Origin of the sequence: Phaeodactylibacter xiamenensis, from assembly GCF_965229835.1 — a bacterium.
Taxonomy (GTDB): domain Bacteria; phylum Bacteroidota; class Bacteroidia; order Chitinophagales; family Saprospiraceae; genus Phaeodactylibacter; species Phaeodactylibacter xiamenensis.
This window is the reverse complement of sequence record NZ_OZ245931.1, coordinates 5,969,505-6,027,175: the sequence shown is the minus strand read 5'-3', so window position 1 is coordinate 6,027,175 and position 57,671 is coordinate 5,969,505. Positions and strand designations below refer to the sequence as shown.

The 57,671-nt window shown below is 50.7% G+C and carries 39 protein-coding genes and 1 tRNA gene (2 of these 40 cut by a window edge); 23 read left to right on the top strand and 17 right to left on the bottom strand.

Annotated elements, in window-relative coordinates; all coding sequences use genetic code 11:
• A protein-coding gene (locus ACO08I_RS22905) for a family 78 glycoside hydrolase catalytic domain (protein ID WP_421947215.1) crosses the window boundary here: on the bottom strand, positions 1-1,761 show its 5' portion. It extends 957 nt beyond the left edge of the window; 1,761 of the gene's 2,718 nt are visible here — the first part of the coding sequence; the start codon lies at positions 1,759-1,761; the stop codon falls past the left edge of the window.
• A gap of 59 nt (positions 1,762-1,820) precedes the next feature.
• The gene (locus tag ACO08I_RS22900; RefSeq protein ID WP_421947214.1) at positions 1,821-2,954 is read right to left on the bottom strand and encodes an ATP-binding protein; all 1,134 of its coding nucleotides are present in this window, start codon (positions 2,952-2,954) and stop codon (positions 1,821-1,823) included.
• 228 nt (positions 2,955-3,182) lie between these two features.
• Between ACO08I_RS22900 and ACO08I_RS22895 the strand changes: the two genes are divergently transcribed.
• Positions 3,183-3,479, top strand: coding sequence for a HigA family addiction module antitoxin (locus ACO08I_RS22895; protein WP_421947213.1), 297 nt, complete (start codon positions 3,183-3,185; stop codon positions 3,477-3,479).
• Between the two features lie 313 nt (positions 3,480-3,792).
• On the top strand, positions 3,793-6,231 hold the full coding sequence (locus ACO08I_RS22890) for a TonB-dependent receptor (protein WP_421947212.1): 2,439 nt from the start codon (positions 3,793-3,795) through the stop codon (positions 6,229-6,231).
• A 60-nt stretch (positions 6,232-6,291) separates the two neighbouring features.
• Here the strand turns inward: ACO08I_RS22890 and ACO08I_RS22885 are convergent, their stop codons facing one another.
• Together ACO08I_RS22885 and ACO08I_RS22880 are read right to left on the bottom strand one after the other, a co-directional pair.
• The gene (locus ACO08I_RS22885; protein ID WP_421947211.1) at positions 6,292-8,052 is read right to left on the bottom strand and encodes a PKD domain-containing protein; all 1,761 of its coding nucleotides are present in this window, start codon (positions 8,050-8,052) and stop codon (positions 6,292-6,294) included.
• Positions 8,053-8,120: 68 nt separating this feature from the next.
• Positions 8,121-8,327, bottom strand: coding sequence for a hypothetical protein (locus ACO08I_RS22880; RefSeq protein WP_282780000.1), 207 nt, complete (start codon positions 8,325-8,327; stop codon positions 8,121-8,123).
• 312 nt (positions 8,328-8,639) lie between these two features.
• Between ACO08I_RS22880 and ACO08I_RS22875 the strand changes: the two genes are divergently transcribed.
• The 4 genes from ACO08I_RS22875 to ACO08I_RS22860 all read left to right on the top strand — a co-directional run bounded on the left by ACO08I_RS22875 (position 8,640) and on the right by ACO08I_RS22860 (position 12,911).
• A complete protein-coding gene (locus tag ACO08I_RS22875; RefSeq protein WP_282780002.1) occupies positions 8,640-10,190 on the top strand; it encodes a hypothetical protein in 1,551 nt (516 codons plus the stop codon).
• Positions 10,191-10,369: 179 nt separating this feature from the next.
• Positions 10,370-10,924, top strand: coding sequence for an RNA polymerase sigma factor (locus ACO08I_RS22870; RefSeq protein WP_282780004.1), 555 nt, complete (start codon positions 10,370-10,372; stop codon positions 10,922-10,924).
• Entirely contained in the window at positions 10,914-12,332 is a 1,419-nt protein-coding gene (locus tag ACO08I_RS22865; RefSeq protein WP_282780006.1) for a hypothetical protein, read from the top strand. Before ACO08I_RS22870 ends, ACO08I_RS22865 begins: the two co-directional genes overlap by 11 nt.
• Positions 12,333-12,587: 255 nt before the next feature.
• A complete protein-coding gene (locus ACO08I_RS22860) occupies positions 12,588-12,911 on the top strand; it encodes a hypothetical protein (protein ID WP_421947210.1) in 324 nt (107 codons plus the stop codon).
• 89 nt (positions 12,912-13,000) lie between these two features.
• On the opposite strand, the gene ACO08I_RS22855 is transcribed toward ACO08I_RS22860, so the two are convergent.
• Both ACO08I_RS22855 and ACO08I_RS22850 read right to left on the bottom strand, forming a co-directional pair.
• A complete protein-coding gene (locus tag ACO08I_RS22855) occupies positions 13,001-13,414 on the bottom strand; it encodes a HEPN domain-containing protein (RefSeq protein WP_421947209.1) in 414 nt (137 codons plus the stop codon).
• Complete coding sequence (locus ACO08I_RS22850; protein ID WP_421947208.1) at positions 13,414-13,749, bottom strand: nucleotidyltransferase domain-containing protein; 336 nt, start codon at positions 13,747-13,749, stop codon at positions 13,414-13,416. Before ACO08I_RS22850 ends, ACO08I_RS22855 begins: the two co-directional genes overlap by 1 nt.
• 280 nt (positions 13,750-14,029) lie before the next feature.
• Here ACO08I_RS22850 and ACO08I_RS22845 point away from each other — a divergent pair, with 280 nt between their 5' ends.
• The 14 genes from ACO08I_RS22845 to ACO08I_RS22780 all read left to right on the top strand — a co-directional run bounded on the left by ACO08I_RS22845 (position 14,030) and on the right by ACO08I_RS22780 (position 27,147).
• Complete coding sequence (locus ACO08I_RS22845) at positions 14,030-14,527, top strand: hypothetical protein (RefSeq protein WP_421947207.1); 498 nt, start codon at positions 14,030-14,032, stop codon at positions 14,525-14,527.
• 225 nt (positions 14,528-14,752) lie between these two features.
• Complete coding sequence (gene rfbD, locus ACO08I_RS22840; RefSeq protein ID WP_421947206.1) at positions 14,753-15,625, top strand: dTDP-4-dehydrorhamnose reductase; 873 nt, start codon at positions 14,753-14,755, stop codon at positions 15,623-15,625.
• Between the two features lie 133 nt (positions 15,626-15,758).
• A complete protein-coding gene (locus ACO08I_RS22835; protein WP_421947205.1) occupies positions 15,759-16,820 on the top strand; it encodes a VOC family protein in 1,062 nt (353 codons plus the stop codon).
• A gap of 8 nt (positions 16,821-16,828) precedes the next feature.
• Positions 16,829-18,001: a hypothetical protein gene (locus ACO08I_RS22830; protein WP_421947204.1), complete on the top strand. Its 1,173-nt coding sequence runs from the start codon at positions 16,829-16,831 to the stop codon at positions 17,999-18,001.
• A 5-nt stretch (positions 18,002-18,006) separates the two neighbouring features.
• Positions 18,007-18,405 carry an SET domain-containing protein gene (locus tag ACO08I_RS22825; RefSeq protein ID WP_421947203.1) on the top strand — a complete coding sequence of 133 codons (399 nt, stop codon included), beginning with the start codon at positions 18,007-18,009 and terminating at the stop codon, positions 18,403-18,405.
• Between the two features lie 64 nt (positions 18,406-18,469).
• A complete protein-coding gene (locus ACO08I_RS22820) occupies positions 18,470-19,144 on the top strand; it encodes a hypothetical protein (protein WP_421947202.1) in 675 nt (224 codons plus the stop codon).
• A complete protein-coding gene (locus ACO08I_RS22815) occupies positions 19,141-19,626 on the top strand; it encodes a hypothetical protein (RefSeq protein ID WP_421947201.1) in 486 nt (161 codons plus the stop codon). The genes ACO08I_RS22820 and ACO08I_RS22815 overlap by 4 nt, the downstream gene beginning before the upstream one ends.
• A complete protein-coding gene (locus ACO08I_RS22810) occupies positions 19,623-22,805 on the top strand; it encodes a hypothetical protein (protein ID WP_421947200.1) in 3,183 nt (1,060 codons plus the stop codon). The genes ACO08I_RS22815 and ACO08I_RS22810 overlap by 4 nt, the downstream gene beginning before the upstream one ends.
• A 110-nt stretch (positions 22,806-22,915) precedes the next feature.
• Positions 22,916-22,990, top strand: a tRNA-Pro gene (locus tag ACO08I_RS22805).
• Between the two features lie 104 nt (positions 22,991-23,094).
• Positions 23,095-23,991, top strand: coding sequence for a hypothetical protein (locus ACO08I_RS22800; protein WP_421947199.1), 897 nt, complete (start codon positions 23,095-23,097; stop codon positions 23,989-23,991).
• 118 nt (positions 23,992-24,109) lie between these two features.
• The gene (scpB, locus tag ACO08I_RS22795; RefSeq protein WP_282783796.1) at positions 24,110-24,715 is read left to right on the top strand and encodes an SMC-Scp complex subunit ScpB; all 606 of its coding nucleotides are present in this window, start codon (positions 24,110-24,112) and stop codon (positions 24,713-24,715) included.
• 2 nt (positions 24,716-24,717) lie between these two features.
• Positions 24,718-25,245, top strand: a complete 528-nt coding sequence (locus tag ACO08I_RS22790) for a DUF2480 family protein (protein ID WP_282783797.1) — start codon at positions 24,718-24,720, stop codon at positions 25,243-25,245.
• Between the two features lie 84 nt (positions 25,246-25,329).
• Positions 25,330-26,241 (top strand): transglycosylase SLT domain-containing protein, encoded by a 912-nt coding sequence (locus ACO08I_RS22785; protein ID WP_421947198.1) that lies wholly within the window; start codon positions 25,330-25,332, stop codon positions 26,239-26,241.
• An 81-nt stretch (positions 26,242-26,322) separates the two neighbouring features.
• Positions 26,323-27,147: a hypothetical protein gene (locus tag ACO08I_RS22780; RefSeq protein ID WP_421947197.1), complete on the top strand. Its 825-nt coding sequence runs from the start codon at positions 26,323-26,325 to the stop codon at positions 27,145-27,147.
• Here the strand turns inward: ACO08I_RS22780 and ACO08I_RS22775 are convergent.
• The 5 genes from ACO08I_RS22775 to ACO08I_RS22755 all read right to left on the bottom strand — a co-directional run bounded on the left by ACO08I_RS22775 (position 27,144) and on the right by ACO08I_RS22755 (position 40,342).
• Complete coding sequence (locus ACO08I_RS22775; RefSeq protein WP_282783803.1) at positions 27,144-28,061, bottom strand: DUF4249 domain-containing protein; 918 nt, start codon at positions 28,059-28,061, stop codon at positions 27,144-27,146. The two genes, ACO08I_RS22780 and ACO08I_RS22775, sit on opposite strands and share 4 nt — an antisense overlap.
• Positions 28,062-28,065: 4 nt before the next feature.
• Positions 28,066-30,426 (bottom strand): TonB-dependent receptor, encoded by a 2,361-nt coding sequence (locus ACO08I_RS22770; protein WP_421947196.1) that lies wholly within the window; start codon positions 30,424-30,426, stop codon positions 28,066-28,068.
• 389 nt (positions 30,427-30,815) lie between these two features.
• On the bottom strand, positions 30,816-31,454 hold the full coding sequence (locus tag ACO08I_RS22765; protein WP_421947195.1) for a T9SS type A sorting domain-containing protein: 639 nt from the start codon (positions 31,452-31,454) through the stop codon (positions 30,816-30,818).
• A gap of 372 nt (positions 31,455-31,826) precedes the next feature.
• On the bottom strand, positions 31,827-32,573 hold the full coding sequence (locus tag ACO08I_RS22760) for a hypothetical protein (RefSeq protein ID WP_421947194.1): 747 nt from the start codon (positions 32,571-32,573) through the stop codon (positions 31,827-31,829).
• Between the two features lie 695 nt (positions 32,574-33,268).
• The gene (locus tag ACO08I_RS22755) at positions 33,269-40,342 is read right to left on the bottom strand and encodes a PKD domain-containing protein (RefSeq protein ID WP_421947193.1); all 7,074 of its coding nucleotides are present in this window, start codon (positions 40,340-40,342) and stop codon (positions 33,269-33,271) included.
• A gap of 379 nt (positions 40,343-40,721) precedes the next feature.
• Between ACO08I_RS22755 and ACO08I_RS22750 the strand changes: the two genes are divergently transcribed.
• Entirely contained in the window at positions 40,722-41,324 is a 603-nt protein-coding gene (locus ACO08I_RS22750; RefSeq protein ID WP_282776184.1) for a hypothetical protein, read from the top strand.
• Positions 41,325-41,610: 286 nt separating this feature from the next.
• Here the strand turns inward: ACO08I_RS22750 and ACO08I_RS22745 are convergent, their stop codons facing one another.
• The 4 genes from ACO08I_RS22745 to ACO08I_RS22730 all read right to left on the bottom strand — a co-directional run bounded on the left by ACO08I_RS22745 (position 41,611) and on the right by ACO08I_RS22730 (position 53,681).
• Positions 41,611-48,003 (bottom strand): T9SS type A sorting domain-containing protein, encoded by a 6,393-nt coding sequence (locus tag ACO08I_RS22745; RefSeq protein WP_421947192.1) that lies wholly within the window; start codon positions 48,001-48,003, stop codon positions 41,611-41,613.
• A gap of 369 nt (positions 48,004-48,372) precedes the next feature.
• Complete coding sequence (locus ACO08I_RS22740; RefSeq protein ID WP_421947191.1) at positions 48,373-51,087, bottom strand: PD-(D/E)XK nuclease family protein; 2,715 nt, start codon at positions 51,085-51,087, stop codon at positions 48,373-48,375.
• 147 nt (positions 51,088-51,234) lie between these two features.
• Entirely contained in the window at positions 51,235-51,828 is a 594-nt protein-coding gene (locus tag ACO08I_RS22735; RefSeq protein ID WP_421947190.1) for a hypothetical protein, read from the bottom strand.
• A complete protein-coding gene (locus ACO08I_RS22730) occupies positions 51,825-53,681 on the bottom strand; it encodes a zinc-dependent metalloprotease family protein (RefSeq protein ID WP_421947189.1) in 1,857 nt (618 codons plus the stop codon). Before ACO08I_RS22730 ends, ACO08I_RS22735 begins: the two co-directional genes overlap by 4 nt.
• Before the next feature lie 279 nt (positions 53,682-53,960).
• Between ACO08I_RS22730 and ACO08I_RS22725 the strand changes: the two genes are divergently transcribed.
• Complete coding sequence (locus ACO08I_RS22725; RefSeq protein ID WP_282776194.1) at positions 53,961-54,359, top strand: hypothetical protein; 399 nt, start codon at positions 53,961-53,963, stop codon at positions 54,357-54,359.
• A gap of 12 nt (positions 54,360-54,371) precedes the next feature.
• Here ACO08I_RS22725 and ACO08I_RS22720 read toward each other — a convergent pair whose 3' ends face one another.
• Positions 54,372-54,749, bottom strand: a complete 378-nt coding sequence (locus ACO08I_RS22720) for an START-like domain-containing protein (RefSeq protein ID WP_044216004.1) — start codon at positions 54,747-54,749, stop codon at positions 54,372-54,374.
• Positions 54,750-55,315: 566 nt separating this feature from the next.
• Between ACO08I_RS22720 and ACO08I_RS22715 the strand changes: the two genes are divergently transcribed.
• Positions 55,316-56,185, top strand: coding sequence for a sigma-70 family RNA polymerase sigma factor (locus ACO08I_RS22715; protein WP_044149981.1), 870 nt, complete (start codon positions 55,316-55,318; stop codon positions 56,183-56,185).
• An 82-nt stretch (positions 56,186-56,267) separates the two neighbouring features.
• Here ACO08I_RS22715 and gpmI read toward each other — a convergent pair whose 3' ends face one another.
• Positions 56,268-57,671, bottom strand: partial view of a 2,3-bisphosphoglycerate-independent phosphoglycerate mutase gene (gpmI, locus tag ACO08I_RS22710; protein ID WP_282776200.1) — the 3' portion only. It continues 126 nt past the right edge of the window; the window shows 1,404 of its 1,530 coding nt (coding positions 127-1,530); its start codon lies off the right edge, out of view; it ends in the stop codon at positions 56,268-56,270.

Genomic DNA, 57,671 nt, shown 5'->3' with positions numbered 1-57,671 from the left:
TGCATCACCAGCCTGCTCCCGGATGTACTCTACGTAGGCCTTCATCGAGGGATACTGCACGGATAGCAGGCTCGTATCGCCATACACCTGGTACAAATCCCAGGGGATGATCGTCGCCGCATCGCCCCAGCCGGCGGATACACCATTATTACGCAGCACGTCAGGAATCACGAATGGTACTCCTCCGTTCTCTAACTGATCCGCGTGCAGGTCTTTCAGCCATTTGGTGAAGAAGGCGGCTACGTCCATATTGAAGGCAGCCGTGCGGCAGAACGCCTGCGCATCGCCCGTCCAGCCCAGGCGCTCGTCCCGCTGCGGGCAATCGGTTGGGACATCCAGGAAATTGCCTTTTTGCCCCCAGACGATGTTGTGCTGCAGCTGATTGATCAGGGTATCTGAGCATTCAAAAGTACCAGTCGGTTCCATCGCGGAATGAATGACCACAGCGGTTACGTTTTCGGGCTTCAGCTCCCCCGGGAAGCCCTCTACGGCGATATAGCGGAAGCCCATGAAGGTAAAGCTTGGCTCGTAGACTTCCGTCGCTCCCCCTTTGAGGGTATACGTCAGTGTAGCTTTGGCGGCACGCAAATTGGCGGTGTAGAACTCTCCTTCCTTGTCGAGCACTTCGGCGTGCCGGATGGTCACGGTGGTACCTGCTTTGCCCGCGACCTTCAGTCGGACCCAGCCTACGAGGTTTTGACCGAAGTCGGCGACCAAGGTACCGGATGGAGTGCGGAAAATGGTGTCCGGAACTAGTTCCTCAATCTTCTGCACCGGCACGGAAACAGCGCCAATGAGATTGGATTTAGAATGGCCCGCCACCGTTACCGGCTGCCAGTTTTGGGCGTCGAAGCCCGGTCGGCTCCATCCGGTGGGTTCCATACGGGCGTCGTAGGTTTCGCCATTGTAAATGCTGTTCATGCGGATGGGACCTTCACTCGTAGCCTTCCAGCTACCATCTGTCAGGATCATCTCCCGCCGACCGTTTTCGTAGGTGATCTCAATTTGGGCAATCACCCCTACCCTTTTGCCATAGAGCCCCCAATTGTCCATCCAGCCCATCGCGCCCCGGAACCAGCCGTCGCCCAGGTGCAGGCCCACGGCATTGTCCCCGCGTACCAGCAGGTCGGTCACATCGTACACCTGATACTGAATGTGATCATCATAGGCGTTCCAGCCCGGCGTAAAGACCTGATCGCCCACCTGCTGCCCGTTCAGAAAAAACTCGTATAGCCCACGGGCAGAAACATAAGCCCGGGCACGGGCAATCTTGCCCTTTAGTTGGAATGCCTTCCGCAGCAGGTAAGCGGGACCATCTTTTTCCTCCACCTGCACCGGTTCTATCCATTTGGCCTGCCAGTCGTCAGCACGCAGCAGCCCCATTTCCCAAAAGGCAGGAGCGGACCAATCCGATACTTTGCCCTGATTGCTCCAGACTTTCACCCGCCAGTAATATCGTTGCCCCGAGGCCAGGGCTTTACCTTCATAAGGCAGGAGTACCGAAGTGCCTGAGGTGATTTTGCCAGTGTCCCAGACCAGGTTGCTCTTTTTAAAATCAGGATCAGTAGCCACCTGAATCGCGTAGGCTGCCTGCATCAGCCCGGGGTCATCGCCTCTGAGTTTCCAGCTCAGCCGGGGCTTTTGGGCGTCGATGCCGATGGGATTGGCTTTGTGCTCGCATTGTAAGCCGTAGATGCTTAGGGCGTGCAGCGTAGTCGTCAGTAGACTTAGCAGCAAGGTGGTGGTTAGGGTCTGTCGCATAATCTGTGGGTTGGTAAATTTGGGTAGAAGATAGGGAAAATGGAGGATTTCAGGCGAGGTCAACTGACCCACTCCAGGAAATTTTCCCGGTTGATCACCTCAAATTCGGAATTGGGATAAGTCTCCTTAAATAGGTTCGGAAGTTTAGCTTTTTTATTAGGGTTCCATTTGAACTCATAAGCATGAAGCTTCCCTTCCCTATCCTCTATCCAATCTATTTCCTGTTGATCGTACGTTCTCCAAAAGTAGTTGTACACCAGCATTTTTTCGTATTGCTGATATTTGATGCGCTCGCTTATGATGTAGTTTTCCCATAATAAGCCCACATCGTTTCTGTTTTCGATCGGCTTCATATCCCCTATCAATGCATTCCTGATCCCATTATCGAAAAAATACCACTTCTTGCCTTTGACAATTTCTTTTCTCAGATTTCTGCTCCAGGCGCCTACTGAATGGATTATATATACTTTGCTCAATAAATCCAGGTATCGCTCTACCGTGTTTTTACTGATCCCCAATTGCTTGCCCAATTCAGTGAAACTCACTTCACTTCCTATTTGATAGGCAATCAGCCGTAATAACTGAAGTATCTTTTCTGAATTCCGGATCAAATCAAATTCCAGGATATCTTTCAGCAGGTAAGACTTAATCAATTCATCCAGGTAGGCTTTTCGTTCCTGTAAGTCTTCCAAATGGATCAGTTCAGGGTAATTCCCGTATACCAATCTGTTCCTGAGATTTGCCTCCTTTTCAAAAATATTTTCCGTCTGGTTCAGTTCCTTTTCTGACAATCCAAAAAGATAAAAAGTGTGCTTTCTCCCAGTCAGTGGCTCTCCGGTAAACTTTTCTAAATCAAAGGCAGAGGAGCCCGTAGCCAGTATTTTTATACCCGCTATCGTGTCTACCATTAGTTTTAGCACATTGCCTATCTCCGGAATTTTTTGGGCTTCGTCAATAATCAGTAATGACTTTCCCCCTATGATGTTTTTATACCTTTGAGTACTCCTATACTCCAACTGCCTTCTGACATCCTGATCCTCTCCGTGCAAAAGCAGATAGGGTTCGGATATTCTATTTAGAATTTGTTGGATCAGTACCGTTTTTCCAACTCTTCGCGGCCCCAGAAGCACGACTACTTTGTTTGGGCGCAAATACTTTAGGACTTCATCCTCAATTGCTCTTTTTAGCAGCATCGTTTGTCTATTTGTACCCTAATATACACAAACTGACCATTTTTAGCTAAATTTAGTCAGTATGAATACTATTTTTAGCTAAATTTAGTCAGTACACTGCCTTTATTAGCTCAAATAATGTGACGGACAGGAAGCAATATTAAGAAAACAGGTAAAAAGCGTGAGCCTTGAAGCGATAGCGGGAACGCAAATGAAGTGGAAATAATTGATTATCATTAAAACACGGCAATGGAAAAGCTAGCCAATATCCACCCGGGAGAAATCCTGTTTTTTGAATTCATGGAGCCGCTCCAAATTACGGCTTACCGGCTTTCAAAAGACTTGCACATACCGCAAACCCGGATTTCAGCCATCATCAAGGGGAAGCGCAGGGTAACTGCCGATACTGCCCTTCGCCTCAGCAAATACTTTGGCACTTCAGCCAAATTCTGGCTTGGGCTTCAGGACGACTATGATATTGAGGAAGAACGCAACAAGAAAAGCATGGAGCTTGATGCGATAACGGAATTGGAAGTAAAATCATGACAAGGACAGTCAGATTAGCACAAAAGCCCCCTTGCCCACCCCCTGCATTTTACCTACCTTTGCCTGTCAGTTGATGGCAGCGGTGAGATTTACCGTTGCTGTTCGGGGTGTTTCCCGGTTAACGCCGGGATTCTGAGATCATACCCATAGAACCTGCCCGGGTAATGCCGGGAAGGGAGACGAGTACGAAGCGTTTTCCTGCGCGATCCGTTCTTTTCTTATGGGATGAAAGGCCGCCTAACGGTGGTCCTGAAGGCAAACACTCGCCCGGCCCCTGGGTGAAGTGATTCTTTCAATTTTCATCTGTTTTCTCATGTTTTACCAATCTGTTTTTTCTGCGTTGCTGCTGCTTGGGCTCCTGGGCTCATTGTCCGCGCAAACGACTATCCAAGGTACCGTTACCGACCCGGCAGGCCAACCGCTTACCGGGGCTAACCTTTTGCTGTTGCCAGGCGACCGGGGTGGAGCGAGTGATGCAGACGGGCAATTTTCCATTCCAAACGTAAAGGCGGGCGACTATACCCTGCGCGTGAGCTATGTGGGGTACGAAACCCTGCGCAGGTCCATCCAAATTGCAGAAGGACAAGGCGAAGTCAGCCTACAGCTCACCCTGGAGCCCCGCGCGTTCACGGCCGAAGAGCTGACCGTGCGAGCGACCCGCGCCGGAGCGACGACCCCCATGGCGTTCCTCAATGTGGACGAGGAGGACATCGAGCCAGTCAACCTGGCACAAGACCTGCCCTTTTTGCTGCGGTGGACCCCCTCGGTAGTCTCCACTTCTGATGCTGGCGCAGGTGTGGGCTATACCGGTATCCGCATCCGGGGCACCGACCCTACCCGCATTAATGTCACCGTGAATGGCATCCCCATCAACGATGCGGAATCGCAGGGCGTATTTTGGGTGAATATGCCGGACTTTGCCAGCTCTGCTTCTGACATTCAGATACAGCGGGGCGTGGGTACGTCTACCAATGGTGCCGGTGCTTTTGGCGCGACCATCAACATCAATACCACTGAGCTGAAGCCCGAGGCCTACGCCACGCTGAATGGCTCCGTGGGCTCCTTCAACACGCAGCGGGCCAATGTGGAATTCGGCTCCGGCCTGCTCAACGGCAAGTTTACCCTCGACGGGCGCCTATCCAGTATTACCTCGGATGGGTTTATCGACCGGGCCTCTTCTGACCTTTCCTCCTACTACCTATCGGCAGCCTACCTGGGGGAAAGCAGCAGCCTGCGCTTCGTGACCTTCTCCGGTAGGGAGCGGACCTATCAGGCGTGGTATGGGGTGCCTAAGGATTTTCTGGAGGTGGACAGCCTGCGCACGTTCAATCCTTCCGGTACAGAAAAGGAGGGCGAGCCTTACGAAAACGAGGTGGACAACTACGGGCAGGACCACTATCAGTTGATCTACAACAACCAAATCAGCCGCAACTGGAGCTTCAATACCGCCCTGCACTACACCCGGGGCGCAGGCTACTTCGAGCAGTACAAGGCAGGCGAATCGCTGGCAGACTACGGCCTGATGCCGGTAGACCTTGTGGATACGGTCATTACACAAACCAACCTTATCCGGCGATTGTGGTTGGACAACGACTTCTACGGGGGCGTGTACAGCCTCAACTACATCAGCGATGATAACCGGCTGGATGCCACCCTCGGCGGCGGCTACCACCACTACTCTGGCGACCACTTTGGAGAGGTCATCTGGGCAGAATATGCCTCAAATAGCGAGAAGGACTTCCAATACTACCAGAATGATGCTACCAAAACGGACTTCAACATTTACGCCAAGTTCAACTACGAGCTGCTGGACGGGCTGCACGCCTATCTCGATCTGCAATACCGGCGCGTCGGCTATGAATTCCTGGGTTTTGACCGGCAGGGCAACAACGTGGAGCGAACCGAAACCCTCGACTTTTTCAACCCCAAAGCCGGCCTGTTTTACCAGATCAATAACCGGTCGGAAGCCTTTGCCTCCTTTGCCGTGGCCAACCGCGAGCCCAACCGCAATGACTTTGTGGAATCCACCGCCAACAGCCAGCCGGACCCGGAGCGCCTGTACGACACCGAAATTGGCTACGAATACCGCTGGGACCGGGCGGCCATCCACCTGACCGGCTACTACATGCTCTACCGGGATCAACTGGTCCTGAATGGCGAGGTCAATGATGTGGGCGCCTTTACGCGTGTGAATGTAGACCGCAGCTACCGCCTGGGGCTGGAAGTGGCCGGTGGCGCTCAGCTTGCCGATGGGCTGCGTCTGGATGGCAACTTCACCCTTAGCCGCAACCGCATTGCCAGCTACACCGAGTTCGTGGATGTGTACGATGAGAACTTTGCCTATCTGGGGCAGGAGGCCTTCACCTACGAGAAGACGGACCTGTCTTTCTCGCCCGATATCATTGCGGCGGGCGGTTTGTCCTACGAAGCGCTGCGCCTAAAGGACAAGACCGACCTCATCTTCACCCTGCAGACCAAGTACGTCGGGCAGCAGTACATCGACAACACCTCCGATGAGGACAATGCCCTCGACGCCTACAGCTTCAGCGACTTCCGCATCAACTTCAACTGGCGGCCGGGCTTTCTCCGGGAGCTGTCCCTCAAGCTGCTGGTGCAGAATGTCTTTGACGCCCGGTACGAGACCAATGCCTGGTCCTACCGTTATCAGTTTGACGGGAGCCCGGCCCTGGATCAGGGCTTTTTCCCGCAGGCGGGGCGGAACTTTTTGGTGGGGCTGAGTGTGGGGCTGTAGTGGAGATCGCCGGTTTTGCTTTGGTAAGGCCGGCGATTTTGTCTCCTTTAAAACAAGCCTTCAACGATTACCAATTTTCACCACTTTCCCCACTTCCAGTACACGCCCCTGCTCCTCCAACCGCCAGGTGTAGACGCCCGCCGGGTGCCCGCTCAAATCCAGTGTGTTGAAGCCGGCAGACAGGCGCTGCGTGAGGACGGGCCTGCCCATAACATCGTATACCACGGCATTGGCTTGTACGGGCAGCCAACCTGCCCGCAGCGACAGGCTGAAGCGCTCCCGGAAAGGGTTCGGGAAAGCAGTGGCAAGTGGGGCTGTTTCCGCTTGCTCGGTGGTCGTGACGGGCTCCGTAAACTCCAGTGTTTTGCATTTCGTATCACTGCCATTGGCGTTGCTGACGGTGAGGCAGACCTCGTAGGTGCCAGGGCCGGGGAACGTATGAGCGGGCAGGGTATCCATACTGCTGCTGCCCTCGCCGAAGTCCCAGGACCAGGTGGCCGGCTCGTAGTCGCTCAGGTCGTAAAACTGCACGGTGAAGGGCGTGAGCGTATCCTGTTCATAGCGCCAGCGGGAGAGCGGGATATTGTCGATGCCGAGGGTATCACAGGGGCTGCCGTCTATGGGGCCGAGGCGGTAGTTGGGGAAGTTGGGGACGGAGCCCAGATTGAAGGTCGGCAGCTCTACCCCACGTTGTTCTATGCGACAATCCGGGCAGGGCGTATTGGGATTGTGGATGACGTGCATGAAACGGGTGCCGACTCCACCGCAAATGTATATTTTACCATCGGGGCCGCGTTGGGATTGGTAGAAAGTGGTGGGATTAAAATCAATAAAACCGTCGTACTCGGCAACCAGAGCCCGGCTCGATAAAATATCATCCGCCCATAGATCATATTGATACAAATGAATGCCAGAACCCAAATATAGGTAACGAGAACCGTGCCCTACTGTTCCGCCACCGCCAAAACCAATTTTTTCGTAAGCTTCATTTCTTGGGTTGCTCAAGAGCCCTGTGCAGCGATTGAAATCATAAATCGAAAGATGATCTCCCTCTCCACCTCCTATGCTATGATAACGGATGTGTTTCATTCCATCTGGCGTAAAGAAGGCTTGCCCAAGCCCAATACTTGCTCCCCCTCCAATTTCCTGGAGCCCTAAGTATTCAAATCCAACCGGTGATAGTAAAAAACGATGGATTTCATTAAAAGTATAACGAGGAACGAGAACCCACCAGTCCCGACCATTAGCATGCCGACACGCACTTAGCTTTCCAAAGTCGAGCGTATCCAAAAGCGCTATCTCTTTTCTAATCAATACTTTCCCATCTTCTCCATTGGCATTTTTACTGATTACAGAAAAAAATAAATTTTCACCTGCTAATGAAAACGGAGCATCCAAATCAAAGGAATTGTAATGAGTATTAATTAAAGCAATAAGACTATCTGATCCTGGTAAATCAAGAGCTAGACCTGCCTGAGGAGAAAACCAACCACTCTGCTCTCCATTAGGATTCCAATCATTGCCGCCCTCCATTTCAGCGTGCTCTTTATTATAAATACTCTTTCCATCAAAATACAAAAAAAGTTCCCCTAGGCCATCACTGTAAGAAACATTATTTTCCCAAAGATCTGCTTGCCCTTCATGCTGATGATCCAGTATTTGAAGGTTTTCATCCTCAAACCTCCACCACATCAGCCCAAACTCATTCGTGGTATCTGTCCCTTCCCCACCACTGTACCCCATCATCCAATTGTAGTCGTGTAATTGGGCATATAGAAAAGGGCTACCGAACAGAAGTAAACAAACAATAAAATACCGCATGATATGGGATGTTAGAAAAGCCATGCCACCTGAAAATCTCAAGCAACATGGCTTCTTATTTAAAGGAATTACTTAATGACCTTTACGCTTTGGGTGCTGCCGTCCATCAAATGAACCACAGCAATGTACAGCCCTTTTGGGTAAGTGCTCAAATCCACCTCCAGAAAGCGATCAGTTACTTGCAGGTTGAATTGAGATAGGCGCTGCTTGTCCGCATTGAGGGCATTAATAAGCACAATGTCAATATCACAATATTTCTCGGTATCCCGCAGCAAGGCGGATTAAGTCAATGTTAAGTTTTGCCTTAGACGCTTACAGCTTCAGCGACTTCCGCATCAACTTCAACTGGCGGCCGGGCAGGGAGACTCAGGCGGCGATTGTGGAATCGCGGTCTGAGTTGCCCCGTCCGGCCGCGACTCCGAAGTCGCCGCCGGACTATATCACTAGCATGTGGCTCCAGTGTATCTTCTCAGATTTTTTGAAAAAAAACACCACCCCGTGCAACGCCCGCTCCCCCCTTTGCATATAGTCAAATGTAAACCGTACGGTAGTTTTTTCATTTAAGAACCGACAACATTAAAATTGTTATGAAATTTTCAATCCGTTTAAATATACTGCTGGTCTTTATTGCGGTCCTTTTTGCTGCTTGTGAAAAGGATAATATGGACGAAATCGTCATTGATGAGCCCGATTACCAGCCGGAGGTCAATGAGACCAACCCCCTCTTCCTGGCTATGAGTGCCAATAACCCTGAGGGTTTAGAGCTAGGGTGTATTTCGATCCTTTATCCCTTCGATATGGCTTTGGAGTCAGGAAGCACCATCACTATTAACTCCGAGGGTGAATTTACGGCGGCCATAGACACTATCGCTATGGACCCGGCAGTGGACTTTATTTACCCCCTGGATATTCTGAATGGCGAAGGCGAAACGGCACAGGTCGCCTCCATTGAAGAGTTGGGTCTCAGCTTTGTGGCTTGTATCCCTTCCAACGGCTGGGATTACGGTAGCACAGCTGGTAATCTTATTCCTGCTTTTTCTTTTACTGACTTATGTTTCGACCTGGTCTACCCCGTTGCACTGGAAGACCTGGAAGGCAATACGTACACGGCTGATAGCGAATCAGAACTTATCGATTTGAGTGCTACGGTAGATGACTTGTACTTTACGCTTCCAATAACCGTCCTGAACGTCGACGGGAGCGAAATTGAAATCGAGAGCTACAACGGGTTCTTCAATCTCGTCGAAAGCTGCGATGGTATGGGCGTTAATCCTCCGGTTGTGGTTAACGGGCAATTTGAGGTCACCGGATTTGGGTGCTGGGAACTGCAATTCCCTTTCACGCTGGAGCTGACCGATGGCACGACTACAGAAGTCAATACAGAAAGTGAGTATGCCACCACTATTCTGAATGCAGGTGAGGAGTTCCAGTTGATCTATCCATTTACACTTCAATCCCTGTTAGACGATGAGGAGCTCACCGTTTCAAATGATGATGAATTCATTTCAGCTCTGGAGTCCTGTGGAATCATAATTGATATTGGCGACGGCGGCGACTGCGGTTCGAGTGAGGGCCATATCATTCTGTTTTTCAATGAAGGCAGCTGCTATACTGTTAACTACCCCGCTCAGGTGCAGGCGGAAGGCATAACGTATACGCTGAATAGCATCGCTGATTATTTTGATGTGTTCGGCATGTATGCTACACAGGTGGATGCCATTGAAATTATCTACCCCATTTCCGCAACCAATACGGAAACCGGTACCGAAACCATACTGAATAACAGGGATGAAATTTGCGATTACGTCAATGCCTGCTTCGATGACGATAACGATTTCCCAGGATGTGACAACCCCAGCGATGACGATCAAACCATACACGTACCCTTGTTCTTCAGTGCCTATAACTTCTTCAGTGTATTTGACTGCCCATTCGACTTTGAGTATCCGGTACAGATAGAAGTGGAAGGTACAACGTATGAAATCAACAATCGCGATGATTACCAAGCGGTGGTCAGCCCGTTCACTCCCGGTGAAGCGACACTGATTTTCCCAATCACTGTAATTGAGGAAAGTGGCGCTACCCTAACCTTGAACAGCAATGCCGACGTTTGCAGCTTTATTTCAAGCTGTGAATAGTAGCCGGTTGTAGAATATATCAGCGTGTTGGAGCTCCGGAAAGCCAACATCCGTTTTTCGGAGCCCAACATTGATTTTTGCATTAGTAACTACCGACATAATGACATTGATGAAAAGTAATGAATCGGGTCTTCAGTCCACCGTCAAGCCAGTCCACGCTTGCCAAAACGACCTGCTCCGTGGTTGAAACAAACGTCATAAATGCTGCGGTTCGGCGGGACAAAGGGGCTTTCAAAATCATCTATGAAAGCTGTGCCCCTTATGCCTTTTCTATCATCAGGCGATACATCTCAAGCACCAACGACCACAAAGACATCCTTCAGGAGGTTTTTGCGCGCCTGTTCCTAAGCCTGAACACCTTTGACACTTCTAAAGACTTCAAACCCTGGTTACGTAGAATTGTCATCAACCAATGTATGCAACACCTCAGAAAGAATAGGAAAAGTTCCGTTGTGGTCCCACTGACGCCCACTACCAGAGAACCCAATGAAAACCTGGAAGCTCAGCTAACAAAGCTATCCAAATCAGATATCGAAATGTTGCTTTCGCAAATGCCGGATGGCTACCGGCAGGTCTTTATGCTGATTGCCATTGACGATTACACCCACAAAGAAGTAGCTGAGCTGGTCGAAATCAGCCCTGAAACCTCCCGCTCTCAATACCTGAGGGCAAGGAAATGGCTTAAGAAGCACCTGATCAACAACAACTATAAAACATTAGCGAATGGACTCTGATCAAAACAAACTCAACAAGCGCTTCTCGGAGGGCGATACGGGCCTGCCGCCGGAACTGAGCTGGGAGCAGATGGAGGAAGGTATCCTGGAAAAGATGGAGGCTCTGGAAGCACCGCCTTCAAATGGGCAGTCCAATGGCGATATTATCAGGATCGTGTCCACGCTGCTGTTGTGCCTGTTGCCTGTCCTCTTCTTCAATAATGGCTTGTTGCTGGACTTCAAAGGCTTGGCCTCTTCTGAGCCCGGGCAACCGATAGCAGATGCAGCCGCACCAGCTGCTTCATCTTCTTCCCTTCCAGTTACTTCCGCAAAGGATAAAGGTGAGCGTACAGACGACACTTTGCTACAAATGAACCAGCAAACATCAGCTGCAGCCACTAATGAAAGGCCTAAAACAGCAGTAGCATTACCTCCCGTAAATGGCAGAAAAGATCAGCGTACAACAGGCTCAGAAGCACCATTCAAACCTTCCCCTTCTCTGTTGCCTGGTAATAGCCTTTCTTCTCCAAAGAAGAGTTTAGACAGCACTGAAGAATCACTGAACGATGCCGGTCATACAGCAGGCATTACAGCAGAAACACCAGCAATACAGCCCCCAATTGCTGCACTGGCGAACCTGGCTACACTGAACTTAGCGCCCCAAAGGAAAGCAGCAGAAACGCTCCTTCCGATAGCAGCGAATACTGAAGCTGAAGCCAGCCTGATACCCGCCCGTCAGCTGTCCCTGCACAGCGGTGTTTCCCAATGGAACCCGGGATATGGGCAGAACTTACCCGAAAATGCCAACTATGAACAGTCCATCCTGTCCTACTACACCCAGCTGAGCTACACCCACCGGTTCGGCAACAACTATACCCTGACTGCCGGGCTGCAATACCAGCAGCTGGAGACTCAACTGCAGTGGAGTCAGCGCATAGAAGACTACACAACGGTTACCCTTCAGGATACGATTGTCGAAATACAGGTCAGCACTTTAACAGGCAATTCCACTGCCGTACGCGGAGATGTGGAAGTCAGTGTAGACGCCACCCGAAATATCCGCCATTACAATCAATACCGCATCCTCCAGATTCCACTCGCCATCGGTAAATCCTGGACTTTTGGCAAAAGATGGCAAGCCGGCCTGTCGGTTGGCAGTGTGATCAATGTGCTCAGCCACAACAAAGGCCGCTACATCTATCAGGGGGAGCTACAGGAAATGGACGGGGCAGCCACCGGGCGCATCGACAACCGTTGGGGCATTCACGGGCTGGTGATGGGAAGGATGGGCTATCAAATCGCTCCAAGCCTGGGCGTCATGATCGAGGCGCAGTACCAAAGGAGCCTAATCAACTGGAGCACGGTTCCAGGCTTTGACATGCGGCCAGAGGTATTTAACCTTGGAGTTGGGGTCTATCATAGGTTGTAAAAGGATTGGGTGGAGGTTTTTTATGCCCGCCTGCTCTTTTGAAGAGCCTGGAGGTCTTGGGAGGAGCTTCAGTTCGGGCCTCTGTAGTAATCAAGGCAGACTTTACTTTCGGTCCTGTTGACTGGCTGTAGGAGTTTAATGCATCCTTTTGCTGTCATTCAAATATTCCTCTTTTTAAACCTTTAAAATCAACTACCTTTCAACTATATTTGAACCATTGTACGATATCGCTCTATCTCTTTAACATGGATGGATATGACAACGCGCCAGCTTAACCACCAACAAAATAGCATCTGGATTTTTATTTTCCTGGGCTACTTACTGATTTTACTCTTCTCCGCCAATGCGCACGAAAGCTTGTTCTACCGCCCGCGTAGCGTGCATCAGTGGCGGCAGGCAGACAGTGCCAGCCAATCACTGAATTTTCATCAGAATGAAGTCTCTTTTTGGACACCACAGCTGCACAATCAGGCTGGGCAAAATGACAGCAGCTATCTGGAAAAACCCATGTACCAACCTTTTTTAAAGAAACAGATCGGGGCGTATAAGGGGATTCTGATCTATGACATTCGGGAATAGCAAGAGTTAATTGAGGGGCTTTGCTAAAGGTGTTTTGCTATGTTTAATGCTTATAATTTAAAGAGCCCCAGGTATAAAAGTTCAGTATGCTAACGGTTTGAATTTCCCCTGCCGTGACCTTTTATTATAGAAACTAATTCCTCAACAATCATCTCCACTGCTTCAATCAGAGGGCTTATTTCATGCTCTGAAAAATCTCTAAAGTCTCTGTAGTCGGCATCCTGCCTAAGGTTAAATAACCTGGAATAAATTAGTCCGTATTCTTTGGGAATGATGGCAGTCTTGATCAACTCTTTGTTGAAGGCTGTCTTAACTCCATTATGAGTTCCTGCCTTGATATTATTTGTGATGAGGTAAGCTGATGCAACGTAAAAGCAGGCGTAATAAAGTCGGCTGACGGTTGTGTTCCAATGATTTTTTTCAGCAAGAATTCTAGCCTCATCAATAGATTCCATTGCCCGATCTATCCTATACTGGGCTAAAGCCTCTTTTGAATAGCTCATTATGCAGCTTTTGAAACGAATACCTCAATACCTTCCTCCTTCACATACTTGTACAGCTCTGACTCTTGGTATTTATGCCAGGTGTCTTCATTTTCAATGATGTAAGAAATGATCTGTTCTGCATCAAGCTCAATGTCGTATAAAAGCGCTCCTATCTTATTATAGATGGATGGGGAAACTTTTTGCCGGGTAATGATCAGGAAATCCCAGTCTGAGTCGGATTTATGATCCCCCCGCGCTCTTGAGCCAAAAAGGATCACCCTGGCTTCCGCATCCACCTCAGCTACTTTTGCTTTTACCTTTTCAGGTATTCCGTTAAATTCGGCCCTTTCCATAATCTCGCTCTTTTGGGAAAGTTAAGCATATAGCGGTAAAAAATCAATCCATCTGCCCTCTTTGTCCAAACTTAAAAATATATTGGGCTGCATCATATTCCTGCATAATATCTTTAGGGTAACACCCCATTGTAAAAGCACTCAACAAAACATGACATGGCCAACAACAAACTCATCGTAGACGAACGCCAGAAAGACCCTGTGAACTTTATGGTCGGCCGCACAAAGCAATATTTACAATCGCCTGCGATCAAAAACAAACCGTCGATGTTAACAACACATGGGTAATTTCTTTCTCTTTCTAATCCTCATATTGATCATCGGCGTACTTCCGTTGTCTGTTTATCTGTTGCGCAGCCTGCGCGAAAGCACCAACGGCACCGGCCCCCTCGATGAAGACCTGACCCGCACCGGCGAAGGCGCGGAAGCTATCGAATGGTGGGAAGCCCGCCGTAGCACCTTCAACCGAAGCCTGCTCGCCTCGGGCGCGGTGGTCCTGCTTGTCTATTACATTCTCTTGCGGTGGCGGGTAGCCGCCTTTACCGGAGAAGCCTTTCAGGTGCAGCCACGGCAGGTCCTCTTCCTCATCGTGATTTACCTGATCTACATGGGCATTGCCAACCTCCTGTACAACATCGGCGTATTTGTGGAGCAGGCACAACAACCCGCCTCGCCTTCTGCCTACCGGCACCGCACCTTTCAACTCATTTACTGGGTGGCCATTGCAGCGCCTTTTGTGGTGGTTTTGTGGAAGGCGCTAAGCCCGGTTGCCCGATAGGTTTTCTTCAACGGGCGCATTTTCGTACTTTGCCGGGCATACAACAAGGATTAAGCGGTCCACTTTCCTTTGCATCTCCAACCCCGTTAGGGGCTAAATATGGGTAAAACACTCCTTACAAGCGGCTTTCCCGTGCCTTTAGGTACGGAATGTGATGCATTCCTTACCTAAAATTGCCCAACCTTACGCTATCTTTAGCATCTCAAACCAAATACGCACAACCCCATGGCAAAAATACTCGTCACTGGCGCCAACGGACAGGTAGGGCGCGAACTGCAGGTACTGGCTGCTCAGCGTTCCGATGTACAATTTATCTTCACCAACCGGAACTTACTGGACATTACCGATGGTGAAGCGGTCGAAAAGTTCTTCAACGAGCAGCAGCCTGATTACTGTATCAATTGCGCAGCTTATACGGCCGTGGACAAAGCCGAAACGGAGACTGATTTGGCGAAAGCCGTCAATGTCACTGCCGTACAGCACCTGGCCACTCAATGCCATAAGCATGGTGCCCCCTTTATCCACTTCTCCACAGACTACGTCTACCACAACAGCCTCAACCGCCCGCTACGGGAAGACGACCCCACCGAGCCCAAAGGCATCTACGCTCAAACCAAGCTGGACGGAGAAAAAGCAGCCCTGGAGGCCCACGACTACAGCATGATTGTGCGCACGTCCTGGGTGTACTCCACCTTCGGGCACAATTTTGTGAAAACGATGCTCCGCCTGGGCGGGGAGCGCGACCGGCTGACGGTAGTGTTTGACCAAATCGGCAGCCCGACCTACGCCCGCAGCCTCGCCGATGCTATGCTCAGGGTCATCCAACTGCACCGCATGGGCACGGTAAGCCAGGAAAAATGGCACGGCATCTACCACTACAGCAACGAAGGGGTTTGCAGCTGGTACGATTTTGCAAAAGCAGCGATTGATGCGAAAGGATTGGAATGCGAGATTCTACCCATTGAGACCAAAGATTTCCCTACGCCCGCGCAGCGCCCCCCCTTTAGCCTGCTCAACAAAGCGAAATTCAAATCGGCATTCGGGCTCACTATCCCGCACTGGCAGGAGGACCTCAAGCGCATGCTGGACAGCCTTTAAGAGATGCTATGTTAGCATCTCTAAAAAATGACTGCCTGATCACCCGAGTTCAGAATTTTTGACTTAATTTCGTTATTCTTTTCCAGCCCCAGCCAAAGTATTTATCGGATAACAAGAACGATCAAGGATAGACATGAGCTATATCATTAGTGGCATTCAGCAAATGGGGGTAGGCGTAAAAGACGCAGACGAAGCATGGAAGTGGTACAGAAAATACTTTGGTACGGATGTGCCTGTTTTCACGGAAAAAGCCGAAGCCGGGCTAATGCTTCCCTACACCGGTGGGCAACCCCGCAACCGCTACGCTATCCTGGCTATGAATATGCAGGGCGGTGGCGGCTTCGAAATCTGGCAGTATACCTGCCGGGAGCCCCAGCCTTCCACTTTTGATATTCAACTGGGCGACTACGGTATCTTCGCCGCAAAAATCAAGACGCCTGATGCACGTAAAACTTATGACTACTATCAGGCCAATGGCGTAAAATGTTTGTCTGGTGTACACCGCGTCGGGCAGGGGCCGCTTAACTTCTTTGCACAAGACCCTTACGGCAATGTCTTTCAGATTGTGGAAGCTACTGATTGGTTTCAAAACCGCAAACAACTGACTGGTGGTATTTACGGTGCCATAATTGGCGTTTCTGATATTGATGCGGCCTTAAAGCTCTACCGGGATGTCCTGGGTTACGATGAGGTCATTTCCGATGAGGAAGGGGTCTTCAGCAGTTTGGGTCAGGTACCGGGCCAGAAGAACCCCATGCGGCGGGTGCTGCTGCGGCATAAAGCTGAACGAGCCGGAGCGTTTGCGCCATTGTTTGGCAGGAGCGAGCTGGAACTGGTGCAATTGAAAGGTGGCCATGAGCCTCGCAAAATTTATGACGAGCGCTTATGGGGTGATTTGGGTTTCATCCACCTGTGTTTTGATGTGCGCAACATGGAAGAGCTCAAAACCCAATGCGCAAAGGCAGGTTTCCCCTTCACCGTTGACAGCAGCAATAGCTTTGATATGGGCGAGGCCGCCGGGCGGTTTAGTTATGTGGAGGACCCGGATGGCACCCTCATTGAGTTTGTGGAAACCCACAAGGTACCGGTAATGAAGAAGTTGGGTTGGTATCTCAACTTGAAGAAGCGCAAACCCACCAAACCGCTCCCCCGTTGGGTCATCAAAGCCATGGGGCTATCGCGGGTGACGGAATAACCCCCACCATGCAAAACCGGAGATGGTCGACGGTTCTCTTTCTCATCCTCTTGGTTTCTCCAGTGCTATTTCTGGCCTGGAGCCATTACGAACCCAAAGATGGCTTCCTTTCCATAATCCGGTTTGGTAGTGCATTTGAGCACCGGCAGCTTCCGGAAGTCAGGGCAATTGCCCCTCCTGTCAATTCCGAATTTGGATACGACGGTCAGTTTTATGCTCAAATGGCTATCGACCCTTCCCTCCAACATCCCGGAATGAGCCGCTCCATTGATGCTGGTTTTTGGCGGAGTAAACGGATCGGGCTTTCGGCTATAGCCTACACCCTCGGGCTCGGTCAACCGCAGTGGATCCTACAGGTCTATGCACTGCTCAACTTCGCCTTCTGGCTGGGGCTCCTGGCCTTGCTTCTCCACCGTTTTGACCTGCACAGGCTCAGGACTAAATTGATGGTTGCCGCCATTTTGCTCTCCTCCGGGGCACTGATTTCTATCGACCGGGCTCTGATCGACCTCCCTGCTTTGTTTTTTTCCCTTTTGCCTGTTCTGCTCTCTATGAGTTGGGCTGGGGCAGCTTTGCTTTTTGCCTTTGCAATACTCACAAAGGAGACGGCTGCATTGAGCGCCCCGGCTGTTCTGTGGATATACAGGGCCCCTTATGCCCGGCTACTTAGAACGGCTTTGATCATCGGGCTCATTCCCCTATGCTGGTACATTTACGTACTTCAATTCAGTGGTTTGCCAAAAAGTCAGACCGCAACGAATCTGTTGTTGCCCTTTGAAGCACTCTTGGCAAAATTCGGGGCAGCCGCCCTTCATTTACAGGCTCTCACCGGTGCAGGCCAACCAAGGCTGGATGCCCTCAGTCAAGCTCTTTTCGAGCTTCTCGCGCCGTTTTCCTTCCTGGTGCAAGCGGCTTACTTCTTCGTCCGGTACAGCCTAAGGGACAAATACTGGCTTTTTGGCATCGGGTTTGCCCTGTTGTTCTGCCTGCTGGGAGCGCCCATCTGGTTTGAACAGGCCGGCTATACCCGTATCTTGCTGCCGCTTACCGCTGCCTTCAATCTCCTGATACACCAACGGGAGCACCACCGGGCTTACCTCCTATGGTGGATAACCGGGAATTTAGGTATGTTTGGGATGCTTATCTATATCGTCATTCAGATAGGCGTCTTAATCTTTTAACGTTCATGCAAAGAATTCCTTCCATATACTTCGCCAACAGCGACCTGGGCGGACGGGGTGTTTTCACCGCAGCGGACATACCTGAGGGTGCTCTGCTGGAAATCTGCCCGGTCATCGTCATGCCGAAGGCGCATCTGAAATACCTGGACGAAACGGGGCTTTACGATTATTACTTCATCTGGGGGCAACAGGAAGAGGCTTGTGCCATCGCCCTGGGCTACGGCTCGCTGTACAACCACAGCTACCGCCCCAACGCCTTCTACCTGCCCGATTTTGAGGGTAAAGCCCTGCACTTCATGGCACTCCGCGACCTGAAAGCGGGAGAGGAAATCACCGTCAACTACAACGGCCATCCCGGTGATGAGGAAGATGTCTGGTTCATGGCACGGCGGTTAAGCGATTAGAATTTCAGAAAAATGACTATTTTTCGGTATTGGTAATGGACTTACAGTCATCAAACCTAACCCCATGCCGTCTCAAAAAGAAACACTCATTCACCAACTCCGGGACGTACAGCTATCCTGTCTGGCCCGCCTGAAGGCCTTCCAAAATAATCAGCTCATCAACGATCAGGCTGCAACGGACGCCAAACAACAAATCGAAGATTTGGAAGTTGACCTGCACAGCGCCTTGCTCTGGGCAGACGAGCTCTCCTACGACGAACACCAACTGTTGCAGGCTATAGTAGCATTGAAACTGGCTCCGGAAGATACACCGGATGCCTTTCTCGAGCATTTCAGCATACTGCAGCAGCTGATCCGGGATATGATCCTGAACCCCCTACAGGAAAGAGCCGCACAGGCTGCCCCCTCCCAGTGGAACCAGAAAATGCTGGACGAGCTCCTCAAAATCCGACGGGCACTTCGGGAAACCAAAAACGCACTCATTGCTGCTGATCAGGACCCTACCGCCGATCCGGAATTTCTGGAGCTGGAGGCTGCGTTCACTGCTTTTCTGGCGGTATACCGAAAGCATTTGCGGGAGAACACGGTGCAGGCTGACGAAAATGCGATCAAAACCATGGAACTCATGATTGGCTTGATCAAAGCCGCTACGGATGTCCCCAAGTTCAAAGCCTCCTACCAAATGCTGAACGACTACGTGGAAAGCCAGATTCCTGTCACTGAAGAAAAAGACGCATGAGAACATTCCTGACCAAACTCATCGCTATATGTCTTTGCTTTTGGATGGCCAACTGCGGAGGCGGTCCGGAACAAGCCCCCTTCCCCGGAGCCACTGTAGACAGCCTGCAAAGGGATAGCCTGGCCTTGCTGGACAGCCTCCGGTCTCAGGTGGATGGCTGGGAGGCTCAGGTACTGGAAGAGCTCAATAATCTCAAAGTCAATTGCCGGGTACGGGAGGACAGCCTGATGGCTAACGGGCAGGCAATGCTGGAGGATTCTGCTTTTCTGCTGCTGCGCACTGAAGTCAAAACCCTTACCGACAGCCTGCGCCATAGTATCCTTTACGGCAACACCGTTGCTGATGAGGCTCAGGTGAGTACGCTTGAGTACATCAACGTACTCGTTGCAGGAGGTCAAACACCGGCAGATTTACAAGAGGCTCTCTTGTTGTTCTGCGATTATGCCCGAGTCAGACAAGATTCAACCCCTATTATCCAATGACCAAGCGAAACACGATGCCAAACACTTACCGATTACTCGCGGCCTTCCTGTTGGGAGGGCTCTTTCCTGTTGTCCTTTCCGGGCAGAGCCTGATTGAAGATGCTGCGAGGCTGGTCAGGGCCAAACGCATGCTCACCCAAATGCCGGATAGCCTGGAGACGGACTCCATGCGCATGGCTTTCGCCGAAGCCATGGCCATTCTCCGGCAATACGATGCCGATGGGCTGGAACAGGGCGAGAAAGCCGCTGACCTGCTGGAAACGGCTGAACATTACCAAGACAATCAGGTCCTGTCTGAATGGCTGCCGCTTCGGCAACTGAAAAGCTATGCTGAAGCCTCGGACAGTGTGGCGATGAGCAGGTACAGGGCGCAACGCACAAAACTGCAACAAGCCCCGAGAGAACGAATGGCAAGAGCGCTAAAAAGTTCGGAAGGGCAAAGCATGGCCGACTTTCTTTCGATTTCCAAAGCATTGCAACGCTACACTATTCCTCCCGTGGAGAGCCGCTTAGCGCTAAAAAGTGCCGCTAAAACGAGCAACCAAAATATAGACAACGGCCTGGTCAACACGAGCATGCTGCTCGAAGGCGTTTTTCATTTTGTACTGGAACGCGCACAGCAGGAGGTCGCCATCAATTTCCTGGACCGGTTTCTGGAAGACGAAGTACCGCCGGTCAGGCTGCTGTTTCCTACGGTTTACGAAGAGGTCAGTAGCACCAGTTTTAGTTATTCTCAATCCTTTTTGGAGCGGGTGCGTACCGCCTTTTATGAAGACTTGCAATTGCTGAGCGTACGTCTGCCTATTATTCTGCTGGAAGATGACCGGTTCGAAGCGCTGCAATCGGACCCCATCATGTACAACCTGCTAACCGTCTACACCATCATCGGGCTTTCGCAAAATGATATGCCCCTGAGCGACATCATGGGGGCTACGCACCGCAATATCCTCACCAACTACCAGGAAAATGGCAAAAAGCTCAACTTCACTCTGGCAGATACGGTACAAAGTGGTGCAGCGACTCTTGAGGACCTGCACGGGCGGACGCAAACCATCACCAGCCTGCTGAGCAGCATCTACGTATCGCTGAATGATGCAGAAAATACACTGGAAGACAGCCTGCAGGCCATTGAGCAAAGGTGGATGGCGATTCCCGATACCACTAACCGGCAAAAGTCTGTACCGGGTTTTGCTTATCTGTTCAAACCGGAATACAATCTGGCCACGCTCATGAGCGACGATGCAGAAGGCTACCGCCTGAACTTCCTGCCCTATCTGCTGCGGGGCCGGCTCGACAGCGCCTACCTCATGCAAATCCGTAGTGTGGACAGCTATGATCAGTACTTTGCCGAAGAGCCTACCGAGCGCATGCTCATTGCTGCCGGGCTGGAAATCGCCCGAAGGCTGGGGGGCACCTGGTACGAAGACCAAACCCTGGCGGACATCCTGGACAACTGGGTGGCCGACCTGACACTTTACCACCGCCGGCTGGAAGAGTGGAAATACAAGGTCTTGCCTGATGAACTTGATGCAAAAGTCTATCAGGATCTTGAGCTGAAGCGAAAGCAGCTCCTGGCCGCCGTCCGCGATACCAGAACCTACTGGGCAGCGGTGGACAGCCTGAGCTATCAGCAGGGGCTGGCCTTTCAGGTCCTTTCGAATATGCTGAGCGACCCTTACGACATCAACAGCCCCGCAACCCGCATTGAGATGGCTGCCCGAAAAATAACCCGGCAGCAACTGGTCAGGGAGTGGAGAGAAGAACTGCAGGACATTGAGCAACGGCTCCTTGACCTCAACGAACGGGTCCTGGGCGAGGAAGCCGAGCTACCACCTGCCCATCCAATCAGTATCTATTTGCTGGGGCAAAAGCCTACACACCCCTACTCCGGGCTGGTGGTGAAGGTGCAAAAGCTAAAAAGCGAGCTCCGTGCCTTAAAAGCAGAACTTGAGGAGGTGGATACTACTTATGCTCCCACGCCCTACAAGCTACAGCGCAATGCCGAGCCGATGCTCTTCCTCACAGAATCTATGTCGCAGCTCACTTACTGCCTGCGCTCTTCGGACCCCACTCAGATGTGGATCGCCCGCCCGGTGCTGGACAGTGCGCTGAATGACCCGGATCTCCGCCCCGCATTTCTGGGTCTGCTGTATCAGCGTATGCGGCAGGTGAAGCAAATCCGGAATATTGCCCCGGATGGGCTGGCGCAGTTGGTGCAACTCACTGTAGCGGACCTCCCCGACCTCACCCCTCCGGATTCGATTTCGGTTGGACAGGACAGCCTTCGGTTTTACCGAAAAGCCGCATTTGTGGTGAATACCCTGAACCGCATTTTGGAGCTGCCGCTATTAGTAGATCAAACCACTAGCGGGCAACTGTTGCCGCTGGTGGAAAGCAATCCCAGGCTAAAGCCGGTGCCAGAGGTTTCTCAAAAGCTGCTGGATATGGTCTACTACCTCAATCAGCGGGACCACCGTCAGGCCATTGGCGCTACCCTGGGTCTGTTTACCGGATTGGCACCTGTTTTCCAGGGAGATGAACCGGGGCAGGAGGAGCTGGCGCAGTTTCTCAGTTTCCTCACCGAGTACGGCTACTTCATCGCTGGTTTGGTAGATGCACAGTCCACCAACGAAGTCCAAAGCCTCATGGAGGGCATTGCCGATCCACCGGGCAGTTCCCGCCTCAAGCGCAAAAAGAAAGTCACTGTAGCCCTAAATGCTTACCTGGGCGTTTCTGCGGGGCAGGAAAACTGGGAGCAGAACAGCACGAATACCGAAGAAACGTTTACCAACATCATGCCCACCATGCCTATCGGCTTTTCTGTCAGCCGCCGGCTCGGCAAACGGCGTATTGTGATTAACGAATCTACTTTGCAAACCAAGCAGATGGATGGCCATTCCCTTTCGCTTTTCCTCAGCCTTATTGACCTGGGCAGCTTTTTCACTTACGTGCCCGGGGACACACAGTTTGGGGAAACCGACCTGACTTTTAAGAATGTCTTCCGGCCCGGATTGCAATTGCACTACAACATCAAAAACTCGCCTTTTTACGTTGGCGCAGGGGGGCAGTACGGACCGCAGTTCCGGGAGGTACAGGGCGAGCAGATTACGCTGCAGTCGACCCGGTTTTTCCTGAATTTTGGTGTGGATGTGCCGTTGAAGACGTTGTTTGTGCGGTAAGGTCTGTCAGGATTACAGGGGGTTGACAATCTATCTGCAACCGCTTATATTTACCTCCGTAAGGGCAAAGTCAGTTGCCGGTGCATAAGCTTTGCCCATCGCATTTTCTTCGGGGTGTAGCGCAGCCCGGTTAGCGCGCGTCGTTCGGGACGACGAGGCCGGAGGTTCGAATCCTCTCACCCCGACTAGCCCGGAGAAAAATTACGGTTACTACGGAATTTGTGTTAAACCCCGGCTAAACCACCCGATGCCATAGCATTTTTCCCGGCAGCTTCGTATCTTTAGAACGATGCCACCACACCAATTCACCTGGACATACGTCAGCGATGCCGGTCAGCGGTATACAGTTGGGCTCTTCCACAGCGTGCGGGAAGGGCACCTGATGGTCTATTGCAATCAGAAGGTGGTCCTTATTGATTTTAAAGTCTTTGACACCCGGTCCTACCCGCTTTTTCTGGACGATGAGCTTTTCCATGTCAACATAGAGCGCAAAAACGGGAAGTACTTCTACGGCTTCCAAATGGATAAAGAAGCCGATACCCCCCGCAATCAGGCCCGCCGCCTGATCGAAAAAAAACACTGGAAACAGACGCTGATTTTTGTAGCCTTGCTGGCCCTGGCAGTCACGGTAGTCACCATTATTGGCCGCAGCCAGAAAGAGGATCAGGGGGACCCTGCCGCGCGGGCAGAACTCATTCTTCAGCATGGTAAAATGGCAGAGGGCAAAGTGGAAGGCATCTACCAGCATGAGGACCAAACCACCGTTCGGTACAGCTTTATTGTGAATGGGCAGTCCTACAGCGGGCGGGAGGCGCTTCCTCCCATGCCTAATATAGTCCTGCCCAACGGCTTGCCCCTGAAAGAGGGCGATCAGTTTGCCGTCCGCTACGTTGGCGACCGCCCGGGATGGAATAGCATTCAGCTTGATAACCCAACGGAAGAACAGATACGGTATTACCGGAAGCTCGCCTGGCAGCAGCAGGCCCGCCAACATCCCGATCAGTCGGAAACTCTCATCGAATGCCTGCTTGATATTGCCTACGCTCAGCAGGGGCTTTTGGGCTATGCTGCATTCATTTCCCAAACGGCCTCCGCAACAGATAATCCCTTCGCCAACGAGCAGACCTACAAACGGCTCATCCGTTCCGTCGATTTTAAGAATGCCCGGCAGCAGCAATGCTTGTAAGTGCTGGAGAAAAAAATAAAGGTGACAATTTTGATTCGCTAAAGAAAATTGCATCCTTTATTGATATCAAACTACTAAATACCGGGGCGTTCACCTATTTTCGCAAAAAACATACGGTTTGGACCCAATCATCCCACATATCGAAAGCCTGATTTTTGCTTCGGATGAGCCGATCACGCTAAAGGAAATCCGCGACTGCCTGGAAACAGTACTGGAGGCTACCTTTAAAGACGAGGAACTCATGGAAGGTATTACTACCCTGCAGGCTCGCTATGCGCAGGAAGGCTACGGCTTTGAGCTGACAGAGATTGCGGGGGGCTACCAGTTTCTGACCAAACCCGCTTACCACAATACGGTGGGTACTTTCCTGCGGCAGACGACCCGCAAACGGCTCTCGAGGGCTGCACTGGAGACCCTTTCCATCATCGCCTACCGGCAGCCCATCACCAAATCGGATATGGAGAAAATCCGGGGCGTAAGCTGTGATTATTCTGTACAAAAACTATTGGAAAAGGAGCTTGTTGAAATTACAGGGCGGGACGAAGGCCCGGGCCGGCCATTGCTCTACGGCACAAGTGCCAAATTCATGGACTACTTCGGCCTGAAAAGCCTGGAGGACCTGCCCAAGCCTAAAGAGTTTAAAGAAGCAGATTTTGAAATCGGCGAAAAAGCGCCTATTGAAGAGGATGTCACGGAAGGTGACAACCGGGAAGAAGAGGAATAACTATGAGTAACAGCAATCCACCACTCGTTAATAAAGTAGCCGCCAGCGGGCTAATTACGCTTAAGCTGGAGGAGTTCTGGCCAAATGTCGAACTGGCAGAGCTGGACATTAAAGATTACCTCTTTAAGGAACTGCTCCTTAAAGAGAAGGATTTCCGGGAGGCCATGAACCACCACGACTGGACGCAGTACGAAGGCAAAGTGCTGTTGGTCTATTGCTCAACGGATGCCATCATCCCAATGTGGGCCTATATGCTTATCGCATCCCATGCCGCGCCACATGCTCAGGATGTCTTCCAGGGGCGGCCTGAAGATTACTACCGCACTTTTTTCACGCAGAAGCTTCATGCGCTTGACCTCGAAAAGTATCAGGATCAACGGGTCATCCTAAAGGGCTGCACCGACGGCAAGGCAATCCCCCCACAGGCTTACCTTGAACTGACCAAGCGCCTCAGGCCGGTAGCCAAAAGCATTATGTTTGGAGAGCCCTGCTCTACCGTGCCCATCTTCAAACGCCCCCGGAATAAATAATTATACCGCCGGATCCTATTCCTCTTGAAAAATTAACAGCAAAGCCGTATCTTTTTGTATTGCTTTGCTGAAAACGTATTACCCATGAACAGTCGTCACCTGCAGTACCTGAATATTGCTTTAGCTGCCTTTCTGGGCATCGCCATCTTTACCTCCACCGATGAGCCCGAAGGCCAGCCCAACTACCGGCCTGATAAGGATATCCCACAGGTTGTCAAACCCGTAGACCTGGACCGGGAATTCGACTTCGCAGGGGAGCCCCTTCCTATGGATAATTTTGATGTACGCGAACGCCTCGACCGGGAACTGCTGGTCAACACCTACTGGCACAGCAGCACCTTGCTCAACCTGAAGAATGCGTACAAGTTCTTCCCCATGATTGAGCAAAAGCTGGCCGAATCCGGCATTCCGGAAGACTTCAAATACCTGGCCGTTGCCGAAAGCAGCCTGCGCAATGTGGTCTCTCCGGCCGGTGCCCGCGGGCTCTGGCAAATTATGAGCGCCACCGCCCGTGAACATGGGCTGGAAGTCAGTAATGAAGTGGATGAACGCTACCATTACGAAAAAGCAACCGAAGCCGCCTGCAAAGTCCTTAAGCAATACCAACGCAGTTTTGGAACCTGGACAATGGCAGCCGCAGCCTACAACGCCGGCTATGGCAATATCAAAGACGAAATAGAGACGCAGCGGGCTGAGACCTACTACGATCTCAACCTCAACACAGAAACTGCACGCTACATTTTCCGTCTGGTCGCCATCAAGGAAATCCTCAGCCGCCCGGATGAGTTCGGGTTTTACCTCGAGGACGAAGATGGTTACCCACCTCTGGACAATTATGAAGCGGTCAAAGTAACCGAAACCATTAATAATCTCGGCGATTTTGCCCGCAAGCAGGGTACCACCTACCGCATGCTCAAAGTGTACAACCCCTGGCTGCTCGACTCCCGGCTTACGGTACGCCCCGGACAGGAGTATGAGATCCGGGTGCCGAAATAAGTGGAGTAAAAAACGATAATTGGTGTAACCAATTTCCCTACTTATCCGTCTTTTTCACGCCGACCAAAAGCTTTAAAAGACATGAGATTGTTTATTGGCTTCGCACTCCTTCTGACAGTACCTACACTTCAGGCTCAGGGAAAAGTCTGCCAAATCCTTGATACGAAAGGGCAGGAAGTGCCTTACGTCAACATTTACAATCCTGTTCTCCAAAACGGATTGATCGCCGGAGGTGAAGGGAAATTCACCTTTGAGCCAGCTAAATTCCGCCCTAATGATACCCTGTTGTTTTCCTGTATTGGCTACAAAACGCTGGCGAGTACAGTAGGAGAAGTAGCGCAGTTATCTCCCTGCCAGATTACATTAACACCTCAAACTTACGAAACCGTTACCGCCGAAATTACCGAGGCTGCCGTATCGTACCGGAAGAAGTCAGCTGGCGTCAAAGCCCGGTGGAAGCTATATCAATATGGATATAATGTTACCGGGAAAAGCAGAGGTGGCGAAGTGGGAATACTCATCCCTAATGAAGCGGTCTGCCTGATTGAACAGATAGGCTTTAACTTGGCACAGTCAGAACCTGACTCCGTATTGATTGAAGTCAACCTATATGAAGCCGTAGATAGCCTACCAGGAAGACCGCTCCAAAAGTCCCGGATTTTCACCCACGCAGCAGCCAATAAATCAACGGTGATTGATCTTAGCGCGTCCCCGGTTAACGTAAACGGAAGCTTTTTTGTCACCCTTGAATTTTTACATGACATAGAAACCAAAGGCTTTGTGCTATTCAAAGCCAAACGCAATGCTCCGTATCTCACAGTTGTAAGGAAAGCGGACGGGAGCTGGGAAAAAGAGCAGGGCTTAAGTCCATCCATTTATGCCCGGCTCCAATGCACAGAACCCTAAAGGTCCACAGAAAACACCCGCGTATGCCCCAGCCCGAAAATCCCGTATCCGTTCTCAATATTGCTGTGGACCGTCACGGGTTCAGCGAAGGGATTACCATCTGCCCCCCAGTATTGGTCCAGAGAGCGGTAGTACAGGAAAGCATCCCGCGACAAACTCGTAACCCGTATCCGCAACTTGCTCCCTGACATAAGCCCGATTGGCAGATCCTCCCAGGTATAGGTAGCAAAGCGGTAGGTGTTACCATTGAAAGCACCATCCGAACAAATCAGCGCACCTCTACGGTCTACCTCAGCGTAGGAAAGGATAGGGTCATTGGATTCCAGCCAAACGGAGTAATAGCCCGAAATGGTGTCGTTGTTTTCATCTACATACCGGTAATCGACCTCGCCTTGCAGCGCATAGTAATGCTCACCTGGCTCATCTTGTATTTCAATGACAATCTCATCCAGCCGCTCTCCGCTCTCGCTGAGTGCCCCTTCTTCATCAACGGTAACGTCCAAAACAATTGGTGCCCTGGGCATTCGTTGTTGTGCTCTGATTGAAGGGTAATCCGTTTGCTGTATATCAAGGGTGTACACTTCATCTCCCGCGGCCCAACCCTGACTTAACACAGTATAGTGCCGGCCATCGTCCGGAGCATAGGAAAAAGTTACACCATCTACATTCGGGCCGGAAAACTGGATTTCGGCGTCCGGAAAGACCGAGAACTCCTCTTTTGAAAGGACACTACGGCTGTTGGAGACCAGAACACCAAAGGCATCACTTTCGCTAAATGCCAGGGCGTGCACGGCCAGGCGCGGCTCATGCTCCGGCAGCTCAATGTCTACGATTTGGGTAAAAGCATCTTCTCCGCAGGAGGAAAAGCTCATTGCCGTCAACAGGCCGATTGCGAAAAAAAGGATATGGCGCATGGTGTTAAAATTTGAACTGGTAAGAAATGGATGGAATGATGGGCAGAATACTCACTTCGCGGAAAACCGGCTGCTCCTCGAAGCTACCGTCCGGCTGCTGTACCAGGTCCCGGTCAGCGAGAATGAAGTAGGGATTGCGATGGAAATAGGCATTGTACACTCCGAATACCCAGGTTCGCACGTGGCGCTTCATCTGTTTCGTCATGCGTAAGCTAAGGTCCAGGCGGTGGTAGTCCGTCATGCGGAAGGCATTGCGCTCTCCCCCACTCTGAATGGTATTAAAACCACTGAAAAAATCAGATCCAAAGTAGTTGATCGGGTACTCAAAAGTATTGAGTGTAACGGCATTGCCAGTCCCATATACCCAAGCTCCGGAAAGGGAAATGCGTTCATTAAAATCGTGATTGACCACCAGAGAAAGGTCATGTCGCCGGTCGTAGCGGAAGGGGTAGCGCCGACCGCCGTTGATTTCGTCAAACTGCCGGTAGTTCCAGCTCAGCGTATAGCCCAGCCAGCCGGTGGTACGCCCAAATTTTTTCTGCACGAAAAGCTCGGCGCCGTAGCTTTCGCCTTCGCCCTGCGTGACTTTATCCTGCCAGTCGTTTTCCAGCCCAAACAGAAAGCTGGCCCCCTCTTTGTAGGAAATGACGTTGTGCATTTTTTTGTAATACCCCTCCAGGCTGACTTCTATCCCATCGCCAAAGGTCTTGGCTGCGCCCGCAGCTACCTGCCAGCTTTGCTGTGGCTTGATGCGCTCCGTGCTCGGTACCCACAAGTCAGTAGGCAAACTGAAGGACTCGCTCGTCAGCAGGTTGATGAACTGTGCCATCGTGGCGAACGAGGCTTTCAGGGCCACATCCTTTGGCAGCAGGTAATTGAGCCCGATACGCGGCTGCAGCGAAGTGTAAAACTCATCGCCTACCTTGAAGCCCGAGCCATGCAGGCCTACGTTGGCTTTGAGCTTGCCCAGCTGCATATCGTCTTCCACGTAGATAAACAGCTCATCGGAAAACTCATTCTGTGAGCCGATAAGTGTATCAAAACGTTCCTGATCGAAGGCAACATCCAGGCTTAGCGCGCCCGGGCGATAGGTATGGTTCGTCACGCCCCCTCCAAAGCGGATATAATGCCCGGGGGCAGGCAGGTAATCGAAGTCAATCCGGCCCGCCCAGTCTTCAATTCCGGAAAAGTAGTTGGCAGAAAAGCTTTCTTCTGACCCATCATTATAGCGGCTGCTTTGTTCGGCGATCACATCAATCTGGAAACGGCTGTAGGTCAGCGTGGTATTGGCAAAAAGCTTGTTGTTGATCTGCCAGTTCCAGCGCAGAGCAGAAATACTGTTGCCCCAGTCGATACCGCCACCGAAGCTGTCTTCGTCGTCTGTCACATCTGTAAAGAACACATCTGCCCCCAGGTAGGCACTAAGGTACAGGCGGTGCTTATCATTGAATTTGTGCTGCAACTTGGCGTTGAAGTCATAGAAGTGCAGCTTTATTTTGACGTCCTCCTCAGACTGCTGATTGGCCAAAGCCACAATAGGCCGAAACAGCAAATCGGCGTACGTCCGCCGGCCAGAGACCAGAATGGAGGTTTTATCTTTTTTGATGGGGCCTTCCAGAGTCAGCCGGGAACTGATCATGCCAATAGCGCCCTCCCCATGCCATTCCTGCAGGTTGCCTTCCTTCATATTGATTTCCAGAATAGAAGACAGGCGCCCACCGTAGCGCGCCGGGAAGCCGCCTTTAGTCAGGGTGACGTTCTTGACGGCATCGGCGTTGAAAACCGAGAAGATACCCAACAGGTGAGAAGTATTGTAGATGGGCACCCCATCGAGCAGCACCAGGTTTTGATCAGGGCTGCCACCGCGAACGTAGAGCCCGGTCTGCCCTTCCCCACCCGACTGCACGCCGGGCAAGAGCTGAAGGGTTTTGAGTACATCAGTTTCGCCGAGAAGTACCGGGGCCATTTTGATTTGCTCTACCGGTACGGTCATTTGGCTCATCTGACTGCGCTCTTCGATGCGTTCGCCCTGACGAGAGGCCCGTACCACGACCTCTTCCAGCTGTACAGCACCGTCCAGGTCGATATTTAAAGTGGTATCCTGTTTAAGCAGAAAGGCATGTTCGACCGATTCATAGCCAATGTAGGAAAAATTGATGTGCACAGAATCAGCAGGCAGCGTCAGGCTGTAGAAGCCGTACACATTGGTAACGGTCCCCTGATCCGAGTACCGGTCGTAAATATTAGCGCTGATGAGCGGTTCACCAGAGGTGGCATCCCTAAGGTAGCCACTAATGGTATGCTTTTGAGCGAGGCCTGGCAAAGACAAAGCCAGGAACCCAAGCAAGAGTAGGAGTTGCTTCATTTTTAGTCGGGTGTGTGGTGTTATTTTGGTTTTATACGCAATACGAAGTGTTTTGCGACGATAAATGTCGGGCTTACAGTCCAGACATTCATCGTCTGGAATCTTGGATTTGCGACATCGGCCACTGACGAAGCATAGCTTGTCAGGGCAGGCGCAAGCCACTTCACAGCGTAAATACTGACATTGAGTAGGTTTGCTGTGGCAAACCACTTAATCGTCAGTATAGTATGATTTCAGAACGTACCAGCTGCCCATTCGCTGCTGCATTCAGAAAACCTTAACACTGGGAATGACGACTCCTATGCAGGAAGGGTTGGCAGCCGACAAAAAAAGCCCCCTGACCGTGTTGCACGATCAGAGGGCTTCTTTACCAAACTACAAAATATCAGTTAATGTGTTTTCACGAAGCGCAGTACCTGAGGCTGCTGCCCTTCGTACCGGACTTCCATATAGTAAACCCCTCCGGAGAGCTGGCTCACATCCCAATCGGTTCGGAATAGCCCCGCTTCTACCTGACGTGACTGGAGCACCTGCCCCAGTTGATTGCGCAGGACAAGGGTCGCGTCCATTGGTTGCGTAGCAGGCAGATCTATTGTAATACGGTCAGATGCCGGGTTCGGGAACAAGCGGGCAGCCCCGGCGGCAGCCGGCTGCTCAAAGCCACGTACTCCAGCAGATGATGCAGATTTTTCACGGTCCGTTGCTGCAGTGATTGCCGTCTCATCAGCAGCCAACAGCGGCGCTCCCCCCTCAACCGTTACATTGCTGAAAACCGCAGTCGTCTGACCGCCGCCTGTATTAGCGGTGACCATGCCTATTTCCAAACAGGCGTCCATAGGCAGGTAGGTCTGTGCAATTATGGAGAAGCTGTTGCCAGTTGTGCTGGTATAGCCGCGGATGTAGTTGCCGATGCGCTCCAACTTCAACCAGAAGGTGTGTGCCCGCCAGTGGGGTGTGAAGTTGTTGGGCGCATTATTTGCGGTACGGGTCACCCAGGGCACTAAGCTGTTCAGGTTAGTTAGAATCATTGCCTGCTTTGCACCGGGAGCTGTGCTTTCGCGAAGGGCAACACCAGCAAAACCGCTACCGGAAACACTCTCAATCTTAACGGTGATAGAGCCGTTTCCACAGATCGTTTGGCTTGCAAAAGCAATGTTATCATTACTGTTGCTATAGCCATTGCTGCCTCCGTTAGTTACAGTAAAAGCACCATTATCAAAGCCAAAATCATTGGCGCCACTTCCGACATCGTTAGCCGTCCAGGGTGCGGGCAGATCTCCACCTGAGCCACACTCACCTGTACCGTTGAAGGAAATACTCCAATCAAAAGAAGCAATAGAACAGCGGTTATCCCACTCAATGTAGTAAGTTACGCCTGCCTAAAGGCAAGTCGTTACTTCTTAGGCCTGGTCTGCCAATCCGTTGACATCATCACTACTGTCAAAGCAGCTAAGGCTGCCACAGTTGCCGGTATAAATGGAAAGACGGGTATCTGCGATTGTGAATCCTGAAGAGCCTATCGTGTATTCACCGCTTTGCGCAGGCGTAAAGGTAAACCAACGGGCATGGTCTGCACTTCCGCTACTTACCGGGAAGGAACAGCCATTTTCTGCACCATCGCCTACGTTGACCGTTTCCGTTTCATTCACACCCAAAGTAGCAGGCTCGGCATTAGCACAGCTGGTGTTTTCAGGAGTAGGCGGAGCACAACTGGAATTGATTTCCAGTTCCAAACCAGACTCTGGTGCACCGCCAGAAAGCGCCACGTTGCCATTGACGGAAATATCCCAGCTGACTTCGCTGGTAAAGCTACCTCCACCCACATCGACAGTGTAACATCCATCGGGCAAACAGAAAGTTTCTGTACCTGAAGCCCCCCCGGTAATAGTAGCCGTAGCTACCACGTCGCCATTATCGTTAATGATTTCCAATTCGTTGCCATTCCAGCCATCGCCGAAGGAGTCAGACATATCTACGACGACTTCGTTTTCATTGCAGGTAGCTGATAACAAAGTGGCTCTAAGCGTCATACAGGTAGAATTGGAAGCACAGTCATACTCATTCATCTGTACCAGATAGGTACCGGTGGTAATAGGCGTAAATTCCACACTGGACTGAAGACCGCAGAAGTCATCATTGAAGGCCAATGCTGTGGTTCCAGTCTCATTGAAGATGGTGATCTGAGTATCAAAATCCGAATCTCCACAGGTCTAGAAGCGGTAAGTGTTGCCGGCTTGCATATTGGTGACCGGACGGTGTTCACCACCATAAAGACAGGTTGTTAGTAGGGTTGTCACTCCGGGGGCGGTAGGAGCAGAGCTGGATGAAAAGGGGGTAAAATCAAAGGCGCATTGCCCACGAAGATTTGGAAACCCAAAGCCAACTAATAAGAATAATACGAGACTCCATACCGGAGCCTGTTTGGGAAAGTAAACATGCTTCATTGTTACATAGGTTTGTTAAGAGAATAAACGAGCTGATCTAAAAGCCGTACTCGACTTTAGATGGCATCAAAATGTCTTCGTTAGACGGGGGGAATATAAGTTGAGCCTGCAGTCAGGCTGCACGCCGCTTAGTGTTCAGTCTGTAAAATCGGATGACGGAAATACGAATATATGTTTAGAGCTCTCTTATAAGCAAATATATAAACGAACTTCATTTATGCAAACTATTTTACAAAAATGATTTATTTCAGCGGTTTATCCTTTAGCCCCAAAACAAATGGGCTAGAAGCCACACGACAAAATATCCAGGAGGTTTTGTAAAAAAAATAAGCCAAAAAAGAAAGCTGCCCCCGAAGTACAGGAGCAGCTTCCCAGAAGAACTTGCCCATGCAAACCGGCTATTCTACCACCACTCTGCGGTAAGCCCGCTGCTGCCCAATGCGCAGCTCAAGCAGGTAGACACCTGCGGGCAATGCCGTCCCATCTATGTTCTGCTGCCAGTAGCCCGACCGGAAATCAGCCTCGTATGCTTTGAGCTGCTGCCCCATCAGGTTGTAGAGCTGACATTGGATGGCTTCAGCCGGTGCCGCCGTAACTTCCACTGTAAACAGGCCCCGGTTGGGGTTGGGAAAGACTTCAAAAGCCGATAGGTCTGCCCAGTCGCCGGTTGAGGAAACCATAATATTCAACACCTGGCTCACTGTAAATGTATCGCAACTGTTGCCTACAGTTAGTATTACGTTGTACTGCCCGGTCTCCGTGTAGCTGTGGTTGGGGCTAGCCTCCGTACTCGTGCTGCCATCACCAAAATCCCACTGAAAGAACAGATTCGTACCGGTAGACGTATTGGTAAATGCCACGTCCCCTTCTTGCGTTTCGTAGTCAAATCCTGCCACAGGTACCTCGTCAAGCTGAATGGTATCGGTGAGGGTAAGGGTATCTGCGCCAAAGGCATTGACCCCAATCAAGGTAATACTGTAGGTGCCCGCCTCATCGTAGGTTACGGCAACAGTCTCTCCGGTCGCCGTCTCCGGGGCACCACCGGGCAACAACCACTGCCAGCTGTCAGCAGGTGCGCCTTCCGAACTGGAAGCGAGCAGCTCAAGCGTCTGTGGTGCGCAGGCCCCGGCAGTATTGCCGAAGCTGATCGTAGCCTCCGGTGCCTGCCCTTCAATTTCAATGGTTTGCTGCAGGGTATCCGTGCCGCATATATTTTCAGCAATTAGCGTCACGTCAAAGACCCCGGCCATATCGTAGTCGTGCACTGGATTCAAATCAGTGCTTGTGCTGCCATCGCCAAACGACCAAAGGAAAGCATCTGCATTGATGGCTGTATTCACAAAGCTTACCGTAGCCTGATCTATACTAAAGTCGAAGCCGGCCTGAGGGCCTGCGCCTACTGTAATCAGATCAGGAAGCTCAATCGTATCCGACCCGGAAGTATTATTAACAATTAGCGTGGCACTGAAAACACCAGGCGTTTCATACACCACTACCGGGTTGGCGGTGGTAGCTGTGGCCGGAGTACCACCGGGCAAAACCCACTCAAAACTTTCGCCAAATTGCGAGGTGTTGACAAAAGTAACTTCAAACGGCGCACAACCACTCGTACTTTCCACTTCAAAACCAGCGGTGGGTGGTGGTAGTACAATGCTTACGGACAGCGTGGTATCCGCCGGTCCGCATTCATTGGCAGCAGTCAGGGTGATATCGTAGTCGCCGGGAGACGCGTATGTGTGGGTAGGGTTGGCTGCTTCGCTGCTGTTCCCATCCCCAAATGCCCAGTTGAAATTCAGGGCAGAGGTAGAGATATTGGTCAGATTGACGGTAAAACCATCCACCTCTGCTGAAAATGCCGGATCTGGCAGCCCCTTTACCTCAATAATCGTGGAATCGATGCTGACACCGGCAGCGTTGCTGGCTTCCAGGTAAATGGTGTAGGTACCGGCTTCGGTATAGGTGAAGGCCGGCATCGCGCCAGTTGCGGTTTCCGGAGCAGCCCCCGGTGCTGTCCAAAGCAGTTCCTCAGCATTAGCCGAAGCCACACTAACCGGATTTACAGTAAATGGCAAACAACCACTGCTCATTTCGAGATCAATCGCAGCAACCGGTGGGGTAACCACGGTAAAGGACTGCGCCACTGTATCTGCTCCGCAGGCATTGGAAGCAATCAGGGTGACCTGATAAGTGCCATCTGCGGTGTAAGTATGGGAAGGTGCTGATGCTGTGCTCGTATTGCCATCACCGAAGTCCCAGGCGAAATTTGTAGCGCCGAGCGTATTATTGGTCAGCTCCAGCAGTGTGGTACCCAGCGTGACTATACCTTCAAATTCTGCATCCGGTGCATCACCTACTGATATCGTTAGGGTATCCGTACTGCTTCCGGCGGCATTGCTCACTATTTGTATGATGGTATACTGTCCCGCCGCAGGGAAGGTGAAAGTCGGGTTAGGATTCGATGAAACCGGCGGCACCGCTCCGGTAGCGGTGTATGTGAAGTCTGTGGCGTTTGCAGACGCCGTATTGTTTAGCGTAAGCGTAAATGGGGCGCACCCTTCTGTCTGCTCAGTTGTAAAGCCAGCGGTTGGAGCCGTAACGATCTCTACTTCCTGAGTGGTGGTGTCATTGCCGCATTGGTTGCTTACGATCAGCTGCACAGTGTACACCCCATCTTCGGCATAAGCATGCGCCGGATTGGATACGGTGCTTTCGTTGCCATCGCCAAAGCTCCATAGATAGGCAGAGGCGTCTGAGCTGTTATCCGAAATATTTAGTTCAAAGCTACCAGGTGTGGTACTGGCTTCAAAGTCTGCCACTGGTATACCGCCTACCGTCACCTGCAGGGTATCACTATTGCTGCCTGCGGCGTTGCTCACGGTTTGGATAATCTCGTAAGTGCCGGGGCTACCATAAGTAAAGGAGGGCTCTGCGTCCGTAGACTGCTCAGGTGTGGCGCCGGGCGCCAAATAGCTGAAATCAGCAGCATTGGTGCTTGCCGTATTGATTAGGCTTACCGTGAAGGGCGCACAGCCTGTTGTGGCATTTAGCTCAAACCCTGCCATAGGAGCGGTTATCACATTTACCGTTTGCTGAGCGGTGTCGGTACCACAGGCACTGTTGGCGATCAGCAGTATGGTATATGCTCCATCGGCGGCATAAGTGTGGCTGGGCTCAGCCTCCGTACTGCTGTTGCCATCGCCGAAATGCCAGGTAAAGCCGTCCGCATCCTCGCTATCATTGGTCAGGTCCAGGCTAAGGCTGCCAAGTACCACCGTAGCTTCGAAGGCAGCATCGGGCGAAGCGCCCACGACCACCTGAAGGGTGTCTGTACTGCTGCCCGCTGCATTCGAGACTTTTTGAATAATTTGATAGGTACCCGGGCTCCCGTAGGTGAAAGTAGGATCAGGCACCGAAGCGACAGATGGCTGAGCCCCGTTTGCGGTATAGACATAATTGTAATCAGCTTCAGGATTAGCGGGCGTGATTTGCACAGTAAAGGGCGCACATCCTGAGCTGGCAAGAAGCGAAAAGCCGGCTGACGGTGGGGTGAGAATGTCAACTTCCTGCTCCAGGGTATCCGTGCCACAGGTATTCCAAACGATCAGCTGAACGGTGTAGGTGCCGTCTTCGGCATATTGGTGGGCGGGGTTGGATGCGGTGCTCGTTTCGCCATCGCCAAAGTCCCATTGCAGGGAATCTGCTCCAGTGCTCAGGCTCGTCAGGACGATACTGTCCGTACCTGTGGTGTAAGCCAGCTCAAAATCTGCAACCGGAGCATCAATCACCGTTACGGATAAGGTATCCGTGCTACTGCCTGCCGCATTACTTACCGTCACCATCAGGTCATACACCCCGGCTGTCTCATAGGTAAAGGTCGGTGCTAACAGATCTGCGGTAAGTTCCACACTACCCGGAGCAGACCAGCTGATGGTATCATAATTTGAGGCGCCCGTATATTCAGGCGTTAATACAAAGACCGAGCATCCTGAGGTATCGGCATTGGCAATCCCTGCCGTTGGTGGGGTTACAATAGACACCGTTTGTTCCAGTGTGTCGGCCCCGCAGGCATTTTCGGTGATGAGTGTGACGGTGTAGCCCCCGTCCTCCGCATATGTATGTGCAGGCGCTATTGCGCTGGAAGTACTTCCATCCCCGAATGACCAGAAGTAGAGGTCAGCATTTACACTGGTGTTGACCGTGGAAATTTGCGGGGAGCCAAGGGTGTCTATCAATGTAAACGCACTGCTGGGCGGCCCTCCGATCACAATAGTAGCGGTATCGAGGCTGCTTCCCGCAGCATTAGAGACCTGCAGTACGATATCATAAGTGCCTGGTGCATCAAAGGTAAAGGAAGGATTGGGCACCGTTGCAGTATCCGGATTTGCGCCATTGGCAATCCAAAGCCAGTTTTCGACAATGCCTTCGGCATTGTTCACCGGCTGCACCGTAAAAGGCGCGCAGGCAGTATCCTGCGGAATGGAGAACCCTGCTACAGGCGGCAGCACAATCGCTACTTCCTGGGTAGCGGTATCGCTGCCACATTCGTTGGTTGCGATCAGGGTGACGGTGTAAATCCCGGTGGTATCGTAGGTGTGTGTGGGATAAAAGTCCGTATTGACCGGGGAGCCATCCCCAAAATCCCATTCAAAGGAAAAAGCGTCCAGCGAGGTATTCTGGAAGGAAACAGTAAAGGTTCCCGGCGTATAATCCGGGAAAAAGCTACTCTGAGGGGCACCGGAGACCGTGATTATTTGCGTAAGCGTGTCCGTACCAACTCCATTGGAGGCGATTAAGGTCACTTCGTAAGTACCGGAAGTGGCAAAGCTGCAGATTGGGTCCGGGTCGGTTGACGTAGCCGGATTGCCATTTTCGAAAGTCCACTGGAAGGTCTCTCCAAAGGAACTGGTATTAATAAATTGCATCAAGACAGGTGCACAGCCCGATAGCGACTCACTTTGGAATGCGGCAGTGGGAGGCGGCACTATTGTGATTTCTTCGATGTATTCTGCCATACCGCATTCATTCTGGGCGGATAGGCTAACCGTGTAAGTCCCTGGCTCTTCGTAGGTATGTGTGGGGGAATCCACTTCGGTTTCATTGCCATCTCCAAACTCCCATTTGACACCGGTGTAGTTGTCGGTCAGGTTGCCAAAGGCTACCGTAAAGCTATCGATATCGTAAAGGAAAAACGGCTCAGGCAGCCCCAACACTTCAATGTCCGTATTGAGGGAGGTCGTACTGCTACCCGCGGCATTGGAAACCGTTAATGTAACCGGATACTCGCCCGGTACGGGGTATTCCACCGTGGGGTTCTGTGCATTGGAAGTGGAAGGCACACCACCAGGGAAAGACCACTCCCAAACCTCCACATCTCCCAGGCTAAAGTCTGTGTACTGAACGGTCAGCGGGGCGCAACCGGATTCCACATCGGCAGCGAAAGCAGCAATAGGTGGCTGTAATACAAAACAGTTGGAGGTAATCTGTACATTATCAATGTAGAGGTTGTTGCCGAAACCATTGGTGTTTTCTATTTTGATTCGGACTTGCGGCTCACCGGCATAGGCAGACAAGTCAATATCGAGGCAATCCGCTCCAAAGTTACCAGCGTAACACCAGTCAGCCGGAATGCTGGGGTTGAACAAATCGGTCCCATCCGGAGTTGTTGCGAAATTGCCACTGCCATCTTCTTCGCCGAAAAATATTTCATCGGGATAAGTATTGCCCCCGTTAGTGGAGACCAAAATACGCAGCTCATCCCTCAGCGCGAGGCTGTACCGCTGATAGGCGTAATCAATTTTCAGGCGCATGCCCGCTTCCTGAGAGAAGTTGAGTATTGGAGTGATCAGGGCATCCCTCTGTCCATCAGCATCATAGTTGTAGTTATTCATATAAGCCGCCTGCTGCCCGGATACTGTGCCCCCTACGTTAGTGATGACCCAGGTCGTGCTGTTGTCCGGGTTTTCAATTGTCCAGTTATTCAGGTTGCCTTCCATGGCATCGTAAAACAAGTATTTGGTGTTGCCTTCCTGCACGATGATGGTGTTGGAGACCGCAAAGGAAGAACCGGCACTGTTGGTAGCAGTAAGCGTAGCGGTATAAATGCCGGGGTTAGGATAAAAAACAACAGGATGCTGCTGGTTTGAAGAATTGGGAACACCTCCCGTAAAGGACCATGACCAGGAAGTCGGGCTATTCTGCGATTCGTCCATAAACTGAATATAGCTGCCCGGGCAGGCTTCTTCTACTGGTGTACCAATTTCGGCTACCGGTGGTGCGATAGGCGAGCCACAGGGGCCAAAGCAGCCGGGTATGCCAGCCTGCGCATTGATATAATTATTGATCGTATTTATTGAGGTCGTGGACCAGCTATTACTTGAGTTAACGGAGGGTGCCATGATAAAATTAGCCCCACTTGCATCGTGAAAGGCATTAAAGTTGTGCCCGATTTCATGCGCTTGCAGGACCCGCAGCAGCGCAGCATTAGAGGAGAAGCGCTCACAGGTGTTATAACGGTTTGAAGTACAAAGCCCGCCAAGCCAGGCTACACCAATTGTAGAACCATTAAAATTGCGGTCGGTCCAGAGCGTAGCCAGGCTGTGGTTAAAGCCAAAGCCCCCTCCGTTGGCCCAGTTGGTAAAACTACTGAGAACGGTAGACGCGTCGTTCGATCCTGTCCAGGGGTCGCATCCTGAGCAGGTCGAAATGAAGGTCCCATTGACCACAAACTCAATCTGATTGGAAAATTCATCATCGTAGTTAGTCCCCACATTATTGAGGACTCCCAGCATGAAGTTCTCTACAGCCGTTTCTGAACCCAGGGCATTGAAAAGCTGAAAATCAGCGGCCAGCCCCATACCTACGGAATAGCACTGCATCATCTGACGGCTGAGGTCCGGAGCAGGGCCAGGTTTGAAGTGGTGGTCGTGATCCGTACCACAGGTGTGGGGCGTTTCCGGGGCCTTAACGGCTCCTGCTTCATACCACACATAGGTGCCTTCCGGGAGTGAGGGGTCGAGGTACCATGCGGGTTCAATAAAGTAGGTTTTTGCACGGCTCTCAATGAAGCCATAAAGAAAACCCTCATCGACAGTCAGGCGGACCTGATCTGTCGTTGTTCCCGCAGCATGGCCCCGGTAAGTTTTGTTGGCAGACTTGGGCAATACACGCCTGCCCTCAGCGTCACCAAGAACCAATTGGTAATCCGGTGCCCGCAGGTCGTGGGCGGTTAGTTTCAGCTCAACCGGCTGCAGGGAGCCCAGTTGCAGGGACAAGAGCACTTCCGCACTCCCGCCACGCTGAAGGGTTTTGTGCAGGGCCTGTACCGGAGCTTTGGTCAGGTGATATACTGAAAACTGCTCATCGAGCGTTTCAGAAGGCATGTCATTAAGTGACTCAAGTACAAAGAGTTTTTGCCCATGTGATGTGAGGGCTGCAAGCGAAATAAACAGGAGAATCAGTAGATGTTTTTGCATTATTCTTTGTGTTTTTGCAAACTGGGTTTGGTTAGGATATCCTGGGTCTAATTGATGCCCGTCAAGATTATGGGAAACCTCCTGGCAATAGTGATTATCCCCAAGACAAATCTTGAAGCAAAAAGTGTTGAAACAGTGGTTGTGGGGTAACGGCGTTTGGAAATTTCGAACTAATGACAAAAATAAAATTTCTAAACTGAACAGAAAAGACAGCTGTTCTTTTAGTCGTTTTAAGGAGGTAAAAAAGCCCGTTTTGTAGTCTATTAGCTAGTTTTGCTGCCCGGTCCAACGAAACAAGGCTCATTTTACAACTTTAGACAAAGGACCCGACTGTTTGTTTATTTTTATCAACTGATCAACCTTGCAAAAACTGCCACTTATGAAAAAGATATTGCAATTTGCCCTTCCTGTGTTTATGCTGTTAGCTATCGCCCAAACTACTGCTACCGCACAACGCAGCGACACGGACCGCTACTTTGATGAAAGCCAGGGGTTTACGCACCGGCTTTGGTATGGGGGGGGCTTCGTTTTCAACTTTCTAAATAACGGTTTTGAAAGTGCCTTCACCTTAGGCGTCTCGCCACTAGTTGGCTATAAAATTACCGATAACTTCTCTGTAGGGCCGCGCTTCTCCCTGATATACACCACCTACCGCAGGCAAACAACACCTGCTACAACTGCCTCAGCCAACTTATGGGACTATGGCATAGGAGCATTTACCCGTTATAAACTCTTCAGAAGCTTCTTTCTTCATCTCGAATATGGAGCAGTTAACGAGGAGTTTGTGGACTTAAACAATAGTACTATCAACGAACTTGCTACCGGGAGAACTGTACGAGATAATGCCTTTATAGGAGCAGGCTATAATGACGGCAATGGTATTTGGGGCTATGATATTTATCTGCTCTATAATGTTAATGCTCCGGAGAACCTTGCGCGCCTTCCAGTTGAGTTCCGATTTGGGCTGACTTACAACTTCTAATACTTTGCCAGGTTTAAAGTTTTGGGGCTGGTGGGAACGAATTCTGATGCTGATCAACATATGTGCTGTACATAGGCACTAAGACAAGAGGAGGCGGTGAGCCTGTCCCGCATTTTGCAGCACTACGTTAATCCCGGGGTCTAATGAAGAGCTGCCTCAAAAGCCGTCCTGGACAACCCGTTATTCTGTACTTTACAGAGCCCTAAAACACATATCATTCTGCCAATAAAAAGCCGGTATCAAATTGCTCTGATACCGGCTTTTTCATTTCATTGATTTAATCCGTTTAACGGCCGCCGACCATCACCTTAACGGCTTTGGCAGCATCGCCATTTTGCAGGTGCAGTACGTACAAGCCTGGGACCCAGTTGGCCACCTCAAAGGTGTGGTTGTTAGTGCCCTTAGCGGTTTCTACGCGTACCGTCTCCACGAGTTGCCCCTGACTGTTCAGCACCCGGAGGATACTCTGCGGAGCCGCCGCCTCTTCGAGGTGGAACTGTACGTTCAGGAACTGTGTGGCTGGATTTGGTGCCGCCGCCAGACTGAGGATAGCATCAGGCCCGGCTGTACGCTCCACCGTTAGCTCGCCTAGAGTCGGTGCCTCTACCCGGTTTACCGTTATAAAGTTGCCGGAAAGGTCCCAGCAATCTTCGCTCAGCATGTCGGTACCGGCATTACTGCCCGGGAACGCAAACAGCTCACCGGTGTAGGAAAGCCCCCAAATCCGGCTTACGCCCACTGAGGTGTTCTCGAAATCATAGGTCCCGTCAACAGAAATATCCAGGATATGATTGTCGGTATCTGTAATCAGATACAGATAAGGCACATTCTGACTTGCTCCCACGTTGATGAAGGACAGCAAGTCAGGCATGGTATCTCCTACTGTAACTGTTACTTCGTCTTCACCGCTATTGGTGAATATGGTGCCTGCTTCCGGCCCTTCATAAACTACAGTAATAAAGTTCTCAGAGTATTCGAAACAGTCTGTTGATGCAGGCGTAGTTGGGATTTCATTGCCAAAGTTGAGGCTCAGATCCCCTTCCAGGCTCACGCCCCAAATGTGGTAGATACCCGGCATCGCACCCTCAAAGTCAATCACATCAATCTCGATGTCATCCACGATGACCTGATTGTTCTGATTTGTGATGATATACCGATAGATCGGATCCTGACTTGTTGTGGACACCACCACAAAGTCGGGTGCATTACCGCCAGGGCAGATATACACGGTATCTGTACCGCCTACTTCAGAAAGCACACCGCCGTCCACAGCAGGGCCACGGGTGATCGTCAGGAAGTTATCGGAAAGTTCGTAGCAGCTCGTCGAAAGCTCGATGGCAGCGGCGTCCTCTCCGAAAAGATCATTGAGCAAACCACTGTAGGACAAGCCCCAGATGCGGAATACGCCTTCCGGCAATTGAGCAAAGTTGAAGCTATTGCCTTCGACCGTATCAATGACGATGTTGTTAACATCCGTAAGCAGGTAGAGGTAGCTGTTGAAGGAACCGCTTGTGGTTACGAACTCCACCGTACCATCCGTTGGGCCAAGGCAAACCAGGATATCGGTTTCGCCAGTACCTGTGGTGAGGCTTCCGCCCTCGGGCGCATCTCTCAGGACGGTAACAAAGTTGTCCGAAAGGTCTGCACAGCCATCAGAAAGCTGAATATTGGTGACCACCTGACCCGGGCCTGCCAGCAGGTTGCCGGTGTAGGAAATACCATAAATCCTTGCTACTCCTGTACCAGATGTCTCAAAGTCAAACTGATTGCCCCCCGGAACGAAACCGAGGATGATACCGGCATCATTCGTCAGTGCATAGGTGTAGTTAGCACCCGCTGCTGTTGAGCTGTTGGAGAATGTGATGACATTAGGCTCACCGTCTCCCTGACAGATACTGATTACATCCTGGCCGATACCAAAGTCAGTGAAGACCACACCGCCGTCCACGCCTACTGCATTGATCTCGACAAACTGCCCGGTCAGATCGTAGCAATCATCAGACAATGGATCAATGAAGATATTAGCACCCGGAAGGACGGAAATCTGCCCGGTATAGGACACCCCATAGATGCGGTAAGTGCCGGCCTGAATATTCTCAAAATCAAAAACCGAATCAATCGCACTGACCAGGAAGTCGTTCTCATCTGTAATCAGATAAGCATAGGGATTATCAGAAGCCCCGGTAACTTCAAAGGCCACAGAATCAGCCACGCCATCCCCGACACAAAGGTCAAGGCTTATTGGACCGGCAACGGTGCCAATAGAACCAGCATTAGGTTCTATCCGGATAATCGTAATGAAATTATCGGAAAGGTCGTAGCAGTCATCGCTGAGTTCGACCACGCCTGCGTCATCTCCCACTTGTGCGGTGATGTTACCAGTGTAGGCCAGCCCCCATACGCGGGCCACGCCTTCTCCAAGTGGCTCAAAATCGTAGCTGTCGCCCGCTATCAGATCAAGGATTACATTATTCTCGTCAGTGAGGACGTAGGTGTAAGGGCCCGCTGTACCGGTGCTGTCAAAAACAAGTACATCCGCCATTCCATCACCAGGACAAGTTACGATCTCGGTTTCCCCATCTGTCGTCGCCACCATACCGCCTTCCGGCACCTGACTGAATATAGAGACAAAATTATCGGAAACAGTGAAACAATCATCGGCCAGTACATCGGTATTCACGTCTGCTCCAATCAGGATAGTGGACAGGTTCCCAGCATAAGCCAAGCCATAAATCCGGTAATCATTCTCTGCGAACGGGTCGAAATCTACCTGATCTTCAGTAATGGTCGTCAGAATGATGTCATTCGCATCGGTGAGCAGGTAAATAAAACTACCCGATACGCCAGCGCTGTCAAGGTTAACGATGTCAGGCACGCCATTGCCAGGGCAGACGTACAGCTCAGTTGCACCGCCTTCGATGCGAACAATGCCACCATTCGGCACTTCGCGGACTATAGTGACAAAGTTATCGGAAAGGTCGAAGCAATCGTCACTCAAGGGCACATCCGCCGCATTATCGCCGGGCACCGCAGTGATGGTTCCGGTATACGCCAGGCCCCAAACACGGCTGATGCCAATGCCGCCTGCATCAAAATCAAACGCATCGGTGGTGATCAAATCAATGATTATATTATTGGTATCCGTCAATACGTAGATGTACAGGCCGGCCGTGCCCGTGCTGTCAAAAGTCACCACATCGGCATTGCCATCACCCGGGCAGGTCGTCACCATTTCAGCGCCGGAGGTTGTCGAAACCATACCGCCCTCCGGTGTCTCCCGAAGCACGGTAATAAAGTTGTCGGACAGATCGAAGCAGTCATCGCTAAGCGGCACAGCAGCCGCATCATCGCCTACATTAGCAGTGATGTTGCCCGTATAGGCCAGGCCCCAAATCCGGCAGGTTCCCGCAGGAGCGCCATCCAGGTCGAAGGCATCACCGGAAGGCAAGTCCAGAATAATATTGTTGTCGTCTGTGATCACGTAGGTGTACAAACCGGCGGAAGTGTTGGTGCTGTCCGCCATGATAATATCCGGCATACCGTCACCAGGACAGGTGTAAATCGTAGTTTCGCCATTTGGCATAGCTACAGTACCCCCATCCGGCACTTCGCGAACCACAGTGATGAAGTTCTGAGAAAGATCAAAGCACTGATCGGCCAGTGCAACAGCAGACGCGGTATCACCAACCTCTGCCGTGATATTGCCAACGTAGGACAAGCCCCATATCCGGCAGTTACCAGCCGGTGCACCGTCAAAGTCGAAGGTATCGCCGCCCGGCAAGTCCAGGATGACGTTGTTCTCATCCGTAATCACATAAGTAAATGGTGTGATTGCAGCTAGGATACTATCCACAGAGACGATATCCGCCACGCCATCTCCCGGGCAGGTGTAGACGGTCGTTTCACCATCTTCTGTGGTAATCTCACCGCCAAAGGGCACTTCGCGGATCACGTCCACAAAGTTTTCGGAAAGGCTGAAACAGTCGTCGCTAAGCATGGCCGTGGAAGCCGTGTCTCCCGGCTCGGCAATCAGGTTGCCTGTATAAGCCAGGCCCCAAACCCGCACAATACCGGTTTGATTGGTCTCGAAGTCGTAGACATCCACCGGGAAGGCATCCAGGATAATGTTTTGCTGATCCGTAACCACATAAATGAAGTTAGGCCCTACCACGCCTGCACTGTCAAACGCCAGCACGTTGGAAAGGCTGTCATCCGGACAGATAAAGGCGAGGTCACCACCGCCTTCCAGCTCCACAGTTCCGCCTACGGGCACCTCACGCACTACGGTGATGAAGTTGTCGGAGAGGTCAAAGCAATCATCGCTTAGCATTGCTACGGAAGCGGTGTCGCCAATCATTGCCGATATCTCTCCCGTATAAGCGACCCCCCAAACACGAACAATCCCAGTCTGATTGGTCTCAAAGTCATAGCTGTTACCGTTTACAAAATCAAGGATCACATTGTCTTCGTCTGTAATGACGTAGGCAAAAGGACCAGGGTAAGTACCCATGCGCTCAAAAGTGAGGACGTCAGCCATGCCATCGCCAGGACAGGTGAAGGCCTCTGTTATCCCACCGTCCAGGCTGATCGTTCCGCCATCTGGCGTTTGACGAATTACGGTTATGAAGTTTTCAGAAAGGCTGAAGCACTCATCGGTCAGTTCCACATCGGAAGCGATATCGCCTACTGCTGCAGTGATGTTGCCGGAGTAAGCCAGGCCCCAAACCCGGCAGGTACCGGCAGGTGCATCGTCAAAATCAAAGCTATCACCGCCTGGCAAAGCCAGAATTTCATTATTCTCATCCGTAATCACGTAGGTGTAAGCGCCCTGAGAAGTACCGGCGCTATCGAACTCAATGACGTCTGCCACCCCATCACCAGGGCAGGTAAAGACGGTGGTCTCTCCGTCTTCGGTGGCTACGATGCCACCATTAGGCGTTTCCACAATTACGGTGACAAAATTATCAGAAAGATCATTACACTCATCAGAAAGCATTACTGCTGAGGCGTCATCTCCTGCCCCGGCCGTGAGGTTGCCGGTGTAAGCCAGGCCCCAGGCATAGTAAGTGCCTTCTTCGAGTGCATCAAAATCGTAAGTGTCTCCATCTGCCAGGTCTACGATGATTAGCTCATCAGTAGTGATGACATAGGCGTAAGTACCCGTGGAAGTACCCGTCGTTTCAAAGCCGATCACATTAGGCGTGCCATCAGGGCATACGATGATGGGGTCAAGCCCGCTCACTGCGGCCACTGTACCTCCTTCCACCGCTTCGCGCCGGACCGTGATGAAGTTCTCTGATAAGCCAAAGCAGCCATCAGCCAATGCTGCAGTAGCGGCGTTATCGCCAACCTCCGCCAGAAGTGTTCCACCGTAAGCCAGGCCCCAAACCCGGCAAACGCCCACATCGGTGCCTTCAAAATCGAAGCTCCCGGAAGGGGCAATCGCAAGGATATTGTTATCGGTATCTGTTATCAGGTAGGTATATTCGTCCGCTCCGGCTGAAGTATTGACAAATCCAAGTATATCAGCTACACCGTCACCTACACAAACGAAGGTCTCATCGCCACCATCTTCAAGCCGCACAGTAGCGCCATCCGCTTCCTGACGGTCTACCGTGACAAAGTTGTCAGAAAGGTTGAAGCAACCGTCCGAAAGGTCAGTTGCGGCAGCATCCATACCTTCCATTGCGGTAAGGTTGCCCGTATAGGAAAGCCCCCAAACCCGGCAAATACCGGCAGGAGCATCTTCAAAGTCGAAGCTGTCACCACTGACAATACTTAGGATGACGTTATTCTCATCAGTCACCACATAAACATAGGGAGCAGTAGCGGTGGTTTGGTTGGTGAAGGTCAACACATCAGCCTGCCCGTCATTCACACAAACCAGTGCTTCTGTACTGCCATCTTCAAGGGCCACGGTGCCCCCATCAGGTAAGGCACGGTCGATCTCAATAAAGTTGTCAGAAAGCCCAAAGCATTCTTCTGCCAGTTGTGTGGCAGCGGCATCGTCTCCGGGCTGAGCCAGCAAGCCTCCGGCGTAAGCCAGGCCCCAGACCCGGTAATTGCCTTCCGGCAAAAGGTCGAAGTCATAGCTGTCGCCATCAATGATTTCAATGATAATATTGTTCTCGTCCGTGAGCAGGTAAACATAGCCTGCCGTCATATCGCCTGTAGAAGTAAAGGACAGCACGTCCGAGATGCCGTCTTCCGGGCAAATGAACTGTGATGTGCTGCCATCAGAGAGCGATACTTCTCCTCCATCGGGCACGAAGTTGATCACCGGAATGAAGTTGGTGGTCAGGGCGCCACAAATGGAGGCGAGGTCAGCCGTTTCGGCATTCTGTCCGGGCTCTGCGGTAACTTGCCCCAGCCAGGCAAACGCCCAAACCCGAAAGTTGCCTGCACCCAGCCCTTCGAAGCTCAGGGTGTTGTCGATGCTTACCTGCAGGATGGTGTTGTCCTCATCCGTGATGAGAAAACCAAATGGCATCGCCAGGGTACTGGTCGAGAAGTCGTAGGTCTCTGCCAGCCCATCACCTTCACAGGTGACGATTTCCGTTCCTCCTCCACGCAGCTCAATGGTTGCGTAATCAATACAATTGACCGGGAATTGGGCCCAAGCCGTTGTGGACGCGAACAACAGGCTCAGTATCCCGAGTAGTAGACTTTTGACCTTCATAGATAATTGCGGTTTTACTTTTTATTCTGACAGCTGCAAATCTGATGCCAGCTTCTTTTAGTTTGAAATCAAAGGCTTTTACCAGCTGCCAAAATAGTTGTTAGTTATTTTGGAATTATGAAATAGCTGAACTCAATCATTCAGTGCTGCGCAAGATAGCACTGATGCTGTAATAATGAATCCATCAAAAAACAAATGAGGGGTAATTTGTCCTGACGATTCTGCAAAACACATGTCATTCGTCAGGTTTGTATACGCAAATACGTAGAGTAGGTTTCCCAAAGCGTTAGCAATGCGCTCTTTACAGAATACGTTGACAAGTTATTATAATTTTTTCTATAAAAAAAGCTCCGGTTCGAAATTTGGGGGTCAATCACATAAGTTTATCAACACCTGATAGTCATCGAAAGCGGCATTCTCTGCTTTCATTTCCAGCATTTCCAGCCATGGAGCATCTGCATAGTGTGCGTCGAGGTCAGCGGCGGTCTCCTCACACCGGATTTCTACCTGCCCGCTTTGGATTTGTGCCAATCTCCAGTTGTAGGTTTTGATCATGCGGTCCCAAATACGCTGATTGACCTCGCCCGTATCGGTGTCAGGCATAATAGCTTCAGCTGCCTTAAAAGCATGATTGTTCCGGGCAAGGATCTTCCCTTTATTGATGATGTAGAAAGCGGTGTGTGGCCAACCTCTATCCTGCCCCAGCATCTTAGCGTACAATACTAACTGTAAATCTTCTTCATTGCGCAACAGGGTCTCCCGGTACCCCATACCCGACCATTTGAGATCGAGAATACAGTACTCTTCGCCTCGCTTGAGCACCAGGTCAGCATAACCTTTCAGATGAGCGCTCACAAAAGTACCTTCCAGGGCTTGCTCGGTAGCAGCAATGGCCCAGCCACCTTCCTGAATATGCCGGATCAGATTCCAGGCCGAGCGCTTGACCAGTTCCATAAAACGGACCCGCTCCGGCTCTCTGCCGTACATCAGCAATACGGTACCTTCTTTTTTTAGCAGCTCCTGCTCAATAGACTCCAGGTAGCGGACTACCTGCTCCTGCGTCCATCGGTGGGCCGATTCTTGCTTTAGCAGCTCTTCAAAAAACCGGTGCGCCAGATTGCCCTGCAACGCCCGCTCATCTACAATGCTTAGGAGAGCAGAAGGGCGGAGGTCCGCCTTGTAACGGAACAGCCATTTGTGTGGATAATAAAACAAATCACTCAGGCTGCTGTAGGATGCCCTTTCTTCCGGCTTAGCCAAATGCCCTGCACCTTTTATAATATGAATGAACGGTACCGGGCGACCGAGCCCACGCACCTGCAGGGAAGTCGTGGCAGGAGGGGCAAACCACCTTTCGAGCCCGCCTTCTTCCAGGGTACAAATGATCTGCTCCAGCCCTTCACAACGGGCTTCCAGGTCTCCCATAATCGGGTGCGGGTTCACTTCCTGCCCATTGATGTGCTCAGGTGCCACAAGCATCAGCCGGTCAGTGGCATGTAACAAAGGCCTGAGCCGGTGCCATAGCTGCAGTGCATTTTCCTGCTCCGGCCCCGTGAGTTTTATGCCCTCCTTGGTAAGGTATTGACGTTCCGGCTCGTACCAGCGGGAAAAAAAGTAAGCTTTCTCTGCCTGAGCGAAGTTCCACCAAACCAGGTCACTAACCGGCCCTGTAACACTGCCGGCTCTATTGGTATACCGCAGGAAGCCCTGAGCACGGCGGTTGAGCTGTACCGGAGCAGGTTCGTAAATCGTGCGCACCACCCGTTCCAATTCCAGTGCAGTCAGCTGTTCTTCCGGCAGGGCATAAAGCAGGGCACTAATCCGGCGTGCCTGTTCGGCCAATACCAGGAAGGAAGTGTTATTGCTGTTTTCCCCCTCTGTATAGGCCTGCGCCCAGTTCGCAAGATAATCGAAAACCTCGATGGCCTGCGACTTCGGTACCCGGCCGGATACCGGAAACCGATCCCGCTTGAACCAGAATTTGTACTGCTGCCCTGCCCGCACCGGGTCATCTTCACTGGGGCTGCCCGAGGCTTCCTCTTCAAGTGCTTTAAAATAAGCTGCAATTGTAGTGCTCCACTTTTCTCCGAACAGCCCGGGCCGTTCAGCCATCAGCAAGGCAATTTTATTAGCCAGCCCTCTTTCAAGGGGCTTCACCGCCAACGAAACGAACTCCATGACTTTATAAGGGTCGATCGGCTCCCAGAGAAAAACCGTGGCCAGCTTCAGTACTTGCAGGGTTGGGCGGGCCAGAGAAGCCGAAAGCAGCCCCAGTTCAGGGAGCCCTTCCTGTGAAAGAGCGTGCTCCAGGGCCTGACACTGACCGGGTACTACCAGAGCAGGGCGGTAGCTTTCATTCTGACGCAGCAAACTGGCAAAATAGGCTGATAGCTCCGTATCCCTTTTCCCTTGAAGCAAAAGAAGAGAGCCGTCGCCCTTCAAACGCACTTTCTCAGGTTTGCCCTTCACATCCGCCAGCAGACTACTCTGCAGCCGGGCGAGGTCACTATCTCCATTTGCCTGAGGTGGGGCATTCCAAACCATTTCAACGCCTTGGCTGTACAGGGCTTCAAGCAGCCTTTGAATCCCAGTCGGCAGCAATTCCTGAGGTTCCTGGCAGACTAGTTTTTCGAAAGGCAGCTCCCCCTTTTCCACTTCGGCAATGATTTCGATCAGCCGGTCAGCAAAACCAGTGGCCAGCCCTACGGACAAGCCTTTTATCCGGGCTTCCAGTTCGGCAATACATTTTAGCCGTTCCGGCATCCCGGGGTGGCGTTCAAAATCCCAGCCCGCCATCATCAACTCATCCCGCCGCCCAAGCATATCGGTAGCTACGGCGAAAGGGTCGGTCTGAAAAGAGGCGCTGAAAAAGGCACCAGGAGCTGAGCGCAGGTAATGCCCCAATTGCTGACGGTACTGTTCAATGCGCAGGTACTCGTTATCTTTGGGAATGTCAGGCAGGCCTAATATGGTTTCGAGATAGCGCACCAGCCCCTGCGGCCCAAATACTGCCTGACCGGACTGATTGGTGCTTATGGCGGGCAAGGGCGCATCATCGAGGGTCATCCCAAAGGTTACGATCATCTTTTTAAAGGCTTAAAATGGTAAAATAAGGTTTACGAATAAGCATGGGACAGGATCGCCACAGTGCCCGTAACGGCCCGGCTACACGCCGTGCCGACCGCAGGGAGGTATGGACGAGTAGCCCTTGTTAGCCGCAATTAATAATACTCAAAATTCACTTACCCTAAAACGTCCGCATTGGATATTCATACTATCGGGTGCATTGACGAAATGATTAACACTCCTTTGCGGGAAGCGAACTTGAAAATGCCCCTCTACGATACTAGTGTCTTGATTAAAATAATCAATGATTAAAAAGTCATTATAAGTCAGTTCATCATCGGGAGAAAAATCAAAGTCTCCAACTATAGAATGGTCTTCAAGGTAAGTATATTTAGTTCGCGCTACATTTGGAATGGGTACATTACTGTATGAAAACCCCAGCCAAATTGTATCATTTAAGTCCGTAAGTTTATTAATAATAAAATATAGATAGCCATCTATACTATTCGATTCATACTTCCGCAAGTTTACTAACATCATTGCAGATGGGGTGTTTATTTCTAACTCAGTATTATCTGCTATCCAACACTCCTCATTCATCACACCAACACCATAAAAATCCTCCTGAGTCGAGCAATCCATTTCGCTACAATCAACCACCATGCCATCAGGTTCTTTTATCATCATATCATCATCATTGCAACAGCTTATAAGAAATGAAAACAGAATCAAATTGAGAAAGTATAACTGCTCTTTCATTGGTGTACGATTATTATGGGCAGATGAAAATATCTTTCGGCAGATGTTAACTCCAGGATATAAAATCCAGGAACCATGCTGCCTACGTCAATGCTTAATTGGGTTGATTGTTCGCTAAGCAGGTTTTTATGGAAATCGTACCTGGTACCTTGAACGGAATAAAGATTGACTTCTAACAAATCATTTAAAGGAACTGTTTCCGACTCAATGTATAGGATATTCTTGACAGGATTAGGGAAAATACTTAGAGCACTTTCATCACTGGTTTCAGATATACGCCCAGCTTTTACTCTTCTGCTAGACCTAACTGCATAGGAGTCCTCTCCGTTTGGGTCAATTTTCAAATTCCATGCACTCCAGTTAGTGAGCTGTAATACCCTGACAACCTCATCCGGCTCTTCGGTACAACTAGCAGTCAGTCTGATGAAGCCAGTCGGTTGGTTCTGAGGAACATCTACAGCCGGTAGAATAGCATCTTCCTCATAGGACAGCGTCTGAAAGGTATTCTGATGATCCCAGCTAATTTCCCAGTGATACTCAACAATGCCGTCTTGACAGCCTTCATAGTAAGAGGAATAAGTAAATGAACCGATATTATCGTGATAAATATACAAAGGCCCAGTGGCATTGGCATTAAAAGGGGGGTCTGCAAATCCGCCCTCCACCATACCTCCAAATAGACTAATCGGGCAAGCTGTCTGGGCTATCATTCTAGCATTATTATGATCATCTGTCCCAGTGGCAAATTCCTGATAAAGTCCTTCCGGATTAGAAAATCTCAATACCCTGCTTACATCAGCGTTCCCGTCCATGACAGTACTCATATATTGGGCACAAAAATTTTGCCCCTCACCAGATATTGGCAATGTGCATATTTCATAAGCATTAGCAAATCCGTGTGGGTCATCTTCCTTTAAATGTCGGCAGCCAAGTAAGTGTCCTATTTCATGGGCAAAAATATCTGACGGAGCTTCTGTATCAATCACACTAAAAACCATATTCACGTCTGGTACACCATCTGTAAATCGGCCATCATTTATCATTGCTATTCCGCCTAGTTGCACACCATCTGAAAAGAAATCCATGACTTGGAACAAGACAACCAAATCGGCATTATATTCATCTCTAAGGGCTGGAATATTCGGATTTTGTTCTAATTGGCTGCGAACAGCAATCGCGTTGCCCATCTCTTCATACCCCTCCAATAATTCATACCCTGCAATTTCAGCCGAGACATTGGTATTAGGAATCGCAGATTCGGCAAGGGCAGTATTCAGGTCAGCTACCCCAAGTATTGCTTCTTGCTCATAGTCTATCCCTGCGTCGAGTACTTCTTGTGAATAAAGTATCAATATGCTTATTATTGCATCACAGCTTTCTACTTCTTCATTGTCACCATCGTTTGGCCCCATTAAAACTTCTTCCTCTTCAAAAACTTCATCTTGATAACAACGCCCTACTACTTTCTCTTTATCTATTCCTATTAGAACCTGATCATCATCTAACTCTGTACCCAAATCGCGAATCATAAACCGGCGGTCCCCAATATTTATGCGCCCAATTTTTTTGTCTTTTTCTTGAGCAAATACAACATCCCCTAATAATTGCCCCTCCTCACTATAAATTTCTCCTGACCAAATATAATCCCTATCTGAATAGCGTCTTGGTCTTTTCGCAAATGCATAAATCGGTGCCTCAATGTCAGGCAAACTAAATTCAAATGAGCCATTATTTTGAAAACTCCAAAGATCATTCATCTTTATAGGCTTTACCTCTAAATGTTTGGGGTTGCTTTCCTGCTCATAAAATAACGCTGCACGATTGTTATCAGAAAGAAATAAGTCTTTCGACATTGGTTCGATAAAGTCGGCTTAAGCATTAACTTTGTAGAATATTAAAAAGCTTAAAAGAATGATGTTTCTCATGGTTTTAATTTTACAAAATACCAAAATCTAGAACAAAGATTCTGATTGATCTTTCGTTAGGGATCAGTACAATTGTGGCTAAAACTTAATATACGTATTCTCTACAGAAGAAAGCGCTGTGAATCTGTGTAATTTTTCTTATTTTGGACCTTATTCCCTCCATTTTTCACCCCCTCCATTTTATTTGAAAAGATAACACAAATAGCCATGAAGACTTCATTGTTTGCTATGCTGATCAGCTTGATTTTCTTAACAGCCGCTGCTCCGGTTCAGGCAGCGGTAGCAGTTCCGGAGGCAGCTTTGTCCCAAAAAGAACAGCGCACCCTTCGTCAGTTTGACCGGCAACAAAAGCGATTGGAAAAGCGCGTGGAACGTTGGAAAGAACGGGCACAAAGAAAGGTAGCGTCCGGAAACAACGCCGGCAAGCGCACCCTGAGCCTTATTTTAGGGAGTGCACTGCTTGTAGGCGGTATCGTATTGGGTGTTATTGCTTTTGGCGGTTCAGCAGGAGGCTTTTTCTTTTTCCTTGCGGGGCTTCTGTTGGTGGGCGCAGTAATCCTGCTGCTTTTCGCGCTTTTGAAAAAAGATAAGCAAACAGAAGATTAAGCTGGGGATTGTTTAGCCCCCCATTTCCTTTCTCAGGTCTTCCATTTGGCTATGCCAAAGCTGCTTTTGATCATCAACTTCATCGTCATCGCAGAAGTCCGTAATGACTAAAATGGTTTCGCCGGTAACCGGAGACTTTGAGATATCAAACTCAAGATATTCTTCTTCTTCTGCCTCCTCCCACCGAAAGCGAAGTTTTTCGTTTTCGATGTCTTCGATCAGTTCGGCTTCTTCTTCGGATCCGCTCCACGAGAAGGTATAGGTCTCTCCCTGAATGTCTACTTCATCACAAAACCAACGGACGAGGCAGGAAGGCGTGGTAAAGAACTTGTAGACGATAGCCGGAGAAGCTTTGAAGATGAATTCTAAGGTAAATTTAACTCTTTCCATGTGCAGTAGGGTTATTGGAAAATCAGGCAGGAAGAATGACGGAGAAGGGGGAAGGCCTGTTGAACATTCGATTGTGCCAACAAGCTTTGCTTCAAATACCGCTACACATCCTATGCTGCCCCACAATAAAGAATAAAAAAATGATTTTTCCAAAAATAAAGGCTCCTCCCCTCCTATGCCCGCCCCATAACAAATAAGGGTGCAACAACCCAAAGCCAAACACCATGCGCACGAAGCCTGCCTTAGCAAAATTTTCAATCCTCTTTTCAGGTTTTTGGATTGCAGGAAACTATCTTAGCCGTTGTGGCGTTGCTTGTATGTAAGTTAAGCCTATATTAAGAGGCTATTGACTTCAAGGCAAAAAAGCCTTATTTTTGTGGGCTGTAAGCCGTTTAAGAACCAAGGCATTTGTAAAGCAGGGCATAAAAACTATGCAGGTAATTCAAGCAACACTTTTTTCCGACCACGGCATTTGCCTGGCTTACGTGATTGAATCCCACCATATCTACTCCGGTTTGCACCGTACAGAACACTACCTTTGTAAACATTAATTAAATTTAGCGTACATGAGACAGCTTAAGATTACTAAGTCTATTACTAATCGTGAGAGTCAATCCCTGGAAAAATACCTTCAGGAGATTGGCAAGGTAGACTTGTTGACTCCAGAGGAGGAAGTGGATCTCGCCAAACGAATCAAGCAGGGCGATCAGGCAGCTCTGGAGAAGCTGACCAAAGCCAACTTGCGCTTCGTTGTATCCGTAGCCAAGCAATATCAGAATCAAGGTCTCTCTCTAAGTGACCTTATTAATGAAGGTAACCTGGGACTGATCAAGGCCGCTCAGCGTTTTGATGAGACCCGTGGTTTCAAATTTATTTCCTACGCCGTTTGGTGGATTCGGCAGTCCATCCTGCAGGCACTGGCAGAGCAGTCCCGTATTGTTCGCCTGCCTCTAAACAAAGTGGGTTCTCTAAACAAGATCAACAAAGCCTTCTCTGAGCTTGAGCAGGAATACGAGCGTGAACCATCCGCAGACGAACTGGCAGAAACATTGGAAATTGCTACCGAGGAAGTGGAAACCACCCTTGGGGTAGCCGCCCGACACGTTTCCATGGATGCTCCTTTCGTGGAAGGGGAAGACAACTCCCTGCTCGATGTGCTTGAGAACAGCAGCACTCCGAATACAGACTCCAAGCTGGATTATAAAGAATCACTGCGCCGCGAAATTGAGCGCTCCCTGAGTACGCTAACGGAGCGTCAGTGCGATGTGATTAAGCTTTACTTTGGCATTGGTGTAGAGCACCCTATGTCACTGGAAGATATCGGCGAGAAGTTTGGCCTGACACGGGAGCGTGTCCGCCAAATCAAGGACAAGGCCATCAACAAGCTGCGTTCCGCGAACCGGAGCAAGCTGTTGAAGTCTTACCTTGGCGCTTAATTTGTAACAGACTTAGTACCACATATAAAACGGGGCAGCGGATATCCGCTGCCCCGTTCTTTTTTTGCCCGTTCAGACCGTTTTACCCAAACAGGCTCTCTCCGTCCATGTCCTCTGGAGCATCCATGCCCAAAATCTCCAAAATGGTAGGCGCAATATCGCCCAGCTTTCCATCCCTGACCTTGCGCCCGTGCGTGTCGGCGGCAATATAGAAAACCGGAACCGGGTTGGTGGTATGCGCGGTATGCGGCGAGCCGTCAGCGTTGACCATGAAGTCGGAATTGCCATGGTCCGCAATCACTATGGCTTCGTAGTTGTATTCCTGTGCCTTCTCAATGAGGCGCCTCAGGCTTTTGTCTACCGTTTCTACAGCAATTTTCGCGGCTTCAAAGTCACCGGTGTGCCCAACCATATCAGCGTTGGCATAATTCAGGCAGATGAAGTCCGGTTGATTATCGTCTATATCCGCAATGATGGCATCAGTGACTTCCACTGCGCTCATTTCCGGCTTCAGGTCGTAGGTAGCTACTTTTGGGGAAGGTATAAGAATGCGGTTTTCTCCTTCAAATTCCTGCTCCCTGCCACCGTTGAAGAAGAAGGTAACGTGGGGGTATTTCTCCGTTTCTGCAATGCGGGTTTGGGTAAGCCCGGCTTTGGAAATAACTTCTCCCAGGGTATTTTCGATGTCTTTTTTGTGTAGCATCACATTGACGCCCTTGTAGGTCTCATCGTAGCGGGTCATCGTGACGTAGTGCAGCGGCAGCGTATGCATGCCGTGGTCGGACAAATCTTCCTGCGTGAGGACAATCGTCAGCTGACGGGGGCGGTCGGTACGGAAGTTGAAGAAGACCACTGCATCATCCTCCTGAATGGTGGCTACCGGATTCCCATCCTCGTTGGAGCAGATAATTGGCTTCAGGAACTCATCCGTCTCACCAGACTCGTAGCGGTTTTGGATGGTGGCCAGGGCATCCTGCGTAGCTTCTCCCTTGGCATTGACGAGCGCATCATAGGCTATCCGGGTACGCTCCCAACGCTTGTCCCGGTCCATAGCATAATACCGCCCGACTACAGAAGCCAGCTGTACCGGCTTGCCCTTTACGTGGTCCAGGACCTCCTTTAGGAAGCCTTTTCCACTCTTGGGGTCCGTATCCCGCCCATCGGTGAAGGCGTGGATGTAGATTTTTTCCAATCCAAAGTCAGCAGCAGCGTCACAAAGTGCCATCAGGTGGCGGTGGTGCGAATGTACGCCTCCATCAGAAACAAGGCCCATGAAGTGGAGCGCCTTGCCGTTGTCTTTGGCATACTGCATGGCTTCGACAAGCGTTTCGTTTTGCTGCAATTCTCCGTCGCGAATAGCTTTATTGATACGCGCGAGCTCCTGATATACAATCCGGCCGGCGCCAATATTAAGGTGACCGACTTCAGAATTGCCCATCTGCCCCTCCGGCAAACCGACCTGCTCACCGAAGGTCGTCAGTTCTGC

What these genes read in the sequence shown, in the direction of transcription:
- ACO08I_RS22775 (WP_282783803.1), bottom strand. Translation starts at nt 28,061, where the DNA reads ATGCGCCATATCCTTTTTTTCGCAATCGGCCTGTTGACGGCAATGAGC.
- ACO08I_RS22855 (WP_421947209.1), bottom strand. Translation starts at nt 13,414, where the DNA reads ATGAGCTATTCAAAAGAGGCTTTAGCCCAGTATAGGATAGATCGGGCA.
- ACO08I_RS22865 (WP_282780006.1), top strand. Translation starts at nt 10,914, where the DNA reads ATGGACTCTGATCAAAACAAACTCAACAAGCGCTTCTCGGAGGGCGAT.
- ACO08I_RS22720 (WP_044216004.1), bottom strand. Translation starts at nt 54,749, where the DNA reads ATGGAAAGAGTTAAATTTACCTTAGAATTCATCTTCAAAGCTTCTCCG.
- ACO08I_RS22780 (WP_421947197.1), top strand. Translation starts at nt 26,323, where the DNA reads ATGAGATTGTTTATTGGCTTCGCACTCCTTCTGACAGTACCTACACTT.
- ACO08I_RS22885 (WP_421947211.1), bottom strand. Translation starts at nt 8,052, where the DNA reads ATGCGGTATTTTATTGTTTGTTTACTTCTGTTCGGTAGCCCTTTTCTA.
- ACO08I_RS22875 (WP_282780002.1), top strand. Translation starts at nt 8,640, where the DNA reads ATGAAATTTTCAATCCGTTTAAATATACTGCTGGTCTTTATTGCGGTC.
- ACO08I_RS22790 (WP_282783797.1), top strand. Translation starts at nt 24,718, where the DNA reads ATGAGTAACAGCAATCCACCACTCGTTAATAAAGTAGCCGCCAGCGGG.
- ACO08I_RS22900 (WP_421947214.1), bottom strand. Translation starts at nt 2,954, where the DNA reads ATGCTGCTAAAAAGAGCAATTGAGGATGAAGTCCTAAAGTATTTGCGC.
- ACO08I_RS22830 (WP_421947204.1), top strand. Translation starts at nt 16,829, where the DNA reads ATGCAAAACCGGAGATGGTCGACGGTTCTCTTTCTCATCCTCTTGGTT.
- ACO08I_RS22745 (WP_421947192.1), bottom strand. Translation starts at nt 48,003, where the DNA reads ATGAAGGTCAAAAGTCTACTACTCGGGATACTGAGCCTGTTGTTCGCG.
- ACO08I_RS22785 (WP_421947198.1), top strand. Translation starts at nt 25,330, where the DNA reads ATGAACAGTCGTCACCTGCAGTACCTGAATATTGCTTTAGCTGCCTTT.
- ACO08I_RS22890 (WP_421947212.1), top strand. Translation starts at nt 3,793, where the DNA reads ATGTTTTACCAATCTGTTTTTTCTGCGTTGCTGCTGCTTGGGCTCCTG.
- ACO08I_RS22810 (WP_421947200.1), top strand. Translation starts at nt 19,623, where the DNA reads ATGACCAAGCGAAACACGATGCCAAACACTTACCGATTACTCGCGGCC.
- ACO08I_RS22715 (WP_044149981.1), top strand. Translation starts at nt 55,316, where the DNA reads ATGAGACAGCTTAAGATTACTAAGTCTATTACTAATCGTGAGAGTCAA.
- ACO08I_RS22740 (WP_421947191.1), bottom strand. Translation starts at nt 51,087, where the DNA reads ATGATCGTAACCTTTGGGATGACCCTCGATGATGCGCCCTTGCCCGCC.
- ACO08I_RS22800 (WP_421947199.1), top strand. Translation starts at nt 23,095, where the DNA reads ATGCCACCACACCAATTCACCTGGACATACGTCAGCGATGCCGGTCAG.
- ACO08I_RS22730 (WP_421947189.1), bottom strand. Translation starts at nt 53,681, where the DNA reads ATGTCGAAAGACTTATTTCTTTCTGATAACAATCGTGCAGCGTTATTT.
- ACO08I_RS22895 (WP_421947213.1), top strand. Translation starts at nt 3,183, where the DNA reads ATGGAAAAGCTAGCCAATATCCACCCGGGAGAAATCCTGTTTTTTGAA.
- rfbD (WP_421947206.1), top strand. Translation starts at nt 14,753, where the DNA reads ATGGCAAAAATACTCGTCACTGGCGCCAACGGACAGGTAGGGCGCGAA.
- ACO08I_RS22860 (WP_421947210.1), top strand. Translation starts at nt 12,588, where the DNA reads ATGACAACGCGCCAGCTTAACCACCAACAAAATAGCATCTGGATTTTT.
- ACO08I_RS22725 (WP_282776194.1), top strand. Translation starts at nt 53,961, where the DNA reads ATGAAGACTTCATTGTTTGCTATGCTGATCAGCTTGATTTTCTTAACA.
- ACO08I_RS22845 (WP_421947207.1), top strand. Translation starts at nt 14,030, where the DNA reads ATGGGTAATTTCTTTCTCTTTCTAATCCTCATATTGATCATCGGCGTA.
- ACO08I_RS22765 (WP_421947195.1), bottom strand. Translation starts at nt 31,454, where the DNA reads ATGATTCTAACTAACCTGAACAGCTTAGTGCCCTGGGTGACCCGTACC.
- ACO08I_RS22825 (WP_421947203.1), top strand. Translation starts at nt 18,007, where the DNA reads ATGCAAAGAATTCCTTCCATATACTTCGCCAACAGCGACCTGGGCGGA.
- ACO08I_RS22770 (WP_421947196.1), bottom strand. Translation starts at nt 30,426, where the DNA reads ATGAAGCAACTCCTACTCTTGCTTGGGTTCCTGGCTTTGTCTTTGCCA.
- ACO08I_RS22835 (WP_421947205.1), top strand. Translation starts at nt 15,759, where the DNA reads ATGAGCTATATCATTAGTGGCATTCAGCAAATGGGGGTAGGCGTAAAA.
- ACO08I_RS22735 (WP_421947190.1), bottom strand. Translation starts at nt 51,828, where the DNA reads ATGAAAGAGCAGTTATACTTTCTCAATTTGATTCTGTTTTCATTTCTT.
- ACO08I_RS22820 (WP_421947202.1), top strand. Translation starts at nt 18,470, where the DNA reads ATGCCGTCTCAAAAAGAAACACTCATTCACCAACTCCGGGACGTACAG.
- ACO08I_RS22750 (WP_282776184.1), top strand. Translation starts at nt 40,722, where the DNA reads ATGAAAAAGATATTGCAATTTGCCCTTCCTGTGTTTATGCTGTTAGCT.
- ACO08I_RS22755 (WP_421947193.1), bottom strand. Translation starts at nt 40,342, where the DNA reads ATGCAAAAACATCTACTGATTCTCCTGTTTATTTCGCTTGCAGCCCTC.
- ACO08I_RS22815 (WP_421947201.1), top strand. Translation starts at nt 19,141, where the DNA reads ATGAGAACATTCCTGACCAAACTCATCGCTATATGTCTTTGCTTTTGG.
- ACO08I_RS22850 (WP_421947208.1), bottom strand. Translation starts at nt 13,749, where the DNA reads ATGGAAAGGGCCGAATTTAACGGAATACCTGAAAAGGTAAAAGCAAAA.